Annotated in this window: 54 protein-coding genes and 1 tRNA gene (1 of these 55 running past the window's edge); 26 read left to right on the top strand and 29 right to left on the bottom strand. The window is 61.4% G+C overall.

Translation table 11 applies throughout. The features are described from left to right. The 3 genes in view from napA to AAEZ08_RS05680 are tightly spaced (at most 11 nt apart) and all read left to right on the top strand, a layout consistent with a single transcriptional unit that may run on beyond the window. Nucleotides 1-1,725 carry the 3' portion of a nitrate reductase catalytic subunit NapA gene (napA, locus tag AAEZ08_RS05690; RefSeq protein ID WP_058063978.1) on the top strand. Its footprint begins 780 nt before the window's first position, so 1,725 of the gene's 2,505 nt are visible here — the last part of the coding sequence; the start codon falls outside the window, past its left edge; the stop codon is at nt 1,723-1,725. A gap of 11 nt (nt 1,726-1,736) precedes the next feature. Further along, the gene (locus tag AAEZ08_RS05685; RefSeq protein ID WP_003282215.1) at nt 1,737-2,225 is read left to right on the top strand and encodes a nitrate reductase cytochrome c-type subunit; all 489 of its coding nucleotides are present in this window, start codon (nt 1,737-1,739) and stop codon (nt 2,223-2,225) included. 10 nt (nt 2,226-2,235) lie between these two features. Beyond that, entirely contained in the window at nt 2,236-2,832 is a 597-nt protein-coding gene (locus tag AAEZ08_RS05680; RefSeq protein ID WP_003282214.1) for a cytochrome c3 family protein, read from the top strand. A 124-nt stretch (nt 2,833-2,956) separates the two neighbouring features. Here AAEZ08_RS05680 and dcd read toward each other — a convergent pair whose 3' ends face one another. Continuing rightward, on the bottom strand, nt 2,957-3,523 hold the full coding sequence (gene dcd, locus AAEZ08_RS05675; protein WP_003282213.1) for a dCTP deaminase: 567 nt from the start codon (nt 3,521-3,523) through the stop codon (nt 2,957-2,959). Nucleotides 3,524-3,851: 328 nt separating this feature from the next. Between dcd and AAEZ08_RS05670 the strand changes: the two genes are divergently transcribed. After that, nucleotides 3,852-4,061, top strand: a complete 210-nt coding sequence (locus AAEZ08_RS05670; RefSeq protein ID WP_003282211.1) for a cold-shock protein — start codon at nt 3,852-3,854, stop codon at nt 4,059-4,061. Nucleotides 4,062-4,165: 104 nt separating this feature from the next. Here the strand turns inward: AAEZ08_RS05670 and apbC are convergent, their stop codons facing one another. Continuing rightward, a complete protein-coding gene (gene apbC / locus AAEZ08_RS05665; RefSeq protein WP_058063977.1) occupies nt 4,166-5,260 on the bottom strand; it encodes an iron-sulfur cluster carrier protein ApbC in 1,095 nt (364 codons plus the stop codon). Nucleotides 5,261-5,440: 180 nt separating this feature from the next. Between apbC and metG the strand changes: the two genes are divergently transcribed. From metG to AAEZ08_RS05645, 4 genes are all read left to right on the top strand, one after another. Beyond that, nucleotides 5,441-7,483 carry a methionine--tRNA ligase gene (gene metG / locus AAEZ08_RS05660; protein ID WP_500123888.1) on the top strand — a complete coding sequence of 681 codons (2,043 nt, stop codon included), beginning with the start codon at nt 5,441-5,443 and terminating at the stop codon, nt 7,481-7,483. A 60-nt stretch (nt 7,484-7,543) separates the two neighbouring features. Further along, a complete protein-coding gene (locus AAEZ08_RS05655) occupies nt 7,544-7,756 on the top strand; it encodes a cysteine-rich CWC family protein (protein ID WP_500123887.1) in 213 nt (70 codons plus the stop codon). Then, the gene (locus tag AAEZ08_RS05650; protein WP_500123886.1) at nt 7,746-8,438 is read left to right on the top strand and encodes a pseudouridine synthase; all 693 of its coding nucleotides are present in this window, start codon (nt 7,746-7,748) and stop codon (nt 8,436-8,438) included. Before AAEZ08_RS05655 ends, AAEZ08_RS05650 begins: the two co-directional genes overlap by 11 nt. An 80-nt stretch (nt 8,439-8,518) precedes the next feature. Beyond that, a tRNA-Gly gene (locus AAEZ08_RS05645) sits at nt 8,519-8,592 on the top strand. 266 nt (nt 8,593-8,858) lie between these two features. Here AAEZ08_RS05645 and pcaD read toward each other — a convergent pair. The 5 genes from pcaD to AAEZ08_RS05620 all read right to left on the bottom strand — a co-directional run bounded on the left by pcaD (nt 8,859) and on the right by AAEZ08_RS05620 (nt 13,756). Then, entirely contained in the window at nt 8,859-9,653 is a 795-nt protein-coding gene (gene pcaD / locus AAEZ08_RS05640; RefSeq protein ID WP_181066154.1) for a 3-oxoadipate enol-lactonase, read from the bottom strand. Between the two features lie 230 nt (nt 9,654-9,883). Further along, on the bottom strand, nt 9,884-11,089 hold the full coding sequence (gene pcaF, locus AAEZ08_RS05635; protein ID WP_102821232.1) for a 3-oxoadipyl-CoA thiolase: 1,206 nt from the start codon (nt 11,087-11,089) through the stop codon (nt 9,884-9,886). Next, nucleotides 11,086-11,868 (bottom strand): CoA-transferase subunit beta, encoded by a 783-nt coding sequence (locus AAEZ08_RS05630; RefSeq protein WP_500123885.1) that lies wholly within the window; start codon nt 11,866-11,868, stop codon nt 11,086-11,088. The genes pcaF and AAEZ08_RS05630 overlap by 4 nt, the downstream gene beginning before the upstream one ends. Next, the gene (locus tag AAEZ08_RS05625; RefSeq protein ID WP_500123884.1) at nt 11,868-12,722 is read right to left on the bottom strand and encodes a CoA transferase subunit A; all 855 of its coding nucleotides are present in this window, start codon (nt 12,720-12,722) and stop codon (nt 11,868-11,870) included. The genes AAEZ08_RS05630 and AAEZ08_RS05625 overlap by 1 nt, the downstream gene beginning before the upstream one ends. Nucleotides 12,723-12,913: 191 nt before the next feature. Then, complete coding sequence (locus AAEZ08_RS05620; protein ID WP_058064072.1) at nt 12,914-13,756, bottom strand: IclR family transcriptional regulator domain-containing protein; 843 nt, start codon at nt 13,754-13,756, stop codon at nt 12,914-12,916. 217 nt (nt 13,757-13,973) lie between these two features. On the opposite strand from AAEZ08_RS05620, the gene AAEZ08_RS05615 reads away from it, so the two are divergent. Continuing rightward, the gene (locus AAEZ08_RS05615; protein WP_102821230.1) at nt 13,974-14,789 is read left to right on the top strand and encodes a DUF1206 domain-containing protein; all 816 of its coding nucleotides are present in this window, start codon (nt 13,974-13,976) and stop codon (nt 14,787-14,789) included. A gap of 230 nt (nt 14,790-15,019) precedes the next feature. On the opposite strand, the gene putP (AAEZ08_RS05610) is transcribed toward AAEZ08_RS05615, so the two are convergent. Both putP (AAEZ08_RS05610) and AAEZ08_RS05605 read right to left on the bottom strand, forming a co-directional pair. Beyond that, complete coding sequence (putP, locus tag AAEZ08_RS05610; RefSeq protein ID WP_003282158.1) at nt 15,020-16,504, bottom strand: sodium/proline symporter PutP; 1,485 nt, start codon at nt 16,502-16,504, stop codon at nt 15,020-15,022. A 213-nt stretch (nt 16,505-16,717) separates the two neighbouring features. After that, on the bottom strand, nt 16,718-18,739 hold the full coding sequence (locus AAEZ08_RS05605) for a TonB-dependent receptor (protein WP_003282156.1): 2,022 nt from the start codon (nt 18,737-18,739) through the stop codon (nt 16,718-16,720). Between the two features lie 226 nt (nt 18,740-18,965). On the opposite strand from AAEZ08_RS05605, the gene AAEZ08_RS05600 reads away from it, so the two are divergent. After that, entirely contained in the window at nt 18,966-19,190 is a 225-nt protein-coding gene (locus AAEZ08_RS05600) for a DUF3203 family protein (protein WP_003282154.1), read from the top strand. 268 nt (nt 19,191-19,458) lie between these two features. Here the strand turns inward: AAEZ08_RS05600 and putP (AAEZ08_RS05595) are convergent, their stop codons facing one another. From putP (AAEZ08_RS05595) to AAEZ08_RS05585, 3 genes are all read right to left on the bottom strand, one after another. Further along, nucleotides 19,459-20,943 carry a sodium/proline symporter PutP gene (gene putP, locus AAEZ08_RS05595; protein WP_003282152.1) on the bottom strand — a complete coding sequence of 495 codons (1,485 nt, stop codon included), beginning with the start codon at nt 20,941-20,943 and terminating at the stop codon, nt 19,459-19,461. Between the two features lie 245 nt (nt 20,944-21,188). Continuing rightward, nucleotides 21,189-24,350, bottom strand: a complete 3,162-nt coding sequence (putA, locus tag AAEZ08_RS05590) for a bifunctional proline dehydrogenase/L-glutamate gamma-semialdehyde dehydrogenase PutA (RefSeq protein WP_500123883.1) — start codon at nt 24,348-24,350, stop codon at nt 21,189-21,191. A gap of 263 nt (nt 24,351-24,613) precedes the next feature. Beyond that, on the bottom strand, nt 24,614-25,369 hold the full coding sequence (locus AAEZ08_RS05585; protein ID WP_058063970.1) for an AraC family transcriptional regulator: 756 nt from the start codon (nt 25,367-25,369) through the stop codon (nt 24,614-24,616). A gap of 125 nt (nt 25,370-25,494) precedes the next feature. On the opposite strand from AAEZ08_RS05585, the gene lon reads away from it, so the two are divergent. The 4 genes from lon (at nt 25,495) to cmoB (ending at nt 30,269) form a co-directional block, all read left to right on the top strand. Beyond that, complete coding sequence (gene lon / locus AAEZ08_RS05580) at nt 25,495-27,882, top strand: endopeptidase La (protein WP_500123882.1); 2,388 nt, start codon at nt 25,495-25,497, stop codon at nt 27,880-27,882. Nucleotides 27,883-28,091: 209 nt separating this feature from the next. Further along, on the top strand, nt 28,092-28,493 hold the full coding sequence (locus tag AAEZ08_RS05575) for a protease inhibitor I42 family protein (protein ID WP_500123881.1): 402 nt from the start codon (nt 28,092-28,094) through the stop codon (nt 28,491-28,493). Between the two features lie 73 nt (nt 28,494-28,566). After that, nucleotides 28,567-29,310: a carboxy-S-adenosyl-L-methionine synthase CmoA gene (gene cmoA / locus AAEZ08_RS05570; protein ID WP_500123880.1), complete on the top strand. Its 744-nt coding sequence runs from the start codon at nt 28,567-28,569 to the stop codon at nt 29,308-29,310. Beyond that, nucleotides 29,307-30,269: a tRNA 5-methoxyuridine(34)/uridine 5-oxyacetic acid(34) synthase CmoB gene (gene cmoB, locus AAEZ08_RS05565; RefSeq protein WP_003282140.1), complete on the top strand. Its 963-nt coding sequence runs from the start codon at nt 29,307-29,309 to the stop codon at nt 30,267-30,269. Before cmoA ends, cmoB begins: the two co-directional genes overlap by 4 nt. A gap of 15 nt (nt 30,270-30,284) precedes the next feature. On the opposite strand, the gene AAEZ08_RS05560 is transcribed toward cmoB, so the two are convergent. Continuing rightward, nucleotides 30,285-30,572: a hypothetical protein gene (locus tag AAEZ08_RS05560; protein WP_003282139.1), complete on the bottom strand. Its 288-nt coding sequence runs from the start codon at nt 30,570-30,572 to the stop codon at nt 30,285-30,287. Between the two features lie 132 nt (nt 30,573-30,704). Between AAEZ08_RS05560 and AAEZ08_RS05555 the strand changes: the two genes are divergently transcribed. Then, nucleotides 30,705-31,658: a LysR substrate-binding domain-containing protein gene (locus AAEZ08_RS05555; protein ID WP_500123879.1), complete on the top strand. Its 954-nt coding sequence runs from the start codon at nt 30,705-30,707 to the stop codon at nt 31,656-31,658. Further along, nucleotides 31,643-31,849: a DUF2905 domain-containing protein gene (locus tag AAEZ08_RS05550; protein WP_003282135.1), complete on the top strand. Its 207-nt coding sequence runs from the start codon at nt 31,643-31,645 to the stop codon at nt 31,847-31,849. The genes AAEZ08_RS05555 and AAEZ08_RS05550 overlap by 16 nt, the downstream gene beginning before the upstream one ends. Before the next feature lie 53 nt (nt 31,850-31,902). Here AAEZ08_RS05550 and pdxJ read toward each other — a convergent pair whose 3' ends face one another. The 12 genes from pdxJ to rpoE form a co-directional block, all read right to left on the bottom strand. Continuing rightward, nucleotides 31,903-32,649, bottom strand: a complete 747-nt coding sequence (gene pdxJ / locus AAEZ08_RS05545) for a pyridoxine 5'-phosphate synthase (RefSeq protein WP_003302303.1) — start codon at nt 32,647-32,649, stop codon at nt 31,903-31,905. Beyond that, nucleotides 32,642-33,331, bottom strand: coding sequence for a DNA repair protein RecO (gene recO / locus AAEZ08_RS05540; RefSeq protein ID WP_058063967.1), 690 nt, complete (start codon nt 33,329-33,331; stop codon nt 32,642-32,644). Before recO ends, pdxJ begins: the two co-directional genes overlap by 8 nt. Before the next feature lie 48 nt (nt 33,332-33,379). After that, the gene (gene era, locus AAEZ08_RS05535; protein ID WP_500123878.1) at nt 33,380-34,291 is read right to left on the bottom strand and encodes a GTPase Era; all 912 of its coding nucleotides are present in this window, start codon (nt 34,289-34,291) and stop codon (nt 33,380-33,382) included. Continuing rightward, entirely contained in the window at nt 34,284-34,973 is a 690-nt protein-coding gene (rnc, locus tag AAEZ08_RS05530; protein WP_003282130.1) for a ribonuclease III, read from the bottom strand. The genes era and rnc overlap by 8 nt, the downstream gene beginning before the upstream one ends. Further along, a complete protein-coding gene (locus AAEZ08_RS05525) occupies nt 34,970-35,347 on the bottom strand; it encodes a DUF4845 domain-containing protein (protein ID WP_003282127.1) in 378 nt (125 codons plus the stop codon). The genes rnc and AAEZ08_RS05525 overlap by 4 nt, the downstream gene beginning before the upstream one ends. Nucleotides 35,348-35,439: 92 nt before the next feature. Continuing rightward, entirely contained in the window at nt 35,440-36,294 is an 855-nt protein-coding gene (lepB, locus tag AAEZ08_RS05520) for a signal peptidase I (RefSeq protein ID WP_003282125.1), read from the bottom strand. A 1-nt stretch (nt 36,295) separates the two neighbouring features. Continuing rightward, on the bottom strand, nt 36,296-38,095 hold the full coding sequence (gene lepA, locus AAEZ08_RS05515) for a translation elongation factor 4 (RefSeq protein WP_003282123.1): 1,800 nt from the start codon (nt 38,093-38,095) through the stop codon (nt 36,296-36,298). A 189-nt stretch (nt 38,096-38,284) separates the two neighbouring features. Next, nucleotides 38,285-39,700 (bottom strand): DegQ family serine endoprotease, encoded by a 1,416-nt coding sequence (locus AAEZ08_RS05510; protein WP_003282121.1) that lies wholly within the window; start codon nt 39,698-39,700, stop codon nt 38,285-38,287. A gap of 36 nt (nt 39,701-39,736) precedes the next feature. Further along, on the bottom strand, nt 39,737-40,189 hold the full coding sequence (locus AAEZ08_RS05505) for a SoxR reducing system RseC family protein (RefSeq protein WP_003282120.1): 453 nt from the start codon (nt 40,187-40,189) through the stop codon (nt 39,737-39,739). Continuing rightward, nucleotides 40,186-41,130: a MucB/RseB C-terminal domain-containing protein gene (locus AAEZ08_RS05500; RefSeq protein ID WP_036991275.1), complete on the bottom strand. Its 945-nt coding sequence runs from the start codon at nt 41,128-41,130 to the stop codon at nt 40,186-40,188. The genes AAEZ08_RS05505 and AAEZ08_RS05500 overlap by 4 nt, the downstream gene beginning before the upstream one ends. Before the next feature lie 8 nt (nt 41,131-41,138). Further along, a complete protein-coding gene (locus AAEZ08_RS05495) occupies nt 41,139-41,726 on the bottom strand; it encodes an RseA family anti-sigma factor (protein ID WP_003282116.1) in 588 nt (195 codons plus the stop codon). A 31-nt stretch (nt 41,727-41,757) separates the two neighbouring features. After that, nucleotides 41,758-42,339, bottom strand: coding sequence for an RNA polymerase sigma factor RpoE/AlgU (gene rpoE, locus AAEZ08_RS05490; RefSeq protein ID WP_003282114.1), 582 nt, complete (start codon nt 42,337-42,339; stop codon nt 41,758-41,760). 350 nt (nt 42,340-42,689) lie between these two features. On the opposite strand from rpoE, the gene nadB reads away from it, so the two are divergent. Beyond that, nucleotides 42,690-44,306, top strand: a complete 1,617-nt coding sequence (nadB, locus tag AAEZ08_RS05485) for an L-aspartate oxidase (RefSeq protein ID WP_003282112.1) — start codon at nt 42,690-42,692, stop codon at nt 44,304-44,306. Here nadB and AAEZ08_RS05480 read toward each other — a convergent pair. Together AAEZ08_RS05480 and AAEZ08_RS05475 are read right to left on the bottom strand one after the other, a co-directional pair. Beyond that, nucleotides 44,275-44,730: a protein YgfX gene (locus AAEZ08_RS05480; RefSeq protein WP_082332100.1), complete on the bottom strand. Its 456-nt coding sequence runs from the start codon at nt 44,728-44,730 to the stop codon at nt 44,275-44,277. The two genes, nadB and AAEZ08_RS05480, sit on opposite strands and share 32 nt — an antisense overlap. Beyond that, nucleotides 44,714-44,968, bottom strand: a complete 255-nt coding sequence (locus tag AAEZ08_RS05475) for an FAD assembly factor SdhE (RefSeq protein WP_003282111.1) — start codon at nt 44,966-44,968, stop codon at nt 44,714-44,716. Before AAEZ08_RS05475 ends, AAEZ08_RS05480 begins: the two co-directional genes overlap by 17 nt. A 147-nt stretch (nt 44,969-45,115) precedes the next feature. On the opposite strand from AAEZ08_RS05475, the gene ygfZ reads away from it, so the two are divergent. From ygfZ to AAEZ08_RS05460, 3 genes are all read left to right on the top strand, one after another. Next, on the top strand, nt 45,116-46,063 hold the full coding sequence (gene ygfZ, locus AAEZ08_RS05470) for a CAF17-like 4Fe-4S cluster assembly/insertion protein YgfZ (RefSeq protein ID WP_003282110.1): 948 nt from the start codon (nt 45,116-45,118) through the stop codon (nt 46,061-46,063). Nucleotides 46,064-46,176: 113 nt separating this feature from the next. Further along, nucleotides 46,177-47,013: an HDOD domain-containing protein gene (locus AAEZ08_RS05465; RefSeq protein WP_500123877.1), complete on the top strand. Its 837-nt coding sequence runs from the start codon at nt 46,177-46,179 to the stop codon at nt 47,011-47,013. A gap of 148 nt (nt 47,014-47,161) precedes the next feature. Next, the gene (locus AAEZ08_RS05460; RefSeq protein WP_003282108.1) at nt 47,162-47,677 is read left to right on the top strand and encodes a DUF4142 domain-containing protein; all 516 of its coding nucleotides are present in this window, start codon (nt 47,162-47,164) and stop codon (nt 47,675-47,677) included. 34 nt (nt 47,678-47,711) lie between these two features. Here the strand turns inward: AAEZ08_RS05460 and ung are convergent, their stop codons facing one another. Continuing rightward, nucleotides 47,712-48,407 carry a uracil-DNA glycosylase gene (ung, locus tag AAEZ08_RS05455; protein ID WP_003282107.1) on the bottom strand — a complete coding sequence of 232 codons (696 nt, stop codon included), beginning with the start codon at nt 48,405-48,407 and terminating at the stop codon, nt 47,712-47,714. Between the two features lie 248 nt (nt 48,408-48,655). On the opposite strand from ung, the gene AAEZ08_RS05450 reads away from it, so the two are divergent. The 3 genes from AAEZ08_RS05450 (at nt 48,656) to dspII (ending at nt 52,052) form a co-directional block, all read left to right on the top strand. Beyond that, on the top strand, nt 48,656-49,900 hold the full coding sequence (locus tag AAEZ08_RS05450) for an ABC transporter substrate-binding protein (protein ID WP_500123876.1): 1,245 nt from the start codon (nt 48,656-48,658) through the stop codon (nt 49,898-49,900). Nucleotides 49,901-50,058: 158 nt separating this feature from the next. Then, on the top strand, nt 50,059-50,877 hold the full coding sequence (locus AAEZ08_RS05445) for an enoyl-CoA hydratase (RefSeq protein WP_003282104.1): 819 nt from the start codon (nt 50,059-50,061) through the stop codon (nt 50,875-50,877). A 65-nt stretch (nt 50,878-50,942) separates the two neighbouring features. After that, a complete protein-coding gene (gene dspII / locus AAEZ08_RS05440) occupies nt 50,943-52,052 on the top strand; it encodes an enoyl-CoA hydratase/isomerase DspII (protein ID WP_500123971.1) in 1,110 nt (369 codons plus the stop codon). Between the two features lie 7 nt (nt 52,053-52,059). On the opposite strand, the gene AAEZ08_RS05435 is transcribed toward dspII, so the two are convergent. Further along, entirely contained in the window at nt 52,060-52,467 is a 408-nt protein-coding gene (locus AAEZ08_RS05435) for a hypothetical protein (RefSeq protein ID WP_482695658.1), read from the bottom strand. Nucleotides 52,468-52,697: 230 nt separating this feature from the next. Here AAEZ08_RS05435 and rsxA point away from each other — a divergent pair, with 230 nt between their 5' ends. The 3 genes from rsxA to rsxC form a co-directional block, all read left to right on the top strand. After that, the gene (gene rsxA / locus AAEZ08_RS05430) at nt 52,698-53,282 is read left to right on the top strand and encodes an electron transport complex subunit RsxA (protein WP_003282096.1); all 585 of its coding nucleotides are present in this window, start codon (nt 52,698-52,700) and stop codon (nt 53,280-53,282) included. Then, nucleotides 53,279-53,854, top strand: coding sequence for an electron transport complex subunit RsxB (gene rsxB, locus AAEZ08_RS05425; RefSeq protein ID WP_500123875.1), 576 nt, complete (start codon nt 53,279-53,281; stop codon nt 53,852-53,854). Before rsxA ends, rsxB begins: the two co-directional genes overlap by 4 nt. Then, on the top strand, nt 53,851-55,811 hold a 1,961-nt coding region (gene rsxC, locus AAEZ08_RS05420; RefSeq protein ID WP_500123874.1), incomplete at its 3' end, for an electron transport complex subunit RsxC. The genes rsxB and rsxC, both read left to right, overlap by 4 nt.

The following is a 55,811-nucleotide window of genomic DNA, read 5'->3' as shown; positions in this document are numbered from 1 at the left end:
TTCAACCCGCAGACCGACCTGGTGATCCTCAACTACATCGCCAACCACATCATCCAGAGCGGCGCGGTAAACAAGGACTTCATCGAGAAGCACACCAAGTTCGCCAAAGGCGCTACGAACATCGGCTATGGCTTGCGTCCGACCGACCCGCTTGAACTCAAAGCCGAGAATGCTGCGGTGGCCAACACCTGGACCGACATCAGCTTTGAGGATTACGCCGAGTTCCTGAAAACCTACACCCTGGAATACGCTGCAAAGGAATCCGGCGTGCCGGCCGAGCGGCTACAGGCGCTAGCCGAGCTCTATGCCGACCCGAAGGTCAAGGTCATGTCGTTCTGGACCATGGGCTTCAACCAGCACACCCGCGGTGTCTGGGCGAACAACATGATCTACAACATCCACCTGCTTACCGGAAAAATCAGCGAGCCGGGCAACAGCCCCTTCTCGCTCACCGGCCAGCCTTCGGCGTGCGGCACCGCGCGCGAGGTCGGTACTTTCTCCCATCGCCTGCCTGCGGACATGGCGGTCGCCAACCCGAAGCACCGCGCCATCGCAGAGAAGATCTGGAAACTGCCAGAAGGCACCATCCAGGAGAAGCCCGGCTTCCACGCAGTGGAGCAAAGCCGCAAGCTCAAGGACGGCGTACTGAAGGTCTACTGGACCCAGGTGACCAACAACATGCAGGCCGGTCCCAACGTCATGCAGGAAATCCTGCCTGGCTGGCGTAATCCGGAGACCTTCATCATCGTCTCGGATGTCTACCCTACCGTCTCGGCACAGGCAGCGGACCTCATCCTGCCTAGCGCGATGTGGGTGGAGAAGGAAGGCGCCTACGGCAATGCTGAGCGCCGCACACAGTTCTGGCACCAGCTGGTCACCGCACCAGGCGAAGCGCGCTCCGATCTTTGGCAGCTGGTCGAATTCTCCAAGCGCTTCAACGTCGACGAAGTGTGGCCGGCCGAGTTGCTGAGCAAGTCACCGGAGCTCAAGGGCAAAACCCTGTACGACGTACTGTTCAAGAATGGCCAGGTCGACAAGTTCCCCAGCGACGAAATCACTGAGGGTTACGCGAACCATGAGGCCGAAGCCTTTGGTTTCTACCTGCAGAAAGGTCTGTTCGAGGAATACGCCGAGTTCGGGCGCGGTCATGCCCACGATCTGGCGTCATTCGAGACCTACCACGAGACCCGCGGTTTGCGCTGGCCAGTGGTCGACGGCAAGGAAACCCAGTGGCGCTACCGTGAAGGCTACGACCCCTACGTCGAGGCCGGCAGCGAGGTGCAGTTCTACGGCTATGGCGATAAGAAGGCGATCATCTTCGCCCTGCCCTATGACGTGCCGGCCGAAGTACCGGATAAGGACTACCCCTTCTGGCTCAGCACCGGACGGGTGCTCGAGCATTGGCACACCGGCAGCATGACCCAGCGGGTCGACGAACTGCATCAGGCGGTTCCCGATGCACTCGTTTACATGCACCCCGAGGATGCCCGCAAGCTCAACGCGCGCCGTGGCAGCGTGGTGAAGGTCATCAGTCGACGTGGTGAGATGCAAGCGCGGGTGGAAACACGGGGACGCAACAAGCCCCCGATGGGTTTGATCTTCGTGCCGTTCTTCGACGCCAACAAGCTGATCAACAAAGTCACCCTCGACGCCACCGACCCGATCTCCAAGCAGACCGATTACAAGAAATGCGCCGTGAAGATCGAAGTGGTCAGCATCGCCTGAGGAGAACCGCCATGAAATTTCGCCTACTGCCGCTGACCCTGCTCGCGGTGTTCGGACTGGCCATCGCCGCCGAAACCAACTATCCGCTGGATGCACCGGCTCCGGACGGTCGCCGTCCGGGCGGGACCATCACCAAGGAATTCACCCCGCCGAAGCTGCATGACGAGGAAAACAAGGACATCAGACGCGAGCGCAACTATCCGGAGCAACCGCCGACCATCCCGCACAGCATCCGTGGCTATCACGTCGACAAGAACGCCAACAAATGCCTGAGCTGCCACAGCAGGGCGAACAGCGCACGCGCGCAGGCGCCCATGATCAGCATCACCCACTACACCGACCGCGATCACCAGACCCTGGCCGCTGTCGCACCGCGCCGCTACTTCTGTACGCAGTGCCACGTGCCACAGCACGATGTGAAGCCACTGGTGGAAAACCGCTTCAAGAACATCGATGAGCTGCTGTATCGGGAAACCTCACCATCCACTTCCGGAAACTGAGGGGGCCTGAATGAAGTCGATCAAGTCGTTTTTCAAACGCTACTGGGCCGTGCTACGGCGGCCTAGTGTTCACTACAGTCTGGGTGCGCTGACCCTTGGCGGGTTTATCGCGGGCATCATTTTCTGGGGTGGCTTCAACACTGCTCTGGAAGTGACCAATACCGAAGCCTTCTGCATCTCCTGTCACGAGATGGAAGACAACGTGTACATGGAGATCAAGGACACCATTCACTACAGCAACCGCTCGGGTGTACGGGCAACATGCCCGGATTGCCACGTGCCGCATAAGTGGACGGATAAGATCGCGCGCAAGATGCAGGCCTCCAAGGAGGTCTGGGGTACGATTTTCGGCACCATCAACACCCGCGAGAAGTTTCTCGATAAGCGTCGCGAGCTGGCAGAACACGAGTGGGCGCGTCTTAAGGCCAACGATTCCCTCGAATGTCGCAACTGCCATGACTTCGGCTACATGGACTTCACCCGACAAGGCAAGCGAGCATCGGAGTTCCACTCCACCGCCCTGGCCAATGGCGAGGCGACCTGCATCGATTGCCACAAAGGCATCGCGCACAAGCTGCCCGATATGAGAGGTGTGCCGGGCTGGTAAAGACGGGAGGCGCTCTCCCGGTTCGCCGGGCAAGCGCCGTAGCCTGCTCCAACGAGCAGGCAGCAGCTCATAAAAAAGCCCCGGCCATTGGCCAGGGCTTTTTCGTATCAGGCGCTGATGATCCTCAAGCCTTGGGCAGCGTCACACCGCGCTGGCCCTGGTACTTGCCGCCGCGGTCGCGGTAGGAAACCTCGCACTCCTCGTCGGACTCAAGGAACAGCATCTGCGCCACCCCCTCGTTCGCGTAGATCTTTGCCGGTAGCGTCGTAGTGTTCGAGAACTCCAGCGTCACATGCCCTTCCCATTCAGGCTCCAGCGGCGTGACGTTGACGATGATGCCGCAACGCGCATAGGTGCTCTTGCCCAAACAGATGGTCAGCACATTGCGTGGAATGCGGAAGTACTCCACGGTACGCGCCAGCGCAAAGGAGTTCGGCGGAATGATGCAAACGTCGCTCTTGATATCTACGAAGCTCTTCTCATCGAAGTTCTTCGGATCGACCGTCGCCGAATTGATATTGGTGAATACCTTGAATTCGTCAGCACAGCGCACATCGTAGCCGTAGCTCGAGACGCCGTAGGAAATCAGTCGATCGCTGCCCTCGTTGCGCACCTGGCGCTCGACGAAAGGCTCGATCATGCCGTGCTCCTGGGCCATGCGGCGAATCCACTTGTCCGATTTGATGCTCATGGCTGGCGTCCTGATTGAATGAAATGGGCGTGCGAGACGCGCATCTTACCGAGCCTCGCGCACGTGTTAAAGCATGGCTGGTAGGTGCAGCGCAGAGCCTGTCACAGGCTGAAGCTGCCGCTTGGCAAAGAAATCCAAAATAAAGCTCGCTTTGCTCCAGAAAAAAGGTATTGTTACTGGGCTGCTGCTGCATGTGTCACCGTGAATCGCTACATGTTTAGATTTCGATCCAAATATCGATACGACTCCTATCTCCTTGCACACAGTGATGTTCGGACCCTTTCAGTCCGCACTTTATTTTCAAAAACTTGGTTCAAGGAGACATCAAATGTCCAATCGCCAAACCGGTACCGTTAAGTGGTTCAACGATGAGAAAGGCTTCGGCTTCATCACTCCGCAATCCGGTGACGACCTCTTCGTACACTTCCGCGCCATCCAAGGCGACGGTTTCAAGAGCCTGAAAGAAGGCCAGCAAGTTTCCTTCGTCGCTACCCGCGGCCAGAAGGGCATGCAAGCTGAGGAAGTTCAGGTTATCTAACCTGAGTCTTCTCTGAAAAAGCCCCGCTTCGGCGGGGCTTTTTTGTGCCTGCGATTTGCCGCCTGATTCAGGTGGCGGCGTTTGGCGCCGCCGCCACACATCGCTCAGTCGTCGGAAATCACGATCTTCGGCATCGACTGCGCAATGATCTGCCCGCTCTGGGCAATTCGTGCGCCGACCGTACGCGCCACCTCTTGGTAGATCATTGCGATCTGGCTTTCCGGATCGGCAATCGCAGTCGGCTTGCCCGCGTCCGCCTGGCTGCGGATCGCCATTGACAAAGGTAGCGACGCCAGCAGATCGACGTTGTATTGCGCCGCCAGCTTCTCACCACCACCCTCGCCGAACAGATGCTCGGCATGGCCGCAATTCGAGCAGATATGGACGGCCATGTTCTCCACCACACCGAGCACCGGAATGTTCACCTTGCGGAACATCTCCACGCCCTTCTTCGCATCGAGCAACGCCAGATCCTGCGGCGTGGTAACGATCACCGCGCCCGTTACCGGGACCTTCTGCGCCAGGGTCAGCTGGATATCGCCGGTTCCCGGCGGCATATCTACAACCAGATAATCGAGATCGTTCCACGCGGTCTGGGTAATCAGCTGCAGCAGCGCGCCGGATACCATCGGCCCACGCCAAACCATCGGGGTCTTGTCATCGGAGAGGAACGCCATGGACATGACCTGCACACCATGGGCCTCAAGCGGGATGAACGCCTTGCCGTCGCGAATTTCCGGGCGAGTCCCCTCGGCTATGCCGAACATGATGCCCTGGCTCGGGCCGTATATATCGGCGTCCAGCACGCCCACCCGCGCACCTTCGCGCGCCAGTGCCAAGGCAAGGTTCGCAGCCGTCGTGGATTTGCCGACGCCACCCTTGCCGGATGCCACGGCGATGATGTTCTTCACATTGGCCAGAGCCGGCACCTGATCCTGCGCCTTGTGTGGACGCACGACGCAATCGACCTGAACATCGGCACGGCTGACGCCCTCCAGATTCTCGATTGCCATTGCCAGCATTTGCGCCCAGCCACTGCGAAACAGCGCGGCGGCATAGCCGAGTTCCAGCTGCACACTGACCCGATCACCCTGCACCTCGATCGAACGCACACAGCCGGCGCTCACCGGATCCTGGTTCAGATGGGGATCGGTGTACTGACGCAGTACGGTTTCCACAGCTTCGCGGGTGACGGACATGGTTACTCCTGGAAAGACCGAGCAAAACAGACAGGCATCTTACCCTGCCCGCTAGTTCCGAGCCCATCTGCGACCGAGCGATGCGTAACGGAGCCACGGGATGGGCAGCGCGGATGAAAAATACGCGCCGGACCTTTATAGTTGCAGACTTTCCTCCGCAATTCCGACTGCAGATTTCCCATGTCCGAAGCTCGTCAGATTCTCGTTACCAGCGCCCTGCCCTATGCCAACGGTTCGATCCACCTTGGCCACATGCTCGAGTACATCCAGACCGACATGTGGGTGCGCTTCCAGAAGCTGCGTGGCAACCAGTGCATTTACGTCTGCGCCGACGACGCTCACGGCTCGGCGATCATGCTGCGCGCGGAAAAGGAAGGCATCACGCCTGAACAGCTGATCGCCAACGTGCAGGCCGAACACAGCGGTGATTTCGCTGATTTCCTGGTGGAGTTCGACAACTTCTACTCCACCCACTCGGAAGAAAATCGCGCGCTGGCCGAGCTGATCTACACCCGCCTGCGCGACGCCGGCCACATCGCCACCCGCTCGGTCACCCAATATTTTGACCCTGAGAAAGGCATGTTCCTCGCCGACCGCTTCATCAAGGGCACCTGCCCGAAGTGCGCCGCCGAAGACCAGTACGGCGATAACTGCGAAAAATGCGGTGCCACCTACGAGCCGACCGAGCTGAAAGACCCGCGCTCGGCAATCTCCGGCGCGACGCCGGTACTCAAGGACTCCAAGCACTTCTTCTTCAAGTTGCCGGACTTCGAGGCCATGCTCAAGCAATGGACCCGCGGCGGCGCACTGCAGGAGTCGGTAGCCAACAAGATCGCCGAATGGCTCGACGGTGGACTGCAGGAGTGGGACATCTCCCGTGACGCGCCTTATTTCGGCTTCGAGATCCCGGGCGAGCCAGGCAAGTACTTCTACGTCTGGCTGGATGCGCCGATCGGCTACATGGCCAGCTTCGAGAACCTGTGCAAGCGCCGCCCGGAACTCGACTTCGACACCTTCTGGAGCAAGGATTCCACTACCGAGCTGTACCACTTCATCGGCAAGGACATCATCAACTTCCACACCCTGTTCTGGCCGGCCATGCTCGAAGGTGCCGGCTTCCGCAAGCCGACTGCCGTCAACGTGCACGGCTACCTGACGGTAAACGGACAGAAGATGTCCAAGTCACGCGGCACCTTTATCAAGGCGCGCACCTACCTGGATCACCTGAATCCAGAATACCTGCGCTACTACTACGCGTCCAAGCTGGGCCGCGGTGTGGACGACCTTGATCTGAACCTCGAAGATTTCGTGCAGAAGGTCAATTCCGATCTGGTCGGCAAGGTGGTCAACATCGCCAGCCGCTGCGCTGGCTTCATCCACAAAGGCAATGGCGGCTTGATGGTCGACGCCAACCCCGAACCGGAGCAGTGGGCCGCCTTTCAAGCCGCTGCGCCGAGCATCGCCGAGGCTTATGAAGCCCGCGACTTCGCGCGCGCCATGCGCGAGATCATGCACCTGGCCGACCTTGCCAACGCCTGGATCGCCGACAAGGCGCCCTGGGCACTGAACAAGGTTGAAGGCAAGCAGGCCGAGGTGCAGGAGATCTGCGCGTTCGGCGTCAACCTGTTCCGCCAGCTGGTTATCTTCCTCAAGCCGGTACTGCCGAACCTCGCCGCAGCTGCCGAACAGTTCCTCAATGTTGAACCGCTGCGCTGGGACGATCACGCAACGTTGCTGGTCAGCCACCAGCTCAACGCCTTCACCCCGCTGATGACCCGCATCGAGCCAGCAAAGATCGAAGCCATGATCGAAGCATCCAAAGAAGACCTCGCCTCCAGCGAAGCCGCAGCTGCCCCGGCAGGCAATGGCGAACTGGCCAAACAGCCAATCGCCGCGGAAATCAACTTCGACGCCTTCGCCGCGGTCGATCTGCGCATTGCGCTGATCGAGAAGGCCGAGTTCGTCGAAGGCGCCGACAAGCTGCTACGTCTGACCCTGGACATCGGCGATGCCAAGCGCAACGTGTTCTCCGGCATCAAGAGCGCCTACCCGGACCCGAGCAAGCTGGAAGGTCGCCTGACGCTCTACGTCGCTAACCTGGCGCCACGCAAGATGAAGTTCGGCATGTCGGAAGGCATGGTCCTGGCGGCGGGCCCTGGCGGCAGCGAGATCTACCTGCTGAGCCCCGATAGCGGCGCCAAACCCGGCCAGCGCGTCATGTAAACCGGCTTTCGCGTGCCGGGCTCTCGACCGGCACGCACCCCGACGCTTAACGGAAACGCCATGAGCGAGCCTGTAGAACCTTCCCGATGCCCGCTTTGCGGTCAGCCCAACCAGTGCGGCGAGTGCGCCCCTGCCGCCGTCCAGCCCTGCTGGTGCTTCACCACCCCCATTCCTGAGCACGTGCTCGAGCGCATTCCTGCCACGCTCCGAAATCAGGCCTGTATTTGCCCGCGCTGCGCTCACAGCCAAACCGCTCCTCCAGATGCGCCTTGACCGCTACCTCGCCAATCGCGCACGCCTAAGCCGTCAGGACGTTCGCCGCCTGCTGGTCGACGGCCGAGTGCAAGTGAATGGCGAAGTCAGCCAAATCATGGATCAGGAAATCCGCGTATTTGACCGAATCGAGCTGGATGAAGAATTGCTGCAAGCGGGGAAGGTGGCGCGCTACCTGATGCTGCACAAACCGACAGGCTGTGTCAGCGCTACCCAGGACGCGACACACCAGACCGTGCTCGACCTGATCGACGAGCCGGATAAGCAAGACCTGCACATCGCCGGCCGCCTCGACTTCAACACCACCGGCCTGATGCTGCTGACCAACGACGGTCAGTGGTCACGCCGCCTGACCCAGCCGGCCAGCCTGCAAGGCAAGGTCTACCTGGTTGAAACCGAAGACGAAATTGACCCCGCCTGCGTCGAAGCGTTTGCTCGAGGCATGTACTTTCGCTTCGAGAACCTCACTACCCTTCCCGCCGAACTCGTAATACTCGGTTCAACCAAGGCCCGCCTCACCCTGCACGAGGGTCGCTACCACCAGGTCAAGCGCATGTTCGGTCGCTTCAACAACAAGGTCACCGCCCTGCACCGCGAAAGCATGGGTCCCCTGATGCTGGACCCAGCACTTGAGCCGGGTCGCTACAGATCGCTGACTGACCACGAGATCGCGCAGATCTAGGCCGTTTTAGGTCGCCAGCCAGAAAAACCCGGAGTCGCCCTTCATTTCAGCCAAGCCTTCTGGTACAAAGGCACCCCAAAGCGGGCGTCGTATAATGGTATTACCTGAGCTTCCCAAGCTCATGACGAGGGTTCGATTCCCTTCGCCCGCTCCAGACACCTAACGTTAAGGCCCTGTTTTTACAGGGCTTTTTCGTTTCTGGGGATATGACAGCCCGTTTCCAAAAATCCGCGTATGCATGTGGTTGCCACCACGGATTATTGCCTTTCGATTGCTAGTAGGAAGTGGCGGCGGGGCAATGTGTGCGCACCAAAAGAGCGTGGTGGGCTGAAGCCCACCCTGCCGAAGAGAGCACTAGAGTGGACCACGCTCGATTCGCGGTTGGGTTAGAGGCTTCGGCCAATGTGGCTTTTGCACCGGTCACGCTTGGCTACGAAGGAACGCTAGAACGCCGCGGGTGAAGTTTTCGCCTGCCTCGACATTCGACAAATGCGCGGCTTCGAACACCACCAATTGCGCGTCAGCGATGCGTTGCTGTACGAACTCGCCGTGTTCTATGGTCGTGACCGGGTCCTGACCGCCGCACACCACCAGGGTCGGGGCTTTGATTGTGCCAAGTTTTTCGCGGAAGTCAGCATCGCGCACGGCAGCGCAGTTGGCGGCGTAGCCTTCTGGTGAGGTGGCGGCGATCATGTCGGCGATACGGGTGGCGGCTTGAGGCTCACGCTGGCTGAAGGCTGGGGTGAACCAGCGACTGATGGCCGCGTCGCGCATCTCGGCCATGGCCTGTTGCTGGCCCTTTAGGACAGTTTCGATACGCTCGTTCCAGACTTGATCGCTGCCAATCTTCGCCCCAGTGTTACACAGCACCAGCCCCTGCAGCCGGTCGCTGGCATTGATTCCGAGCCACTGGCCAATCAGCCCGCCCATGGACAGGCCGCAGAAGGAGAAGCGCTCGATGCCCAGTGCATCGAGCAGGGCCAGCACATCCCTTCCCAGCCGCTCGATACTGTAGGGCGCCTCGGTGACGCTCGACTCGCCGTGGCCGCGCGTATCGTAGCGTAGCACTCGAAAATGCTCTGAAAATGCGGGAATCTGCTCGTCCCACATGCCCAGGCTGGTACCCAGAGAGTTGGACAGCACCAGCACAGGCGCGTTATCCGCGCCGTCAAATCGGTAGTTCAGGCAGGTATCAGCCAGTTTCACGGTTGGCATGGTCATCCTCGTTCGTTGAGGGAATGGCGTCGGCCATGGCGCGTTCGTTTCTGCGGCGCGCATGGCTCAAGTTAAAGGCCGGCACAGCTCAGCGCGACTTTTCGGCTTACAACAGCGCCCTTTGCAGTTCGAAACGTAGCCGGACCTTGGCAGTTCGCCAGCCGTTTACGCCCGGGTGGTAAGCCAGTGGTGGGTTGAAGCCCACCCTACGGTTCAGTGATGGGACCGAATCAGATCCTTTCCACCACTATTGCCAGGCCCTGCCCTACGCCGACGCACATGGTCGCTAGACCGAGACGGCCGCCGGTTTTCTCCAGCTGGTGAACAGTCGTCAACACCAGTCGAGCGCCGCTCATGCCAAGCGGATGTCCCAAGGCGATGGCGCCGCCGTTGGGATTCACCATAGGACTGTCATCCGGCAGGCCGAGATCGCGAGTCACGGCCAGGCCCTGCGCGGCGAAGGCTTCGTTGAGCTCTACTACGTCGAAATCGCTTACCGCAACATTCAGGCGTTCGCACAGTTTGCGCACCGCCGGCACGGGGCCATACCCCATAATGCGCGGTGCGACGCCGGCGCTGGCCATGCCAAGCACCTTGGCGCGGGGCTTTAGGCCGTACTTCTGCACCGCTTCGGCGCTGGCGAGGATCATCGCTGCCGCGCCGTCATTGACGCCCGAGGCGTTGCCGGCGGTGACGGTCTTGTCAGGGCCGTTGACCGGCTTGAGCTTGGCCAGCGCCTCGGCCGTTGTATCGGCGCGCGGGTGCTCGTCGGTATCGACTACCGTTTCGCCTTTCTTTCCCTTAATCACCACCGGAACGATTTCTTCGGCAAAGAACCCGCTCTGTTGCGCTACCGCCGCTCGCTGCTGGCTACGCAGAGCGAAAGCATCCTGATCGGAGCGGCTGATCTGCCACTCATCGGCGACGTTGTCGGCGGTCTGCGGCATGGCATCCACGCCATACATTTCCTTCATCTTCGGATTGATAAAGCGCCAGCCGATGGTGGTGTCCTCGATCTTCTGAGTACGACCGAACGCCGTATCGGCCTTGCCCATCACATAGGGCGCGCGGGACATGGACTCGACACCGCCGGCAATCGCCAGCTCCATTTCACCGCAGGCGATAGCACGAAACGCGGTGCCCACGGCATCCATTCCCGAAGCGCACAGGCGGTTGAGGGTCACGCCCGGTACCGTGTCCGGCAGGCCGGCGAGCAGCGCGGCCATGCGCGCAACATTGCGGTTGTCCTCCCCAGCCTGGTTGGCGCTGCCCATGAACACTTCATCAATAGCCGCAGGATCGAGCTGCGGATTACGCTCCAGCAGCGCCCGCAACGGGATCGCAGCCAGGTCGTCAGCGCGTACGATCGCCAACGCACCGCCGAAGCGGCCGATCGGTGTGCGTACGGCGTCGCAGATGTATACGTCGCGAGTCATTCCTCTCCCCCTTGCTGGCCATGAGCGGCAGCGGTTCTGGCCTCCAGCGCGCGCAGCGCTTGCAGCTCATCTGCGCGAGGCGCTTCGGTAGTGCCAAGCGTTTCGGCGAAGCGGATTGCCCAGCCTGTGTTCGCCACCACCTGCTCGCGGGTCACGCCCGGATGCAGCGCGGTGACGATGAATTCGTTGGTGCCTTCTTCCGGTTCCATGATGCACAGATCGGTAATGATCGCCATCGGGCCCTTGCCAGGGAGGCCCAACTGCTTGCGGTGATCGCCGCCCTCACCGAAGCCGACCGAGGTGATGAAAGCCAACTTGTCGACGAAGGTGCGAAGCGACTGCTTGAGGATGATCAGGACTTGCTTGGCGCTACCGGCGATCTCCGGTGCGCCGCCGGCGCCTGGCAGGCGCACCTTGGGCTGGTGGTAGTCACCGATCACGGTGGTGTTGATGTTTCCGTACTTGTCCACCTGCGCGGCGCCGAGAAAGCCGACGTCGATACGCCCGCCCTGCAGCCAGTAGCGGAAAATTTCGCCAGTCGGCACCACCGTGTCGGCAGTTTCGGCCAGCTCGCCGTCACCGATGGAAAGCGGCAGCACCGAAGGCTTGGCGCCAATTGGGCCGGATTCGTAGATCAGCACCACTTCCGGTGCGTGGGTCAGGCGGGCCAGGTTGGCGGCTTTGGATGGCAGGCCGATGCCGACGAAGCAGACACTGCCATTGCCCAACCGGCGGGCCGCTGCGACAGTCATCATTTCGTTTGTGCTGTAAGCGCTCATCAGTTGGCCTCCTGCTGGACGATCTTCGCGCGATAGGCGGCAAAGTCGGCGGTGCCGCGAATGTAGGTGTCGATCCAGGCGCTGAACGCTTCGCGGTCACGAGCGATCGGGTCCCAGGCCTGGTAGAAGCGGTTGTCGCGCTCGTAGTAGCCATGCGCGTAGGACGGGTGCGCACCACCCGGCACCAGGCACACTGCGCTCAGGGCCCAGGACGGCAGCACGCAGGCGTTCATCGGCGCCTGAAGGTCATCGACGATCTCTTCGACGGTGACAATGCAGCGCTTGGCCGCCAGGGCTGCCTCCTTCTGCACGCCGAGGATGCCCTGAATCAGCACGTTGCCCCTGCGATCGGCCCTCTGTGCGTGGATCACGGTGACGTCAGGACGCACGCTGGGCACGGCCGCCAGCACTTCCCCGGTGAACGGGCAGGTGACCGACTTGATCAGCGGATTGACCTTGGGCAGGTCGGAGCCGGCGTAAGCACGCAACACCGCAAACGGCAGACCTGAGGCGCCGGCGACATAGGCGTTGGCGAGGTCGGCATGGCTGTGTTCCTCGATCTCCAGCGGCTGCGGCCAGCCCTTCTCCACCGCATCGCGCAGACGATGCAGCGAGCCGACGCCGGGATTGCCGCCCCAGGAGAAGATCAGCTTCTTCGCGCAACCGGCACCGATCAGCAGGTCGTAGACAAGGTCCGGTGTCATGCGCACCAGGGTCAGGTCCTTGCGCCCTTGGCGCACGATTTCATGGGCAGCTGCGGTGGGAATCAGATGGGTAAAGCCTTCCAGGGCGACGGTGTCGCCATCCTGGACAAAGCGCTCGACGGCTTCGCGGAGCGAGAGGAGTTCAGCCATGAGTCGGATCTCGTGTTGTTTTCAGACGCCGATTGCGTTGTGAAAACGTTAACGGTCCATCCCCAGCCAAACAATCCGATAATCGACTTATTGTTCGATAATCGAACAACATTAGGACACTGGTGCGCGACGAAACGACGCCGACCTCAGCGCGCGAGGCGACCCAGAGCACCGTAGCTGCCGGCGGCCGATCAATGGAACAGTCGCGTGCTCAGTTCGCGGCTTGCTTCCAGCAGCACGGGCAGGAATCGGGTTTCCAGCTCCTGACGCGAGACGCGGCCGGCGTGGGTGCCGACATTCAGCGCAGCCAGCACCTGCCCAGCGGAATCCTTCAGTGGAACGGCCAACGAACGCAGGCCCATTTCCAGTTCCTGATCGATGATGACCCAACCCTGCAGGCGAATCTCGGCGATGTTCTCGCGCAGCGCCTCCGGGCTGTGCAAGGTGCGGCTGGTTTTTACCTGCAGGTCGGCTCGCCCCAGGTAGTCGTCGAGCGCCGCGTCATCCAGCGCCGCCAGCAGGATGCGGCCCATCGACGTGCAATACGCCGGCAGCCGACTGCCCACCGACAGGTCCACCGAAATCAATCGCTGTGGCGTGGCCGAGCGCGCCACGTAGAGCACCTCGTCACCCTCCAGTGTCGCCATCGAACAGGCCTCGTGAAGCTGCTCGCTGAGGCGGTCGAGAATCGGTTGCGCGGTGACTGCCAACGGCGTGGACGACAGATAGGCGTGGCCAAGGGTCAGTACCTTGGGCAGCAGCGAATAGGTGCGTCCGTCGGTGGTGACGTAGCCGAGTTTCATCAGGGTATGCAGGCAACGGCGCACCGCGGCGCGAGGTATTTCGGTGCGGTGGCTGATCTGCGCAATGGTCAGGTGGCGCTTGCGCTCCTGGAAAGCGTGAATCACGGCCAACCCGCGCGCCAGCGAAGTCATGAAGTTGGGGTCGCCGGTCAGCGCCTCGATGCGCTTGGCGGGCGACGCAACGATGGGGGGCGCCATCGTCGGCTGAAGAACGCGCGGGCCATCGGTCATGGCTGGAAACCCAAGAATGTTGGTGACTGGGCGATTATCGACACCTCGACCGGTAATCGCCACCACTATCCCTCTGATGAGTCCCCATGAGCGAATTTCCGAGAGTCTTATCTCGGCCGTCTTAGCCTTCCTAGGCCGAACCGAGTCGGACAGAGCGCGTCTACTGAAACAGACCGCACAAGCGGTAACGCACTCATGACCCAATGGAGAATGGTGGATGAATGTAACCCGCGGAGTGGTCTCGCTGGCACGTAGTGGCTATGCGGCACGGGGCGTGGTGTACGTGATCGTCGGCTTTTTCGCCATCATGGCCGGGCTTGGCTCCGGTGAAACGGTGGATACCCGGGGTGCAGTGCAGCAACTGCTCGGCCAACCGTTCGGAGCGATACTCCTGTGGCTTGTGGTGATCGGCCTGCTTGCGCATGTGGCCTGGCGACTGACCCAGGGTATTGGCGATACCGATCAGCATGGCCACGATGCCAAAGGCCTGCTGATTCGCACCGGGCTGGTAAGTAGCGGCGTGGTCAACCTGTTGCTCGCCCTATTCACGCTGAGCCTGCTGGTAAGCGGCTTGGACCGCTTCTCCGAGGGTGGTGGCGGATCGGGTGGTGAAAGCACCGACAGCCTGATGCGTATCCTCGGCCTCAAGCACTCTCACTGGTTGATATGGGCAATTGCACTGGTTCCGCTTGGGGTCGGCGTTGCACACCTGATCAAAGCCTGGCGCGCGCATTTCGAGCGCTACTTCCAATGCGATGACGGCACCATGCGTCTGGTCCGTCCCATCTCCCGCGTCGGTCTGGCTGCACGCGGTTGTTCGTTTTTGATCATCGCCGGGCTGCTATTCATGGGTGGCAGCCGCTATGAGCCCACCGATCCACCCGGCCTCAAGGAGGCGCTCGAAGCGCTACAGGGAATGCCCGCAGGCGGTGTACTACTCCTGGCAATCGGCATTGGGATGCTCGCGTTCGCGGCGTACAGCTTCGCCGAGGCGCGCTGGCGACGGATTGATTTGTCGGAAGTGATGAATTGAGGGGGTGGACTAGAGCCCGGAGTGAGAGCGCCGCACGTGCTGAATCATCAGGCAGGAAGGTGGGCTGAAGCCCACCCTACGGTGAATACGCAACGCGCGGCGCATCTGTAGAGCTGGCTTTAGCCCACCACCGGCTCGGTATTGCGCCCACCATGGCACGGGCTTTGGGCATCATTGATTGCAAACAAGGCGCAGGCTAAGCCGTGCGCTCAACCTGCGCGCTACCCTCATCAACCAGCGTGGTAATCGGCGTCCGCTTCTTCGAAGCGCTTGACGATTGTCGGCGCCGGTTCGGCGCCCATCTTGCTCACAACATAGATGGCAATGCTGGCGAAGATGAAACCGGGGATGATTTCGTACAGGCCCAGGCCGATGAATTCCTTCCACACCACCACCGTGACCGCACCGACCAGCATGCCGACCAGTGCGCCGTTACGGGTCATGCGTTTCCACAGCAGCGAGATCAGCACCACCGGCCCAAACGCGGCACCAAAGCCGGCCCAAGCGTAGGACACCAGACCCAGGACCTTGCTCTCCGGGTTGGAGGCGATGCCGATGGCGATCAGGGCGATCAACAGCACCATGCCGCGGCCGACCCAGACCAGTTCGGTCTGCGAAGCATTCTTGCGCAGCATGGCCTTGTAGAAGTCCTGCGTCAGCGCGCTGGAGCTGACCAAGAGCTGCGCACTGAGGGTACTCATCACCGCTGCCAGCACGCCAGAAAGGATGATGCCGGCCACCCACGGGTTGAACAGGATCTTCACCAGCTCCATGAACACCCGCTCGCCGTTCTGGCTAACCGCACCTGCCTGCTCCGGATGGTCAGCGAAGTAGGCGATGCCGAGAAAGCCCACCGCGACCGCGCCGGCCAGCGTCAGGATCATCCAGGTCATGCCGATGCGGCGGGCGTTGGGGATGGTCTTGATCGAGTCGGCGGCCATGAAACGCACCAGAATGTGCGGCTGGCCGAAATAGCCCAGGCCCCACGCCAGCAGCGAAATGATGGCGACGAAGGACAGCCCGCGGAACATGTCGAAGTTGGCCGGGTTCTGCGCTTCGATAGTGGCCATCGCGGTGCCCATGTCGCCGAGGGCGAGAATGACGAACACCGGGGTGATCAGCAGCGCAAAGATCATCAGCGTGGCCTGTACGGTGTCAGTCCAGCTCACCGCCAGGAAGCCGCCGATGAACACATAGAGGATGGTCGCCGCCGCGCCGACCCACAGTGCGTACTCGTAGGGCATGCCAAAGGTGGACTCGAACAGTCGCGCACCGGCCACCACGCCTGACGCGCAGTAGATGGTGAAGAACACAAGAATCACCAGCGCAGAGAAGATCCGCAGCATGCGGCTCTCGTCTTCGAAACGATGGGAGAAGTAATCCGGCAGGGTCAGGGCGTTGTGGTTGTGCTCGGTGTGCACGCGCAGACGCCCGGCGACAAACAGCCAGTTCAGCCAGGCGCCGACGATCAGGCCAATGGCGATCCAGCTTTCCGACAGGCCGGCGACGAAGATCGCGCCGGGAAGGCCCATCAGCAGCCAGCCGCTCATGTCCGAGGCGCCGGCCGATAGCGCGGTGACGAAGCTGCCGAGACTGCGGCCGCCGAGGATGTAGTCGGAGAAGTTCTTGGTGGCGCGGTAGGCGATGAAGCCGATCAGGATCATCGCCGCGATGTAGACCACGAAAGTGATCAGAGTGGGTGTGCTGACGTTCATGGGACTTGTTTTCCTTGTTGGTCCTGACGTTCCATCGCCAGCGCGGACAACGACCGGCACCCGCAACGGAACAATCGAGGGGCGCAAGGATAGCGCGTCATCCGCGTACTTGCGCGTGACCGTGAGGTTCTGCGTGCCAGACCGCCTTCCTTAACGAACGAGGGCCGACAGTAGCTGCCGGTCCTCAAGGTTGCTGCAGGAGACTTGCTCGCCTTAGAACGCCAGGCGCACGCCCACGGTCAGGTTGCGCCCAGGCAGCAGCACCTCATCCTTGATGAACGAGGTGTGCTGACGGGCCTTCTCGTCCAGCAGGTTGTTAGCCTTGAGGTAGAGCAGGTAATCGGTCTGGTTCAGCGAGCCGCTGTAACCGAGGCTGGCACCGAGCATGTTGTAGCCGCCGGTCTCGCTTTCGTAATCGGCCAGCTCGTCCTGGCGCTGCACGCGATAGAACTCCAGCTGGCCGTTGAGCGCCGGAGTGAAGCTCTGGTCCACCCGCACACCCAATCGATCGGCGGGAATACGCGGCAGGTCGCCGCCGCCGTCGCGCAACTTGCCGCGCACGTGATCACCGAACAGGGTGAAGGCGGTAGCGTCAGTCGCCTGGAAGCGCACCTCCCCTTCCGCCCCGGTGAGCACGGCGTCCTGCTGGCGGTACTCGATCTCGCGGTAGCCGCCGCCGATATCGTTGCCGGTATCAGCGGCATAAATGAAGTCATCCACCTCGTTGCGGAAGACGCTCAGGCTGAAGGTCGTGCGGCCGGCGAACTTGCGCAGGGTGATCTCGGCGTTATGCGAGGTTTCCTCCTCCAGGTCGACATTACCCAGCTCGACGGTGCGGGTCGCGGCATGCGGGCCGTTGGCGTAAAGCTCTTCGGCGCTGGGCAGGCGTTGCGAGCGCGTCAGCGAGAAGCCCAACGAGTACTGCGGAGCGAAGGTCCAGACCGCACCGGCGGACATCGAGGTGCCGCTGTGATCGGTATCCGGGCGGCCATCGGCATCGATGTCCTGCCATTCGTGACGCAGGCCGAGTTCATAGCGCCAGGCGCCGGCGGTATATTCCTCGAGCAGGAACAGGCCGTGATTGCGCGTCAGCGTCTGCGGCACGTAGGCCTCCTCGCCGAGGGCTTCGAAGTCACGCCGCAGGGTCTGTGCGCCGAGCACGCCGCGCCAGCCGAACAGCGGCTGATGGGTCAGTTCCAGGCGGGCGTCGGTGGCGTCATTGTTGAAGCGGGTGCCCACTTCACCGCCTTCGATTTCCTTGTGCTGATAGTCGCTGTGGCCGATGCGCAGCCGCGCCAGCTCGAAGCCCGGCAGCGGATCGCTCAGCTCGCCACGCAGATCCCAGCGCTTCTGGCGCATGTCGACATAAGGCACGCTGCCATGCTCGTCATGATCATGGTCGTCGTCATCGTCGTGATCATCATGGCCACCGCAGTGCCAGTCGCTGCCGTGGGTGTGGCAATCGGCGTGCTCATGGGCCAGCAGCCCGTAGCGGTTGTTCTGCTCACCGTAGGCGGCGCCGATGTAACCGCGCTCGCCGATAAAGCTGGCGCCGAGATTGAAGCTGTCGGTGTCGTTGTAGGAGCCTTCCTGCTTATTCGGCGAACCGGGGATTTCATACGGGTCGGCCTGGCGCTTGGTGCCTTCGGCACGTACGGCGAAGTTGCCGCTCCCGGCGGTGATGCCGAACACCCCTGCCCCTTCGTTGGCAACGCTGTTGGCGCGCAGTTCCAGCTCGCCTTCGTAGCCTTTCTCTGGCACGCGGGTGGGAATCTTCTTGTCGATGACGTTGACCACACCGCCGATGGCGCCGCCACCGTAGAGCAGGGTTGCCGGGCCCTTGAGGACCTCGATGCGCTCGGCCAGTAGCGGTTCGCTGGTCACCGCGTGGTCGGGGCTGATGGTCGAAGCATCGAGCAACTCCACGCCATCACTCAGCACCTTGACCCGCGCACCGTCAAGTCCACGAATCACCGGACGCGCCGCACCGGCACCGAAGCTGCTGGAGCGTACGCCGGGCAGGCTTTCCAGCGTTTCGCCCAGCGTCGCCTCACGACGCAGCACCAGTTCGTCTCCCTCCATCACGGCAGCCGGCGTGGTCATCTCATGGCTCTGCTTGCCCAGACCGCTGGCGCTGACCACGACGGATTGCAGTTCGACCGGTTCGGCGGCCCAGGCAGCCGGAACCAGGGCCAGGCTGATCGCCCAGGCCAGGGGGTGACGCTTCAGTTTCATGTGATTCTCCAGACAGTGGCGGTTGCCTTGCGAGGCAACCGAAGACGGCTGTGCGCCGGCAACCGGTAGCGGTGCCAGCTTCGCGGGGCGAGAACTTAACATGTTATATCGTAACGTTTAACACTGTTTTTCTGGCTATGAGTACAACGGAAGGGCCTTCGACGTGGTCGAAATGGAAACGCCGTGCGACCCGCGCTCGGCTTTGCATCGCTTCGGGAGATAGATCATGACCGTAGACATCGATACCACTACCGGCACCTGCGCTGTGGTTATCAAGGGCAACACGCACCGCAGCGCCTTGATGGACGTCCGCATCACCACCGATCCCCAGGCACGCATGTCGGTGATGAATATCGACGGCACCAGCATCCACGTGCCGGAAGACGAAGCCGAACACCTGATCGCGGCAGGTGCGGTGGACGACCGGTCCAACCTAGTGGCAGACGACTGATCCCACGACTAGAAAAACAAAACCCCGGCTAGCCGGGGTTTAGTGATTCGATTTGCATCTGGGATGGGCGGTTACGCCAGGCAAGGACCCAGGCGCAGCTGTCTAGAGACATCAGCAACGCCCTACCCCCTCGTCAACTACGTGAGTCGCTCTTCGATCAGCGTCGGTTATGTGGTGGGCTGAAGCCCACCCTACATCGGACTTCGGCATTGAAGCAGCAGCTTTTGTAGGGTGGGCTTGGGCCCACCCTCCGCCGTGCGCGCCACCCTCAACCAGCGTGATAATCCGCGTCAGCTTCCTCGAAGCGCTTGATGATGGTCGGGGCCGGCTCGGCGCCCATCTTGCTCACGACATAGATGGCGATGCTGGCGAGGATGAACCCGGGAATGATTTCGTACAGGCCCAGGCCGATGAACTCCTTCCACACCACCACGGTGACGGCACCAACCAGCATGCCTACCAGCGCGCCGTTGCGGGTCATGCGCTTCCACAGCAGCGAGATCAGCACTACCGGCCCAAACGCGGCACCAAAGCCGGCCCAGGCGTAGGACACCAGGCCCAGCACCTTGCTCTCCGGGTTCGAAGCGATGCCGATGGCGATCAGCGCAATCAGCAGCACCATTGCCCGGCCGACCCAGACCAGCTCGGTCTGCGACGCATTCTTGCGCAGCATGGCCTTGTAGAAGTCCTGTGTCAGCGCGCTGGAGCTGACCAAGAGCTGCGCACTGAGGGTGCTCATCACCGCCGCCAGCACGCCGGATAGGATGATGCCGGCAACCCAAGGGTTGAACAGGATCTTCACCAGTTCGAGGAACACACGCTCACCATTCTGGGTGACTGGCCCGGCCAGTTCCGGGTGCCCGGCGAAGTAGGCGATACCGAAGAAGCCCACCGCCACGGCGCCCGCAAGGGTCATGATCATCCAGGCCATGCCGATGCGGCGGGCGTTGGGAATGGTCTTGATCGAGTCCGCCGCCATGAAGCGCACCAGGATATGCGGCTGGCCGAAGTAGCCCAGGCCCCAGGCCAGCAACGAGATGATCGCGACGAAAGATAGTCCGCTGAACATGTCGAAAGCCGCCGGATTCTGCGTGGCAATGGTGTCCATCGCAGCACCCATGTCGCCCAGCGCCAGGATGACGAACACCGGGGTGATCAGCAGCGCGAAGATCATCAGCGTCGCCTGCACGGTGTCGGTCCAACTGACAGCGAGAAAGCCACCGATGAACACATAGAGGATGGTCGCCGCGGCGCCGATCCACAGTGCGTACTCATACGGCACGCCGAAGCTGCTCTCGAACAGACGTGCACCAGCGACCACGCCCGAGGCGCAGTAGATGGTGAAGAACACCAGAATCACCAGCGCAGAGAAGATCCGCAGCATGCGGCTCTCGTCCTCGAAGCGGTGCGAGAAGTAGTCCGGCAGCGTCAGCGCGTTGTGGTTGTGCTCGGTGTGCACGCGCAGGCGACCGGCGACGAATAGCCAGTTCAGCCAGGCGCCGACGATCAGGCCGATGGCGATCCAGCTTTCCGACAGACCGGCGACGAAGATCGCACCGGGCAGGCCCATCAGCAGCCAGCCGCTCATGTCCGAGGCACCGGCCGACAGCGCAGTGACGAAGCTGCCGAGGCTGCGACCGCCGAGGATGTAGTCGTCGAAGTTCTTGGTGGCGCGGTAAGCGACGAAACCGATCAGGATCATCGCCGCGATGTAGATCAGAAAAGTGATCAGCGTGGGTGTACTGATGCTCATGTGTGTCCCTCGTTAGTTGTTGTTCGGCGCAACGCGAGCGGACCCACGCTGCACCTTGGCAGAGGGCGATAGCGAAAAGGCCATCACCTGTGACAGACCCAACCCGGGCCCGTCAGTGGCGGAAGAGCGTCCGCCAACTGTCCAATTGTTGTTGTATTCCGGCCGCCTGAGCGGCCGGGAGGTTTAGCGTGATGCGCCAGGTGAATGACCAAGGCCATTCACTCGGTGGTACAGCGTGAATGCGTTCAGTCGTCTCCGAGCGATAGCAGCGAGGCGTTGCCGCCCACCGCTGTGGTGTTGGTGGAGGTGGTGCGCTCGTTGGCGAAGCGCAGCACATAGCTGGGGCCGCCCGCCTTCGGACCGGTGCCCGACAGGCCACAGCCGCCGAACGGCTGCACGCCGACCACGGCACCAATCTGGTTGCGATTGACGTAGAGGTTGCCGACCCGCGCCAGTTGCTCGATGCGTTCGGCGGTTTCCTCGTTACGGCTGTGTACGCCGAGGGTCAGGCCGTAGCCGGTGCCGTTGATCGCCGCGACGACCTTTTCCAGGTCCGCCGCGTCGTAGCGCACCACGTGCAGCACCGGGCCGAACTGCTCTTTCTTGAGCTGGTGAATGCCGTCGATCTCGAAGGCGACCGGCGCCACGAAATGACCATTGAGGCCAGCCGGCAATGTCGCCTCGGCGATCAGGCGCCCTTCGCTCTTGAGCTGCTGGATATGCGCCAGCAGGCCTTCGCGGGCTTCCTGGTCGATCACCGGACCGATGTCGTTCTCGCGCAGATGGGTCGGGCCAATCTTCAGCTCGGCCATGGCGCCCTTGAGCAGCTCGATCACGCGGTCGGCGATATCACGCTGCACGTAGAGCACGCGCAAGGCCGAACAACGCTGGCCGGCACTGGTGAAGGCGGAGCCGACGGCATCCTTGATCACCTGTTCGGGCAACGCGGTGGAATCAACGATCATCGCGTTCTGTCCGCCAGTCTCGGCGATCAGTGTGGCGATCGGGCCTTCCTTCTCGGCCAGCTGGCGGTTGATGATGCGCGCCGTGTCGGTCGAACCGGTGAAGCACACGCCGACCACCCGCGGATCTCGACAGAACACGCCACCCAGGGTGGCACCGTCGCCCGGAAGGAAGGCGATCGCCTCTTTCGGCAGGCCGGCTTCGAACATCAATTCAAGCGCACGCGCAGCGATGAGGCTGGTCTGCTCGGCCGGCTTGGCCAGCACGGTGTTGCCGGCAACCAGCGCGGCGGTGATCTGGCCGAGGTAGATCGCCAGCGGGAAGTTCCACGGGCTGACGCAGACGAACACGCCGCGGCCTTCATGGAACAGCTCGTTGCGCTCGCCGGTCGGGCCCTTCAGCTCTTCGCGGCCGAGCTTCTGCCGCGCCTGCTGCGCGTAGTAACGGCAGAAATCCACCGCCTCGCGCACTTCGTCGATACCGTCCTGCAGCGACTTTCCGGCTTCCACGGTGCACAGCGCCATCAGCTCGGCGCGGTGCTGCTCCAGCAGAGCGCCGAGGCGCTCCAGCACGGCGGCACGGGTCTCCACCGGCGTGGCATTCCAGGTCGGCCAGTAAGCTGCCAGGCGATCAACGGACTGGCGCGCCTGCTCGGCGCTGGCGAACTGGGCCTGGCCGACAACCTTGTTCAGGTCATAGGGGCAACGCACCTCGGACGGCGTACCGGCGAGCCTCTGCCCGCTGATGACCGGCGCAGCCTGCCACTGGCGCTCGAGGAAAGGTTGGTAGGCGCTGGCCAGGTCGTTCCATTGGTTCTGGATATTCATGTTGATCCCTTGGGAGTTCTTGCGATTGCCGAACAGCGCCGGCGGCAGCGGAATGCGCGGGTTGCCCAGTGCGGCGAATCTGCGTAGCTGGGTTACCGGGTGATCGATCAGCGATTCGACCGGCACGCGCGGGTCGACCAGCTGGTGGACGAACGATGAGTTGGCACCGTTCTCCAGCAGGCGACGCACCAGATAGGGCAGCAGGTCCTTGTGCGCGCCAACCGGGGCGTAGATCCGGACGTTGCGGGCGTACTTCTCGATCACCGTGTCGTACAGGGCATCGCCCATGCCGTGCAGGCGCTGGAACTCGAACTCGCGCGGCTGTGAGGTTTCCTCGGCCATGGCCAGGATGCAGCTGACAGTGTGTGCGTTGTGGCTGGCGAACTGCGGGTAGATCACCCCACGGGTGTGCTCGGACAACAAGTAGCGCGCGCAGGCCAGGTAGGAGGTGTCGGTACCTTCCTTGCGGGTATAGACGGGGTAGCCATCCAGGCCCTGGACCTGGCACTGCTTGATCTCGCTGTCCCAGTAGGCGCCCTTTACCAGCCGCAGCGGAATGCGCTCGCCAAGCTCGCGACCGAGCAAGGTCAACCAGACCAGCACCGGCAGGCAGCGTTTGGAATAAGCCTGGATGACCAGGCCGAACTCACCCCAGCCGGCGATGGCCGGATCACGCAGGAGCTTTTCGTACAATTCCAGCGACAGCTCGAGGCGATCAGCCTCCTCCGCATCGATGGTGATCCCGACATTGCGCTGACGGGCCAGCACGGCCAACTCACGAACACTGCCGAACAGCTCGCTGAGCACGCGCTCGCGCTGGGCGACTTCATAGCGCGGATGCAGCGCCGACAACTTGATCGATACCGACGGACGCGGGCCCTTGCCGACCTGCGGCTCGGCGCCGACGGTTTCCACGGCCTGACGGTAGTCGGCCATGTATTTGGCGGCGTCTTCGGCAGTCAGTGCCGCCTCACCGAGCATGTCGAACGAATAGGTGTAGCCCTTCTCGCGCTGAGGACGGCCGTTCTTCAGCGCTTCGGAAATGGTCCGGCCAAGCACGAACTGCTTGCCCATCAGCTTCATCGCCTGGTTCATTGCGCTGCGGATCACCGGCTCGCCGGAGCGCTTGAGCAGGCGGCCGATGACGTTCTTCGGGCTGCCATCGGCGTTTTCCGGATCGACCACCTTGCCGGTCATCACCAGCCCCCAGGCGGCGAAGTTGACCAGCACGTTGTCGCTCTGGCCGAGGTGACGTTCCCATTCGGCGGCGTTGAGCTTGTCGCGAATCAGCGCGTCAGCCGTGGCGGCATCCGGCACGCGCAGCAGCGCTTCGGCCAGGCACATCAGCATCAGCCCTTCCTGGGTGTCCAGGCTGTACTGGCGCAGCAACGCATCGAGGGTATCGACGGCATTGTCACGCCCGCGCACCGCCTCGATCAGGCTGCGCGCTCGCTCGCGAATACCGGCAATACCCACCTCACCGGGATCGGCAAGCTGCAGCAGTTCGGTGAGATATTGCGCCTCGTCAACGGCGTAGTTGGCGCTGATGGCGGGAAAGAATTCCGCGGCTTTCTGGTTGGCGAAGGCGCCTTCCAGCACGTGACCGGCCTTGAACATGCGCCGCTCCTCTTATGATTGTGTCTGCTTATAGGTCTAGTCCACGGCCAGGCTGTTGGTGCAGCACAAGACAATGAGCCAAGTCGGGAGACGGAATGTAGGGGCAGCACGACGCGTCGTTCTTGCGCAAAACTACGGAAGTTTTACGAAAAACTACGAAAGCCGGGCGCGGAAATGCGGTGGCAATGAAAGCGCACCAGGATGGCGCAGAAATATGCCCCAAGTAGCTGAAGAGCCCGAAAACAGGGCGATCAGAAGAAAGCTCAGGAGTCGGACTTGCGCAATCCGCGAGGAGTCAGACCGAGGTAGCGGCGAGTTGCCGTGGTCAATGCGCTCTGGCTGGAGAAACCGCACTCCTCGGCAATCCGCACCAGTGGCAGCGGCGTTTCGCGCAGCAGGCGGGCGGCACGATCGAGACGGGTCTTGAGCAGGTACTGGTGCGGCGTGAGGCCGACGCAATCCTTGAACTGGGCGTGGAAGTGGCTGGGGCTGAGGCAGGCCACCTGGGCCAACTCGGCGACCGTGATGCGTCGCGCCAGGTTGTCCTGAATATGGCTGTCGAGGCGCTGCAGATCGAGCGGTCCGGCCGGACGCTGCACTGACTCGCCGAACAGTCGCAGGTGCAGTGCCCGCAACAGCACGCCGCCCAGCGCCCGGGCCAGCAGCGGGTCGCTGCCGTAGCGCGCCAGCTCGGCACCGGCGTAGGCCAGCAGGTTCTGGAAATCGGCATCCAGCGCCGGGTAGCGTGGCGCTTCGAACAGCCGGGCCAGCAGCTCGGGGTCCTCGGTGCCGACATCCTGCTCGTCGAGATCGATGATCAGCATGCGGTTGTCGCCCATGCCGGCGAAGCCATGATCGGCATCGCCCGGCACCAGACAGGCGCGCATCCGGCAGACTTCGCCGCCGGAGCCATTGACCTCGAATTCCGCGCGCCCAGAAAGCGACATCACCAACTGGTGATAGTCGTGGGCGTGCTGGTGAGTCTGGTCATCCAGGCGAAGCAGACGGGCGTTGAGCATGATGGGCACCTGTGCGTGCAAGCACTGTACCGAAGCCGGCATGAAGTGCCCACCCCCACGCGACGGGATTGAAATCATCTGCGCCACCACCCATCTAAGGTGCACGTATTCGCAACGGGTGCCGCATGAACGACGACGTCAATCAGGATCATATCGAGCAGGAAATCATCTCCTCCAACGGTCTCGTACTGCCCGATCAACAGCAGCCGGACAAGCTCTACATCATCCCGGTGCACAACCGGCCGTTCTTCCCGGCGCAGGTGTTGCCGGTGATCGTCAACGAAGACCCCTGGGCCGAAACCCTGGATCGCGTAGCGAAGACGCCGCATCAGCGAGTGGCCCTGTTCTTCGTCGATTCGCCAGTGCTGGACATGGCCACGTTCGACCCGGACAGCCTGCCCGAACACGGCACCATGGTCCGTGTGCACCACGCCTCACAGGAGGGTGGCAAGCTGCAGTTCGTCGCCCAGGGCCTGGCGCGGGTGCGCATCCGCGGCTGGCTGCGGCGCAAGCCGCCGTATCTGGTAGAAGTCGATTACCCGAAGAGCGATGACGACCCGCGTGACGAGGTGAAGGCCTACGGCATGGCGCTGATCAACGCGATCAAGGAGCTGCTTCCGCTCAACCCGCTGTACAGCGAGGAACTGAAGAACTACCTGAACCGCTTCAGCCCCAACGACCCGTCGCCGCTTTCGGACTTCGCTGCCGCGCTGACCACCGCGCCTGGCGTGGAGTTGCAGGAAGTGCTGGATACCGTGCCAGTGCTCAAGCGCATGGAGAAGGTGCTGCCGCTACTGCGCAAGGAAGTGGAAGTCGCCAGGCTACAGAAGGAGCTGACCGGTGAGGTGAATCGCAAGATCGGCGAGCGTCAGCGCGAGTTCTTCCTAAAGGAACAGTTGAAGATCATCCAGCGCGAGCTGGGCATCACCAAAGACGACAAGAGCGCCGATGCCGACGAGTTCCGCGCTCGCCTCGAAGGCAAGGTGGTGCCGCCCGCCGTGCAAAAGCGCATCGACGAGGAGCTGAACAAGCTGTCGATTCTCGAGACCGGTTCGCCGGAATACGCCGTCACCCGCAACTACCTGGACTGGGCCACCGCCCTGCCCTGGGGGGTGTACGGCAAAGACAAGCTCGACCTCAAGCGCGCGCGCAAGGTACTGGACAAGCACCACGCCGGTCTCGATGACATCAAGAACCGCATTCTCGAGTTTCTCGCCGTCGGCGCTTTCAAGGGCGAGATCGCCGGCTCCATCGTGCTGCTGGTAGGCCCGCCGGGCGTGGGCAAGACCAGTATCGGCAAGTCCGTTGCCGAATCACTCGGCCGGCCGTTCTATCGTTTCAGCGTCGGCGGTATGCGCGACGAGGCGGAGATCAAGGGTCACCGTCGTACCTACATCGGAGCCCTGCCCGGCAAGCTGGTGCAGGCGCTCAAGGATGTCGAGGTGATGAACCCGGTGATAATGCTCGACGAGATCGACAAGCTCAGCAGCAGCTACCAGGGCGATCCGGCCTCGGCGCTGCTGGAGACGCTGGACCCGGAACAGAACGTCGAATTCCTCGACCATTACCTGGACCTGCGCCTGGACCTGTCCAAGGTGCTGTTCGTCTGCACGGCCAACACGCTGGATTCGATTCCCGGCCCGCTGCTCGATCGCATGGAGGTGATCCGCCTGTCCGGCTACATCGCCGAGGAGAAGCTGGCCATCGCCAAGCGTCACCTGTGGCCCAAGCTGCTGAACAAGACCGGCGTGCCCAAGCAACGCCTGGCCATCAGCGACAGCGCCATGAAAGCGGTGATCGAAGGCTATGCCCGTGAAGCAGGTGTGCGTCAGCTGGAGAAGCAGCTGGGCAAGCTGGTGCGCAAGGCAGTGGTGCAGCTGCTGGAAGCCCCCCAAGCGGAGCTGAAGATCACGCCGAAGGACCTGGAAAGCTACCTCGGCAAACCGGTGTTCCGCAGCGAACAGGTGCTCTCCGGGGTAGGTGTGATCACGGGGTTGGCCTGGACCAGCATGGGCGGCGCCACACTGCCGATCGAGGCCACGCGCATCCATACGCTCAACCGCGGATTCAAGCTCACCGGTAAGCTCGGTGACGTGATGAAAGAGTCGGCAGAGATTGCCTACAGCTACGTCAGCTCGAACCTGAAAGCCTTCAAGGGCGACCCGCAGTTCTTCGACCAGGCCTTCGTCCATCTGCACGTGCCGGAAGGCGCCACACCGAAGGACGGCCCCAGCGCCGGCATCACCATGGCCAGCGCGCTGCTCTCCCTGGCGCGTAATCAGCCTCCGAAGAAAGGCGTGGCCATGACCGGCGAGCTGACGCTGACCGGCCACGTGCTGCCGATCGGCGGAGTGCGCGAGAAGGTCATCGCCGCGCGGCGGCAGAAGATCTTCGAGCTAATCCTGCCGGAAGCCAATCGCGGCGACTTCGAAGAACTGCCAGACTATCTCAAGGAGGGTCTGACTGTGCATTTCGCCAAGCGCTTCGCCGACGTGGCCAAGGTGCTGTTCTGAGAGGTGCAGCAGGCCTATAGCGAGCATTCCCCGCGAGGGCGCGCCTCCCGCTGGTGCGGTGGGCGGCCTGGCCTCGCGGCGTTGTCTTACGATCGGGAGTACTGGATCGCCCGCGGTACATCCACCATTCCACGGTCCGCAACGCCTGCTTGCCGGTGCTCGGCCTCTTTTGGGCTATGCTTCCCACTCCATTCCGACCGGTGCCGATCATGCCTTTCGACATCCCTCGCCTATTGCTGCCCGCCAGTTTCGCCCTGCTCGCGGCTTGCTCGAGCAGCGACAAGACGGCCTCCAGTGTGGTACTCGGCGACGACAACCGCTGCCCGCAAACGCTGCAGAGCGGCCAGCAACTCATCGTCAGCCTGCCGAGCAACCCGACCACCGGCTTTCGCTGGGTTCTGCATGAAGCCGCAGCGGAACAACTGCGCAGCCTCGGCCCCGAAGTGTTCAGCAATCCGAAAGGTGACATAATCGGCGGTGACGGCCTGTCGACCTGGCGCTTCGAGGCGCAGAAGTCCGGCAGCGGCCGGCTGTACCTCACCTATCAGCGCCCGTGGGAGGCCGACGCCGAGCCAGCGGGCATGTTCGATTGCCGGATCGAGGTACGCTGAGTCGGGCAGAGCCCGCGGCGAGCGTGGTTTCGGCTACAATGCCGCCCCGTTTTCACACACGCCGCCCGACACCGTGAGTCACGATCCCGACCGTCTGTTCGCCCAGCCCCTGCCCCGCATTCAGGACTTCGTTTTCAACGAGGACGTGGTGCGGGTGTTTCCCGACATGATCAAGCGCTCTGTGCCCGGTTACCCGACCATCGTCGAGAACATCGGCGTGATCGCCGCTCAGTTCGCACAGCCGCATACTCATCTGTATGACCTGGGCTGCTCGCTGGGCGCTGTGACCCAGGCATTGCGGCGCCACGTGACGGCCGAAAACTGCCAGGTCGTCGCCGTGGACAACTCCGCGGCAATGGTCGAGCGCTGCCGCGAATACCTCCACGGGCAGGACTCTATGTTCCAGGAGCTGTTGCCGGTCGACGTCATCGAGGGCGACATCCTGGCTCTGCAGTTCCAGCCCAGCTCGCTGGTGGCGCTAAACTTCACCCTGCAGTTCATCGCACCGGAACAGCGCCCGGTGCTGCTCAGCCGCATTCGCCAGGCACTGGTACCCGGTGGCGCGCTGATCTTGTCGGAAAAGCTGCGCTTCGAGGATGAAGACGAGCAACAATTGCTGACCGATCTGCACATCGCCTTCAAGCGCGCCAATGGCTATAGCGAACTGGAAATCGCCCAGAAACGCAGCGCCATCGAGAACGTGATGAAGCCCGACAGCCTGGAAACCCATCGCCAACGTCTACTGGATGCCGGCTTCTCTAAAGTCGTGCCCTGGTTCCAGTGCCTGAATTTCGCCTCGCTGATCGCCCTGCCATGAACCTCGATCTGACTCCCCTCGCCTGGCGCCTGGCCGGCACCCCGCTGGCCGCCTGGGCCAACGGCGTTCAGCAGCAGCTGGATGCCAAACTCGCGGTCGGTCACGGCGATCTGCCGCGCTGGCGGCGTGCCGTCGATGCGCTGCCTGCGCTGGCGCCTGTGCAGGTCGAACTGCGTGACAGCTTCCGCCTCGACGCGACCTGTGACGACGCCACGCGCCAGGTCACCCACGATGCGCTGATGGGGCTCTCGCCATGGCGCAAGGGTCCGTTCGACGTATTCGGCGTACATGTCGATACGGAATGGCGCTCGGACTGGAAATGGGACCGGGTCGCACCGCACCTGAATCTGGCCGGCAAACGCATCCTCGACGTCGGTTGCGGTAACGGCTACTACATGTGGCGCATGCTCGGTGCCGGCGCCGACAGCGTGGTCGGGGTCGACCCGAACTGGCTGTTCTTCTGCCAGTTCCATGCGATGAAGCGCTACCTGCAGGAGCTGCCGGTCTGGCATCTGCCGTTCGCACTGGAAGAACTGCCGGCCAGGCTCGAAGGCTTCGAGACGGTGTTCTCCATGGGCGTGCTCTACCATCGCCGCTCGCCGGTCGACCATCTGCTCGATCTCAAGGACTGCCTGGTACGCGGAGGCGAACTGGTACTGGAAACCCTGGTGGTGGAAGGCGACGAAAACACCGCACTGGTGCCGGAAGACCGCTATGCGCAGATGCGCAACGTCTGGTTCCTGCCCTCGGTGAAGGCGCTGGAATGCTGGTTGCGCCGCGCCGGCTTCGTGGACGTGCGCTGCGTCGACGTCAGCGTGACCAGCGTCGCGGAACAGCGCAGCACCGAGTGGATGCGCTACCAGTCGTTACCCGACTTCCTCGACCCGCAAGACCACGGCAAAACGGTCGAAGGCCTGCCGGCCCCGATGCGCGCAGTACTCCTCGCCCGCAAGCCCTGACAGCAGGTTGGCCGCTCAGCGAGCGTGGCGCGCAGGGCATCGACGCTTGCGCCGCTGCGCTACCAACTGGCGCAACGGCGCCTGAGCCATTTCACTGAGCCGGCGCCGATCCAGATCGCGCGAAGCCAACTGGAGATCATCCAGCTTCAGCAGTCGCCGATACAGGCGCCGCTGCCGCCAGGCGCGAAACCAGTCCTGCAGGTTGCGCTGCAGATCCAGCGGCCACATGGCCGGCATATAGAAGTCCGGCATCTGCGCCTCGGATTTTTGCCGTACATGGGTATCGCGTCGTTCACCAGGCATGCTCACCTCCGCTTCGCTCGCGGGGGCCACGGGCTGTGGCGCCTCCGGTTGCCTAAAGGATGAGCGGGCATCAGTCGTTCAAACAAACGACTAATATGAAATCCTGTGTTCAGAAAAACTGAAGCCTACCCTATGCCCGAGCCGCTTGAGCAATCCACTACCCCCTCAACGCCGCTGCTGGAAAGCGATGTCCTGCGCACCTTCGTTGCTATTGCCGAAAGCGGCAGCTTCACTCGCGCCGCGGGACAGATCTATCGCAGTACCTCGGCGGTCAGCATGCAGATCAAGCGCCTGGAAGAGACCCTTGGGCGCTCGCTGTTCGTCCGCGAGGCGCGACAAGTGCGCCTTACACCGGCCGGCGAGACGCTGCTCGGCTATGCCCGACGCCTGCTCAAGCTCAACGAAGAAGCCATTGCGCACTTCCTCCAGCCAGCGCTGCAGGGTCGCGTGCGCTTCGGTACGCCGGCGGATGTCGGGACGCGCATCCTGCCCGGTCTGCTGGCGTTGTTCGCCCGCAGCCATCCCGGAGTCGAAGTGGATGTGTCGGTCGCACGCAGCATCGACATGATCGAGCGCATCGACGCAGGCGAACTGGACCTCGCCCTGGTCACCGTCGGCAATCTTGGCCAGGACGATTCGCGGGGCGAGCCGATTCATAGCGAACCGCTGGTCTGGGCCGGCCGCAGCGGTGGTGTCGCCGCGCTGCGCACGCCGCTGCCGCTGGCGCTGGCCAGCCCAGATTGCGCCTGGCGGCGACAGGCACTGGATGCCCTCGACCGCATCGGCCGCAGCTACCGAGTGGCCTACTCCAGCGAACAGACTTCGGGACAGGAGGCCGCGATGATTGCCGATCTCGCCATCGCGCCCTACCCATCAAGCCTGATTCGCCCGCCCCTGCAGCGTCTCGATGGGCAGCATGGGTTGCCACAACTGGGCGAGTATCAGATCAAGCTGCTACGTGGCAGCAATCGCAGCGAAGCCGTTGAGGTGCTGGCCGCACAGGTGATCGCCGCCTTCGTCGAATACCGCACACGACCGGCCAAGCGATTGGAGCGAAACGAGGAGATCAAATGGCACGCTGGTTGATCGTGGCGGGCGCTGCGCTGCTACTGCTCGGCATCGCCTGGCACTACTTCCCATGGCTGCTGAACTGGTTCGGTCGCCTACCGGGAGACATCCGCATCGAGTCCGAACGCAGCCGGGTGTTCATCCCGATCACCTCGATGGTGATTCTCAGCGTGGTGCTGACCGTACTGATCAACCTGTTCCGCCGCTGAGCAGCGCCGTTCGGCGGAGGATCGCGAACGCGCCCTCCAGCGGACGGCTTGTCTCACCCCCGCGCTGCGGCGCTGAGGATCAGGTGCTTCATTTCCTTGACCGCCTGCTTGAAGCCTACGAACAGCGCATGGGCGACGATGGCGTGGCCGATATTCAGCTCATTGACGCCCCGGATCGCGGCGATGGCCTCGGCGTTGTGGTAATGCAGACCATGGCCGGCATTGACGATCAGGCCGTGACTCAGGCCGGCCTCGACACCATCGCGAATGCGCGCGAGCTCGCAGGCCCGCTCGGCAACGCTGTGGGCATCGGCATAGCGACCCGTGTGCAGTTCGATGGCCGGCGCACCGACCCGGGCCGCCGCCTCGATCTGCCGCGGATCGGCATCGATGAACAGCGAGACTTCCGCGCCGCAGCCACGCAAACGCTCAACCGCCTCGCGAATGCGCGCCTCCTGACCGGCGACATCCAGCCCACCCTCTGTCGTCAGCTCCTGGCGGGTTTCCGGAACCAGGCAGACATGCTCCGGTCGCAACTGCTCGGCGAACGCGAGCATCGCCTCGGTGACGCCCATTTCGAAGTTCATCCGCGTCTGCAGGGCGTCCTTCATCATCAGCACATCGCGTTCCTGGATATGCCGACGATCTTCACGCAGGTGCACGGTGATGCCATCGGCACCGGCCTCTTCAGCATCCAGCGCAGCCTTGACCGGGTCAGGATAGCGGGTACCGCGGGCCTGACGCAGCGTGGCGACATGGTCGACGTTGACGCCGAGCAGAATTCGATTGGCTTCAGTCACGCGGGGCCTCCTTCAGATTCATGAACAATTCGCGGCTGACCAGCGGTCGACCGCCCAGATGGGGTGCCAGAGCCTGGCGCATCAGCCGCTTGGCCGCGGCGAGCGCGCCCGGAACCTGCCAATCGGCCTCGGCCATGGCCAATAGTTCCGCGCCATTGAACAGCCCCGGCTGAAATCCCGCGACCGGCTCCAGGCCGGCATCGGGCAACAGATGATAAACACGCTGCGGGTCGATCGGCTGGCCGGCGATGTCTACATCGAGGGCAAAACCATAGCCCAACTCGCTGAGCAGCCGCCATTCGAAGGCACGCAGCAGCGGCTCCAGCGGCCGATGTGCGGCCAGGGCCGGCAGTGTGGCGACGTAATGATCGAAAAGTGCGGGGTGCGCGTCTTCGGCAGGTAGCAGGCGAATCAGCAGTTCGTTGAGGTACATGCCACTGAACAGTGCCTGGCCATCTAGCCAGTGCGCCGGGCCGGCGCTTTCGATACGGGCAACGGTCTTCAGCTCGGACTTGCCACGCAGCTCGACTTCCAGCGATACGAAGGGACGGATCAGACTGCCGGCCCTACCACGCGCGGCACGCATGACGGCACGCAGCCGGCCCTGCGGGGTGAACAGGTCGACCAGCGCGCTGCTTTCCTTGTACGGACGACTGTGCAGAACGAACGCAGGTTGGTGCATGGCAGCCCAGAAGGTGCGCGATGCGCACCGTTGATTGCGGGTCGGCGCTTACTGGTAACCCAGCGAATGCAGCGCGCGCTCATCGTCGGACCAGCCACCCTTCACCTTGACCCACAGGTGGAGCATTACCTTGGAGTCGAATAGCACCTCCATGTCCTTGCGCGCTTCCTGGCCGATACGTTTGATGCGCTCGCCCTTGTCGCCGATGATGATCTTCTTCTGCCCGTCACGCTCGACCAGAATCAGTGCATGGATGTGCAACACGCGGCCTTCCTGCTTGAAGTCCTCGATCTCCACGGTGATCTGGTACGGCAGTTCGGCACCGAGCTGGCGCATGATCTTCTCGCGGACCAGTTCAGCGGCAAGGAAACGGCTGCTACGGTCAGTGATCTGATCTTCCGGAAAGAAATGCTCACTCTCAGGCAAGCGATCGGCGACCAGTTTTTCCAGCGTTTCCAGATTCTGCCCGTGCTGCGCCGAGATCGGCACGATCTCGGCGTTCGGCAGTTGTTCGGCCAGCCAGCGCAGATGCGGCAGCAGCTCGGCCTTATCTTCGACACGATCGGTCTTGTTCACCGCGATGATGAGCGGTCCAGTGACGTACTGCACGCGCTCAAGCACGGCCTGGTCCTCGTCGGTCCAACGGGTGCGATCGACAACGAATATCACAACATCAACGTCCTTCAACGCTGACGCCGCGGTCCGATTCATGTAACGGTTGAGCGCCGTTTCACCGTTCTTGTGCAGCCCGGGCGTATCGACATACACGGCCTGCACGCTGCCTTCGGTCTTGATGCCGAGCATGTTGTGGCGGGTGGTTTGCGGTCTGCGCGAGGTGATTGCCAGTTTTTGCCCAAGGATATGGTTGAGCAGGGTGGACTTGCCGACGTTCGGCCGGCCAACGATCGCGACGTACCCGCAACGGCTAACGACCTCGGGCTGTAGCTGTTCGTCAGTCATGTCCATTCTCCACGCCCAAGGCGATCAATGCGGCTGCCGCAGCAACCTGTTCGGCAATACGGCGGCTGGCGCCCTGCCCATGGGTTTTATCATTGAGCAAAGCCACCTGACATTCGACGAAGAACGTGCGGCAATGCGGTTCGCCCTGGATATCTACCACCTCATACCGCGGCAAATCACAGGCGCGCGACTGCAAGAACTCCTGCAGGCGCGTCTTGGGATCCTTGTTGGTGTCGACCAGGGTCAGCCCCTGCAGCTCGTTGGCCAACCAGGCGACTACCCGCTCGCGCGCAACGTCCATACCGGCGTCCAGGTAAATGGCACCGATCAGTGCTTCGAGGGTATCCGCGAGAATCGACTCACGGCGAAAACCGCCGCTCTTGAGCTCACCTGAGCCCAAGCGCAAGTATTCGCCGAGCTCGAATCCACGAGCCAACACCGCCAGCGTCTCGCCTTTGACCAGTCGAGCCCGCAGACGCGATAGCTGCCCCTCACGGGCTTGCGGAAAGTGATTGAACAGCGCTTCACCGGCAACAAAATTGAGGATGGCGTCGCCAAGAAACTCCAGACGCTCATTGTTGCGCCCGGCAAAGCTGCGATGGGTCAGAGCCAGGAGCATGAGCTCCTGGTCCTTGAATTGATAACCGAGCCTGCGCTCGAGACGGGCTAACGAAGTGCTCACGGCATCCTTAGGCGATATTCTTTGTCGAAGTTCGCCACCAGATCGAGGTTGCGGATCAGCGGCTCGCGTTTTTCGTATTTCAGGTGCGCTCTGAATTCGTTGTTCTGGATCTCGACCTTCAGCGCTTCCTTCAGATCGATGTCCTGGATGCCGTTGACCTGCATCCCCTTGCTGACATGACTATAGAACTCCCCGACGCTGCGAATATCTAGCGCTTCGTCGGTTTCCACGGATTGAATGATCTTGTCCATGGACATGTAATCGAAATAATGCGGGAACATCTTGAATCCGGTACTGGCCACAAATGCCACAACCGCCAGGACCATGATCCAGCTCAGCATGGACAGCCCTTTTTGCGAACGCGCAAAACTCATGTCGACCTCTATGTCGTTACGATACCCGCCGATCGGGGCAGGACAAATATAGCGACCCTGCGTCGCTCAACAGGGGCCGCAATTCACAGCTTTCAGTGAATCAGGCCCACGCGGGAGAAATTCGGCAGGTTGCCGAGCTTCGGATCAGGCCAGCTCATCCAAACGGCGAAAGCCTTGCCTACGATATTGCGATCCGGGACCATCCCGGCAAGCTCGGAGGGAATCGACTCATCTTGCCAGTAACGACTGTCGTTCGAGTTGTCGCGGTTGTCGCCCATCATGAAGTAGTGTTCCGCCGGCACAATCCACTGCCGGCTCGGCTCGATGCGATAGCGCCCCATTTCCTTGCGGATCAGGTGTTCCATCTCTCCCAGCTTCTCCCGATACAACACCGCACTGCCCAAGCTGCCCGGCTCCTCGCCGACCAAGGTTTCGGCAACCAGCTGATCGTTGACGTACAGCCGCCGATCTCTGCTATAGCGCACGATATCCCCCGGCAAGCCAACGACGCGCTTGATGTAGTTGATGCTCGGTTGATTGGGGTAGCGGAAGACCATGACATCGCCACGCTTCGGATCGCTGACTTCAATCACCTTCGTATCCACCACAGGCAGGCGAATGCCGTAGGCAAACTTGTTCACCAGAATGAAGTCACCCACTTCAAGTGTGGGAATCATCGAACCGGATGGAATCTGGAACGGCTCGACCAGGAACGAGCGCAACACCAGCACGATGGCCAGCACCGGAAAGAACGACTTTCCGTATTCGATCAGCACTGGTTCCTTGTTCAAGGCTTCGAGCGTTGATGGGTCAATTTCCCCGGTGCGCCCTTCGTAGTTGGCGATCGCGGCCCGCCTGCGAGGTGCGAAGAACAGCAAATCGCTGAGTGCCAACAAGCCACAAACAGCTACTGCGATAACCAGCAACAAAGGGAAATTAATCGACATATCAGCTATCTACCTTCAACACCGCGAGGAAGGCCTCCTGCGGGATTTCGACGTTGCCGACCTGCTTCATGCGCTTCTTACCGGCTTTCTGCTTCTCCAGCAGCTTGCGCTTACGGCTGACGTCGCCACCGTAGCACTTGGCAAGAACGTTTTTGCGCAACGCCTTGACAGTACTGCGAGCGACAATCTGACCGCCGATAGCGGCTTGAATAGCGACGTCGAACATCTGGCGCGGGATCAGCTCCTTCATCTTCTCGACGAGGATGCGGCCCTTATAGTGGGCATTGTCACGGTGGACGATCAAAGCTAGCGCGTCGACCTTGTCGCCATTGATCAGGATGTCCAGACGCGTCAGGTTCGCCGACTGGAAACACTCGAAGCTGTAATCCAGCGAGGCGTAGCCGCGACTGCACGACTTCAAGCGGTCGAAAAAGTCCAGTACCACCTCGCTCATCGGCAGGTCGTAACGCACCTGCACCTGAGTTCCGAGGAACTGCAGATCACGCTGCACCCCTCGTTTCTCGATGCAAAGGGTGATGACGTTACCCAAGTGCTCTTGCGGCACGAGGATATTGGCGCGCACGATCGGCTCGCGCATGTCCTCGATGGAGGACACATCCGGGAGCTTGGACGGGCTATCGACATAAATGGTGTCGCCGTTCTTCAGCACGATCTCATAGACCACTGTCGGCGCAGTAGTGATCAGATCCAGATCGTATTCGCGCTCAAGCCGCTCCTGGATGATCTCCATGTGCAGCATGCCGAGGAAGCCGATACGGAAGCCGAAGCCCAGCGCGTCGGAGCTTTCCGGCTCGTATTGCAGCGCTGCGTCATTGAGGGTGAGCTTCTGCAATGCCTCGCGGAAATCCTCGAAATCATCCGAGCTGACTGGGAACAGACCCGCATAGACCTGCGGCTTGACGCGCTTGAAGCCGGGCAGCATTTCCACATCCGGCGTGCTCGACAGTGTCAGCGTGTCGCCCACTGGAGCGCCGAGAATGTCCTTGATGCCAGCGATGATGAAGCCCACTTCACCGGCCTTCAGGTCTGCCGTGGCGGTGTGCTTGGGATTGAAAACGCCGACGCTGTCCACCTGGTGGACCTTACCGGTGGATTTAACCAACACCTTGTCGCCCTTCTTGATACGACCGTGACGCACCCGTACCAGAGAAACGACGCCGAGATAGTTATCGAACCAGGAGTCGATGATGAGCGCCTGCAGCGGCGCCTCGATATCACCGGTCGGCGGCGGTATGACGGCGACCAGACGCTCGAGCACCTCGTCTACGCCCATGCCACTCTTGGCACTACAGGCGACGGCGTCGGTGGCATCGATACCGATGATGTGCTCGATCTCTTCCTTGACCTTATCCGGGTCGGCCTGCGGCAGATCCATCTTGTTCAGCACCGGCATTACCTCAAGGCCCTGCTCGATCGCCGTGTAGCAGTTGGCAACCGATTGCGCCTCGACGCCCTGGCCGGCATCGACCACCAGCAGCGCACCCTCGCAGGCGGCCAGCGAACGGCTGACTTCATAGGTGAAGTCGACATGGCCAGGCGTATCGATGAAGTTCAGCTGGTAGGTCTTGCCGTCGCGCGCGGGGTAATAAAGCGTGACGCTGTGGGCCTTGATGGTAATGCCGCGCTCGCGCTCGAGGTCCATCGAGTCCAGGACCTGTGCTTCCATTTCACGCTCGGTCAGACCGCCGCACATCTGGATGAACCGGTCGGCCAGCGTCGACTTGCCGTGATCGATATGGGCGATGATGGAAAAGTTGCGGATATGACTCAGGTCGCTCACAGCTCAACACTCGGAAAAGTCGCGGGCCGATTGCCCGCCGAAAATAGCCGCGAAGTGTAACTGATCAGTCCTGGCAGTGCCACGCACAAGCCATTCGCATGCCGACCAGTAGCGCTGATGCCTGTTTCAAATACGCTAAAAACAAAAAGGGCGGCCCGACGACCACCCTTCTGTTTTACTTCACCGGCGTTATTCGGCCAGCTTGAACGTGATGAAACTGGCACGTCCCTGTCGCAGTACGCGCATCGAAACCGAGCGGTTCTTTGGCAGCTGCTCAGCCACCCGACCGAAGGTTGCTGCGGAGTTGATGGCCTGGTTGTTCAGGTGGGTGATCACATCACCGGGGCGCAGGCCGATCATCGCCGCAGGCCCATTGAGTATCTCGGTGATCACCACGCCGCCGGGCAGATCGAGGCTCTTCTTCTGCTCCTCGGTCAACTCGGTCACCTTCACGCCCAAGCGGTTATCGCTGCGCTCCTGGCCACCGCTGGAGGCCGCTACCGCTTCGCCCTCTTCCGGCATGGCGCCAATGCTCACCTCGAGCATCTTGCGATCACCGTCGCGCACTACTTCCATCCGCGCCTTGCTGCCAGGCTTCAAAGCGCCTACCAGATGGGGCAGGTCGGCCGACATGACGATAGGCTTGCCGTTGAGGCTGAGAATGACATCACCCACACGCAGCCCGCTTCGCGCTGCCGGACCACCGTCCATTACCTGAGCTACCAGCGCTCCGGCAGGCCGCTCGAGACCAAAGGATTCGGCCAGGTCTTTGTTCACCTCCTGAATAACCACACCGAGCCAACCGCGGCTGACCTTGCCATCGGTGCGCAGTTGATCCGCCACGTCCATCGCCACATCAATCGGGATCGCGAAGGAAAGCCCCATGAAGCCACCGGAACGCGTGAATATCTGCGAATTGATGCCGATCACCTCACCCTTCAGATTGAACAGCGGCCCGCCCGAATTACCCGGGTTGATCGCTACGTCGGTTTGAATGAATGGGACGTAGCTCTCGTTAGGCAGGCTACGACCGGTCGCACTGACGATACCTGCGGTCACCGTGTGATCGAAGCCGAAAGGCGATCCAATTGCCAGCACCCACTCACCAGCCTTCAGCTCATCGGAACGGCCAATCTTCACGGTCGGCAGCCCCTTACCCTCAACCTTGAGGACAGCTACATCCGAACGCGGATCAGCACCAACCAGCTTCGCTTCAAGCTCGCTCCGATCAGGTAAGCGGACGATGATTTCATCGGCACCGGCGACCACATGATTGTTGGTCAGCACATAGCCATCGTCGGAAATGATAAAACCCGAACCCAAGGATTGCGCTTCACGCTGCTGCCCGCGACCGGGCGCCCCTGGCATCTGCGGGATGCTGTGCTCGAAGAACTCACGAAAGATGGGCGGCAGCCCTTCAAGCTCGGGCATCTGCGACGTGGTGCCACGAGTCGGCACCTTTTGCTTGGTACTGATGTTCACCACTGCTGGCGAGGCACTTTCAACCAGCGGCGTAAAATCAGGCAAAGCCGCCTGCGCGACCATGGCCTGCCCGAACAACGCAAGGCCCGCCACGAAGGCAAAGCAGCTATTTCGATTGAACATGACTACAAGTCTCCCCACTGAACAAAACAAGAAAGCTCAGGGACTCGCAGGCCCCGCGAGCATGGCGCGCAAGACCACCGGCTGCAGATTCGGGTCACCCGCTGTGCTCCGGCTTCGCATACGCACAAGCAGCCAGGAAACGAAGAATCCCCCGAGGCCGGCCAAAATGATGATTGGCTCGCGCACCGTGAACTGGGCCGCAACAGTTGCCGCCGCCATCAGCATGATCAGGGGAAGAAGATAGACAAGGACGGCACCGCGCAGCAATACGTCCTCACGGATACCAACAATGACCGAATCACCAACTTGTAGCTGCAGGTCACAAAGCGCCCGAATCAGCCCGCGACGCTCACGCACGCCTAACGTATCCATCAGACCTTGACCACAACCACTCTTGGCGGAGCAGCCGGAACAGGTGCTCTTGCGCCGAGTTTCGACCCATACCGCGCCGTCATCGAGTGCAATAACCCGCCCCGGCTCCTCGATCATCTTTGCGCCTGTTCTGCGCCCACCCGCATGGAAAGCGCCACTCGCTCTGCAGTCCCTAGTGGAATTTCTCCGACCACGGTGACCATCACGTCGCCATCAGCCGTACTGATGCGCTTGGATACCGCAACGGTCGGTCCCATCTGGCTTCGGGCATCTTCGACCAATGCGCCACGCAGGGGCTCGAGAAACACCGAGAACTTGGCGAGGCCGTCGCCATAGGACAGCCAGGAAACCATTTCAGACGATGCCGGACTAGGACGCTCATTGGCATCAAGCAGCTTAAAACCTGAAGGCAACCAATCGGATCGCCAAACCGAAGAGGGGCTGGCTTCACGCTTGCTTACCGATAACGATTTACAAGCAGCACCAGCAGTCAGCTGCTGCTGGTCGATCGCATCAGTTGAGAAATGGGTGAATTGAAAGCGCTCAAGCAATTGACCCTTTTCGTTCAGCATCAACGACTTGAGCGGCAGGGCAGTGTCTCGATCAAGGTGCAATTCAAAACCGTAGCGATGCTGATCCCGCGGAACTACCGCCAGCGCAATCGCCGCGCGGCCGGCGACACGGGAGTCACCAATCTCACGAAACTCGTACCACTCGGAAAGCGCCTTCGGGTCGAAACGCTGGCCGTGCCAGACTTGAGCCTCGCGAACCTGCGCGGCCAGGTCGTCAGTGGCACATTTCACATGCCCATCGACCAGCAAGACCTCTGCGGGCGCACCATCAAGCTGAAGCAAACGTTCCTGCACACGACCGTCACCAACCTGCTGCCACACAGCATGGCTGGAGAAGCTACCGTTTCGTTCGTATACGAAGGTACCTGCGTAACTCTGCTTATGCTCCGCTGTCGCAAGGCGTTCCATCCAAGCTCCAGCATCAGCAGCAAGGGCCGGCATTGATAGCCAGCCCCCGATCACCACATACAGCGGTAAGACGCGCATGTTTCTCCCTAACGTTCTTCCATGCTGGCCGCGCGAGCGTAAGGCAGCGCGCTCTCCGATCCATTACCAAAAGCAGCTTGCTGCGCATGCTGACGAATATACGAAGGCAGACGCTCTTCGTGCCAGCGTTCGACCGGCGCGCCATCAGCCGTGGCCTGCACAGGCACCTCCGCTTGCTCGCTGTAACCAGCCAGCACTGTCGGCCCCTGGTTGGTTTGCGGTACGGAAATGCTGGGCTGCGGAGCCTGCTGAGCTAGTTGCGGACCAGCCACTTCATTCTGGTTGTACAAGCGTACACCTGCCAGGACTGCGACTGTAACCGATGCGGCTACTGCCAGACGACCCAGACTCTTCCAACCGTTGCGCTGAGCCTTGGCTGGGGCGGCCTCGTCGGCCAAAGCTGCCGATACTGCCGAAGCAATATCGAGGCGTGGCTCAATCAACTCCTTGTGCATGGCGGCACGGGCAAGCTGATAGCGCGACCAGGTAGCACGCAGCTCCGGATTGTCGCCTGCGAGCATGCGACGTAATTCCAACTCGTCCGCTTCGTTATCCATCACCGCGGACAGCGATTCATGCAGGGCTTCACGACTCATGGCTGTTCCTCTCTTGGCTGTCGCCGCTGTCTCAGGATTCGTGCAACAAGGGTTGCAACGCTTTATCTATGGCTTCGCGTGCCCGGAAAATCCGAGAACGCACTGTGCCCACCGGACACTGCATGACGCTTGCAATGTCTTCATAACTAAGACCATCAAATTCACGCAGTGTTAGAGCAGTACGCAAATCTTCGGGCAAAAGCTGAATAGTTCGATGAACGGTATCTTCGATCTCATCCCTGAGCAGCGAGCGCTCCGGCGACTCGATGTCCTTCAGGGCATGATCGCCTTCGTAGAACTCGGCATCCTCGGAACTCACGTCACTATCTGGCGGACGCCTACCGCGCGCTACCAGATGATTCTTCGCCGTATTAATGGCAATGCGGTACAGCCATGTATAAAACGCGCTGTCGCCGCGAAAATTTGCAAGTGCGCGATAGGCCTTGATAAACGCCTCTTGAGCGACATCCTGAGCCTCATGGGAGTCATGCACGAATCGCACGATTAGCCCAAGGATCTTGTGCTGATATTTCATTACCAGCAGATCAAACGCTCGCTTGTCTCCACGCTGCACTCGTTCAACCAGTTGCTGGTCCTGCTCCTGGGTTAACATGAACGCTTCCCTCCATTAGCGGAGGAGCGTCGCTCACACCAGTGAACCGACCTGCCAGAATAGACCCGGGCTTTACGCAAAAGTTCTCCCCCTCCTAGCAAGCTATCCTGCAATACCTGACGGCGATTGCACCGCAGCGTTGCGCTAGATCGACTAGCGACGCCGTCCTGGTGTCCATAGCAAACACGCACCGCCCATTCACGATGGCCAGCTGGTTTGCACTCACAACTGCCTATTGAGCTGTCCAAACGAGAAAAAGTTCCCCCTCGTTAGAAGACAACTGCGTAGTCATCTATTTTGACGCTACATCCCGTCTATATACTAGGGTTCGTTTCCCCGCGGAATTGGACATGACTCAGGTTCAACGATACGACGTCTTGGTCATCGGTAGCGGCGCGGCCGGCTTGACTCTCGCGCTCAACCTGCCGGCAGATCTTCGCATTGCCGTACTGAGCAAGGGCGACCTCGCCAATGGGTCTACCTATTGGGCGCAAGGAGGCGTCGCCGCAGTCCTAGACACCACCGACACCGTGGAATCCCACGTTGCGGACACGCTGATAGCAGGTGGTGGCCTCTGCCATGAAGACGCCGTCCGATTCACCGTCGAGCACAGCAACGAGGCCATTCAGTGGCTTATCGAACAGGGCGTGCCCTTCACCCGCGACGACGCCCCTGATCGCGAAGACGGCAGCTTCGAATTTCACCTTACCCGCGAAGGCGGTCATAGCCACCGGCGCATCATTCATGCCGCGGATGCTACGGGGGCAGCAATCTTCAACACGCTGCTCGCACAGGTCAGAACCAAGAACAACATCGAGCTGCTCCAGCAGCGCGTCGCGGTAGATCTGATCACCGAACACAAGCTTGGGCTTCCCGGCAGGCGCTGCCTTGGCGCATACGTACTCAACCGAAGTACCGGTGAGGTGGAGACATTCCAAGCGCGATCAGTGGTTCTGGCGACCGGCGGCGCCGCCAAGGTGTACCTATATACCAGCAATCCGGATAGCGCTTGCGGCGACGGCATCGCCATGGCATGGCGCGCCGGTTGCAGGGTCGGCAACCTCGAGTTCAATCAGTTTCACCCCACCTGCCTGTATCACCCGCAGGCCAAGAGCTTCTTGGTTACCGAGGCACTGCGCGGCGAAGGCGCCCTGCTCAAGCTGCCAAATGGCGAGCGCTTCATGCCACGCTTCGACGCCCGCGAGGAACTCGCACCACGAGACATCGTCGCGCGTGCCATCGATCATGAAATGAAGCGCCTTGGCATTGATTGCGTCTATTTGGACATTAGTCACAAACCCGCGGAATTCATCAAGGCCCACTTCCCGACGGTTTATGAGCGCTGCCTGACCTACGGAATCGACATTACCCTCCACCCCATACCGGTCGTACCCGCTGCGCACTACACCTGCGGGGGCATAGTCGTCGACCAGGCAGGCCGGACCGACGTCCCCGGCCTCTACGCCATTGGTGAAACCAGCTTCACGGGTCTGCACGGAGCCAATCGAATGGCCAGCAACTCGTTGCTCGAATGCTTCGTCTACGGACGCGCAGCAGCCCAGGACATCCTGCGCGAGCTACCCAAAATCACCGCTCCCACGAATCTCCCCACCTGGGACGCCAGCCAGGTCACCGACTCCGACGAGGACGTGATCATTGCGCATAACTGGGATGAGCTGAGGCGTTTCATGTGGGACTACGTTGGCATCGTCCGCACCAGCAAGCGCCTGATGCGCGCGCAACATAGGGTACGCCTGCTGCTCAGCGAAATTGATGAGTTCTACAGCAACTACAAAGTCAGCCGCGATCTGCTCGAACTGAGAAATCTCGCACTGGTTGCGGACCTGATGATTCGCTCAGCCATGGAGCGCAAGGAAAGTCGAGGCTTGCACTACACCCTCGACTACCCCGACCTGCTACCGCAAGCGCTCGACACTATTCTGGTGCCACCCACCTACGCCGACTGAACTTGAGCCGCACCCGCAGCCGTCGATGCTGCTCGTGCGGCAGCGAGTCACGGGGAACGCAGACGCTACTAGCAAAGCGCTGCCCGGAAAGACGAAAGCGAAGAATAACCACTAGAGGCAATGCCAGACTGTCAGGCAGCAACTGAACCGACTGCCAGCCCTGCTGCTCACTCCACAGGTACCAGCCGGACTCTTCGTGGCGCAAACCGCACCACGCCTGCGGACTGGATAGCAGGATACCGCGGGGCAATACGTACCACGCATGTGCAAGCCCCAACAGCACGCAGCTGAATTGCAGCCACGGCGGAGCCGCCGACAACAGAATTGCCGCCAAGGCCAGCGCTTGAACGGCAAGGTAGAGTGCCAACAAAAGACCTGACGGCCGCCAGCGGCACTCGAAAGGCTGATTACTTGGGCTGGACACGGTCGAGGATCATGCGAACCATCCGACGCAGATCTTCGTCATCGGGCTCACCACGCTGCATGAACCAGCCGAACATGTCCTGATCTTCGCAGCTCAAGAGCTTGCGGTAGCGACGCTGATCTTCTTCATCGAGATCCGGGTAAACTTCCTTGACGAACGGCACCAGTAGCACGTCCAGCTCCAGCATGCCGCGACGGCTCTGCCAGAACAGGCGATTGAGTTCGGATTGCTCTGCCATACATCAGCTCCTGTTGAGAAGGCGCGCATTATAGCGACTGCATTACGCTCTTCAGTCGCTTTTTTCGCCGCACTGCAAACCAGCCACCACGCAACCATTTTCATCGGCCTGTTATGATGTCCACCCGGATTCCGACGACGACTGATCATGACCGACACTGCTTATTTTTGCGTTCTGTCGCATGAGGGCGTCCTTGCCGTACGCGGCCCGGATGCCAGCAAGTTTCTCCAGGGTCAGCTGACCTGCAACCTCAACTATCTCAATGCCGATACATCCAGTCTCGGCGCACGCTGCACCCCAAAGGGGCGCATGCAGTCGAGCTTCCGCATTGCGCTGGACGGAGACGGCTACCTGCTGGCAATGGCCAGCGATTTGCTGCAATCGCAACAGGCTGACTTGAGCAAATACGCCGTGTTTTCCAAGTCACGCCTCAGCGATGAGAGCGCCGACTGGTGCCGATTCGGCCTTTCAGGAGGCGACGGCTCGCTGGTCAGTCTTGGCCTGGACCTGCCGCAAACCGCCGATGCGACGGCGCGCAGCAACGGGATGATCGCGATCCGCCTCCAAGACAGCCGCGCCGAGCTTTGGGTGCCCAGCGCCGAAGCGTCCCAGGTTCGCTCTCGCCTGAGCGCACAGCTCAGCGAGGCGCCTGTTAACCGCTGGTTGCTTGATCAAGTTCGCGCTGGCGTGGGGCAGGTCTTCGGCAGTACCCGAGAGCTGTTCATCCCGCAAATGATCAACCTGCAGGCGCTAGGAGGCGTCAGCTTCAAGAAAGGCTGCTACACGGGCCAGGAGATCGTGGCGCGCATGCAGTATCTGGGCAAACTCAAGCGCCGCCTGCATCGCCTCATGATCGAAGGCACGCAAGAAGAGTTACCAGCTCCCGGCGTAGAGCTTTTCTCGCCGGTCCACGGTTCTAGCGTGGGCGAAGTGGTGTTTGCCGCGACTAGCGCTGACGGGATCGAACTGCTTGCGGTGGTGCAGGAAGATGCGGCCGCCGACGGGCGTCTATGCCTGGGCTCTCCGGACGGCATGCCGATGACTTTGCTCGATCTGCCGTATCACCTAAATCCGGACCAGGAAATTCAGCGCTAGTGCGAACCGGAACCAGAAACCAGATACCCCAGAGGTGCACCATAGGCAGCAGGCCAAGGCCGGCGTGACCATAAGCGCCCGAGCAACACTGAACGACACCTTAAAGGAATGACATGAGCACCCTTGCCGAGAAAGTCCAGCGTGAATTGACGCTCGCGATCGAGAACGACGAACTGGTCCTGCCCACCTTGCCAGAGGTGGCGCTGCGCGTTCGAGAGGCCGCCGAAGACCCGGATATCAGCATTCCTGCGCTGAGCAAAGTGATTGGCAACGACGCGGCGGTGACCGCCCGCATTATCAAGGTCGTCAACAGCCCGCTGCTGCGTACCAGCCGCGAGATCGACGACCTGCAAATGGCAATCAGCCGGCTGGGCATCAACTACACCTGCAACCTGGCAACGGGTCTCGCCATGGAGCAGATGTTCCAGGCGACCACCGACGTAGTCGATCGCAAGATGCGCGAAGTCTGGACCAAAAGCACCGAGGTTGCTGCGATCAGCCATGTGCTCTGCCGCCATTACACGCGACTGATGCCGGATCAGGCGACACTCGCGGGCCTGGTTCACCAGATCGGGATACTGCCAATCCTGACCTATGCCGAAGAGCACAGCGCGCTGCTTGCCGATTCGTTCAGCCTCAACCACGTCATCGACAAGATTCACCCCATGGTGGGCGAAAAGATCCTGCGGGCGTGGGACTTCCCCGATGCCATCGCGTCGGTTGCCGGTCAATACACCAATTTTCAGCGCAACTCAGTTAAGGTCGATTACGTAGATATCGTCCAGGTTGCAACGCTGCAAAGCTATATGGGCACCCAACACCCCTATGCGCAGCTGGACTGGAGCGACATTCCAGCATTTGCCAAGCTGGGCCTGGATCCAAGTGAGCTTATGCAGGAAGACGAAGATCTTTCCGCCGCAATGGACGCTGCAATGACCATGCTTGGATAAGCAACACCGCCTCCCATTACCGTTCGCCCGAAAGCGAGGAACCGTCCCTAACGACGCCTAGTCACAAAAAGGGACGGCAATCTCGCCGCATCGAGGTTTCGTGTCTTGCTCATGCTCGACACAACCCTGGTGAAGAAAGGAGAACGCAATGACCAAAACAACCAAGACAATCTTCTCAGGCGCCTTCGCGTTACTCGTCGGAATGGCCGCCAACATGGCATTCGCCGCTGAAGGCGAGAACTTCGTCGATGAGGCCTCGGCGAAAGGCATTGCCGAAATCGAAACGGCAAAGATGGCGCTGGACAAGGGCACATCCCAAGACGTAAAGCAGTTTGCGCAGAAGATGATCGACGACCACACCAAGGCCAATCAGGAACTCGCACAACTGGCGCAGCAGAAAGATCTGGAGATGTCAGACGAAGCAACACTGATGGACAAGGCCAAAGCCATGATCCTGAAATTGCGTGACGGCGAGAATTTCGACGAGGCCTACGCTAACAACCAAGTCGTTGCTCATGAACAGACCATCGAGCTGTATCAGGAGTACGTAGAAGGTGGCGAAAATGCCGACCTCAAGCAGTTCGCTCAGAAGACACTGCCGAAGCTCGAAGAGCACCTGAAGCATGCCAAGGACCTGCAGTCCAAGCACGCCACGAAGAACTAACATTCAAGCCCGATGCCGCCCGGCAGGCATCGGGTTAGACCTCTGACGGCAGTCTCCAGTCGATCGGCCGCATCCCCTGCTGCTGAAGAAATTGATTGGCACGACTAAAGTGCCCGTTGCCGATGAACCCACGGTGCGCCGAAAGTGGCGACGGATGCACTGACTTCAAAATCAGATGCCGAGTTGCATCTATCAGCTTCGCCTTCGATTGCGCATGCGCACCCCAAAGGATGAACACCAGATGCGGGCAGCGCTCGCCAACCACTTCGATTACCTGATCGGTAAACTGGTGCCACCCAGCCTTTGCATGCGATCCAGCAATGCCCTGCTCTACCGTGAGCGACGTATTGAGCATTAGCACGCCCTGCTCCGCCCAATGCTGCAGGTAACCGTGCTTGGGGATATCCAGGTTCAGATCGCGCTTCAATTCCTTGAAGATGTTCTGCAGCGATGGTGGCGCGGCTATGCCTGGCTGTACCGAGAAGCATAAACCGTGGGCTTGCCCCGGACCGTGGTAAGGGTCCTGACCGAGAATGACCACCTTCACTTGATCAAGCGGCGTTGAGTTGAGCGCATTGAAGATCATCGGTCCTGGAGGATAGATAGTCTTTCCAGCCGCCTTCTCACGCCGCAAGAACGCCCCGAGTTCGAGCATGTAAGGCTTGTCGAACTCCTCGCGTAGCGCCTCCTTCCAGCCGGCCTCGAGCCTGATGCGATCATCTTGAGTCATGAGCAATTTCCGGGTGGCCAAGCCGCCGAACCCTAAAAAACCTCACGATCATTGTCAACGGCCAGACCGCCCGTGCATTGCGATACCGCAATATCAACCCCCCTCCTTTAGTCATAATTGCACCTGGCTCACGTACTGATGCGGGCATGCCTTCCAGACCTCACATAAAGAGTGACGCAAGCACTAGCCGCAAGGTAAAAAAGCCCACTGCCAAAACCAATAACAAAAGCGATAACAAGGAACATGCTATGAAGCGGATTACCCTCTTGGCGTTAGGGCTGGGGTTCTGTCTTACGGCTCAGGCTGCCGACCCCATCACGCTTGGCCTGAACTACCCCCGCACCGGCAGCTACAAGGAAGAAGGTCTGGCGCAGATGCGCGGAGCCTTGCTGGCCATCGACGAGATCAACGAGGCCGGCGGCGCGCTGGGTCGTCCTCTGCAGCTGATCAGTCGCAACAGCGCCTCGCGCCCGGACAAGTCCATCGCCAACGTCGACAAGATGGCTGACGAAGGCGTCGCCATGCTGTTTGGCGGCGTATCCAGTGCGGTAGCGATCGCCGCCAGCAAGCGCGCCAAGGAGCGCGGACTGCTCTATTTCGGCACCCTGACATACTCCAACGACACCACCGGCAAGGATGGCCACCGCTACATGTTCCGCGAGTGCAACAACGCCTGGATGAGTGCGCGGGTGCTGGGCCAATACTTGAATGAGAACATGCCGGGCAAGACGTACTTTTACATCACCTCCGACTACACCTGGGGCCACACCAGCGAAAGCTCGCTTCGCCAGGCCACCGGCACCGTCGACCCGAACAAGCACCAGGGGGTAAAGACAGCCTTTCCCGGTGCTCGCCTGTCCGATTACCGAGCCGCTCTGGAAAAGGCCGCCGACAGCGGGGCCGAGGTGCTGGTGCTGGTACTGTTCGGAGAGGACATGGTGCGCGCCATGCGCATCGCCGATGAACTTGGCCTGAACAAGAAAATGCAGATCGCCATCCCCAACCTCACCCTCTCGATGGTCGAGCTGGCTGGCCCTGACATCATGCGTGGCGTGCTTGGCACCGAGCCCTGGACCTGGCGCGTGCCCGAACTGGAGGGCTCCGAGCGCGGCAAAGCCTTCGTGCGCAACTTCGGCGATCGCTATCAGACCCACCCATCCAGCTCCGCCGCGTCGGCCTACAGCATCGTGTATCAGTGGGCCGACGCCGCCACCCGCGCCAGGAGTATTGGTAGCGAGCAGGTCATCGCGGCGCTGGAAAACCACAGCTATAGCCTGCTCAAGGATCAGCAGCAGTGGCGCGGGTTCGATCACCAGAATGTGCAGACTGTTTATGCCGTTCGCGTGAAGCCTCGTGATGAGGTCCTCAAGGACCGCTTCAAACAGGACTATTTCGAAATCGTCCATCGCCTGTCGGGCGAGCAGGCCGCGCCTACGCTCGCCGAATGGCAGGAAGAGCGTCGTGTCGGTGGTCAGCCGACTAGACTACAGTGACAAAGGCGCGGTGTGCCTGAGCAGCAGCTCTGGCGCACCGCGCAGGCCTGCTGAACCATCGGAACGCCGCAACCTCGCAGCGCAGAAGGACTCTGAAGAGGAGCGACATGCCATGTCGCCGGTCAGCAGACGTCTGAGTTGCCACGAGGATTTCGACCATGAGTACTGCGGTAGAGCCCTACCAAGCCGGCGTCTTCGACCTTACCCACAAGCTGACCGTGGAAAAACATGGTCACACTGCTCTCATCACCATCAATCATCCGCCAGCCAATACCTGGGACCGAGAGTCGCTGATCGGTCTCAAACAGGTAATTGAGCATCTCAACCACGACGATGACATCTACGCGCTGGTGATCTGTGGCCAGGGCGAGAAGTTCTTCAGTGCCGGTGCGGACCTGAAACTCTTCGCCGACGGCGATCGCAATAGAGCCCGAGAGATGGCACGACGCTTCGGCGAAGCCTTCGAGGCGCTACGCGACTTCCGTGGTGTTTCCATCGCCGCGATCAACGGCTTTGCCCTCGGCGGCGGTCTGGAATGCGCGCTAGCCTGCGATCTGCGGATCGCCGAGCAGCAGGCGCAGATGGGCTTGCCCGAGGCTTCAGTCGGGCTGCTGCCTTGTGCAGGCGGTACCCAGGCATTGGCCTGGCTGGTCGGTGAAGGCTGGGCCAAACGCATGATTCTCTGTGGCGAGCGCATCACGGCAGAAACCGCGTTGCGCATCGGCCTGGTGGAGCAGGTGGTCGAGCCGGGCCAGTCACGCGGCCACGCGCTGCTGCTTGCATCCCGCGTTGCAAGGCAAAGCCCGGTGGCGGTGCGCGCTATCAAACCGCTGATAGATAGCTCCCGCCAGCGTGTGCCTAACACACTAGCCGCTGCCGAGCGGGAGGCCTTTGTAGAGCTTTTCGAGGCAGAGGACACTCTAGAGGGCGTCAATGCCTTTCTCGAAAAACGAGACCCTCGCTGGCGCAACCGATGAGCACCCCACCACGCGCAGGGCCGTAAGCACTGCCCACAAAAATGAAACAGGTGTCGAGAATGCCCATGCACGTCACCTTCGAGGAACGCCCTGCGCTGCACGGCTCGCGGATCGCCATTGCCACGCTGGACGCTGAGCAGCAGCTCAACGCGCTGAGCCTGCCAATGATCGAAGCGCTGCTCGACCAATTTCGCCGCTGGGCCACGGCACCAGCCGTGGTCTGTGTGCTCTTGCGAGGAAACGGCGCCAAGGCATTCTGTGCCGGTGGCGACGTCCGCCGACTTGCAGAGGCTTGTCGGGCCGAACCCGGGACCGTGCCGTCATTGGCCGAGCGTTTCTTCGCGGACGAGTACCGCCTTGTCCATCTGATGCACCACTACCCCAAGCCGTTGATCTGCTGGGGACACGGCCATGTCATAGGTGGCGGCATGGGCCTCCTACGAGCCGCAACGATCCGTATCGTTACGCCGAACAGTCGCCTGGCGATGCCGGAAGTCGCCATAGGCCTGCATCCCGATGTTGGTGCAAGCTGGTTCCTGCCGCGCGCCCCGGGAAAGCTGGGCCTGTTTCTAGGCCTCACGGGCACACAGCTCAATTCGCGCGACGCATTGGATATCGGTCTGGCCGATCGCTGCCTGATGGACGAGCAACAACCCGAACTGATCGAAGGGTTGGTACAGATCAACTGGCAGGAGCAGGCGGACCACCAGCTTCACAGCTTATTGCGAGCCTTTTCCAAGCAGGCAACACGACAAATGCCTGAGGCCCGCTTGCTACCGAGACGCGAGCGAATAGATGAATTGCTCGATGTGGCCGACCTGCCTCATGCCTGGCAAGCCTTGACCAGCTATCAGGACGACACGGATGAGCTATTCACCCAGACATCTCGCAACCTCGTAAGCGGCTGCCCGCTGAGCGCCCACCTGGTCTGGGCCCAGTTTCAGTACGGCACGAAGCGCTCGCTAACACAGGCCCTGCAGACGGAATACGCGCTAAGCCTTAACTGCTGCCGCCACCCCGAATTTGCCGAAGGCGTCCGAGCGCGGCTGATCGACAAGGACAACCATCCAACCTGGCATTGGAGCGACGTCCACAGCATCCCGCCAGCCGTCGTTCGCGCGCACTTCGAGCCCACTTGGGCAGGGGCGCACCCGCTTGCTGACCTGTCTGAATGACTATTCATCAGCGACGATAGTAGTGGTGGCGCCCCCCTCGATCGTATTGCGGGCGCAACCTATGATCGCGTCCATCCCTGATCAGCGGCGGCCGCTGGTGGCGATTTTCCTGGCGCCATTGCTGTCGCCGCTCGACGCCGCGGTGGCGATCGTAGTACTGCGGCGGTAACTGGCTCTGATAGCGTGGCGGCAGGTTGTGCTGGTACTGCGGATAATGGGAATAGGGGCTGCGTGGGTCGTACTGACGCGGACGACTGTCCTGACGGTAGCCCCGGTTATACTGCTGCGGGCTCTGATTGAAATAGCGAGGGCTCTCGGCTTGAAAAACCCATACGCCGTCACGTCGCTCGGCATGGGCCTGAAGGCTCAGAGCCCAACCAACGCAGAGAAAAATCAATAAAGAACGAATGCTCATGGAGCCACCTCCGAGGGTGTCACAGGCTTCTACCATCAGACCACAACCATGAGCCAGCTGCAGAAACAGCGGACAACCGGCAGGCGCGCCACGATATTCCGCGCCTCCAAGCGTCGCTCCATCACCGCGACGGGCCGCCGCACCTTGTATGGCTGCCGCTGCTTCCCGATAATAGCGGCCCTTTAGCCCCACGGCTCTCGCAGAGCGGACGGAACGGGAATAGACCCTAGATGACCGAACTCGCCCTGATCATGGTTAGCGCCATCCTGGTCAACAATTTCGTGCTGGTGCAGTTCCTCGGTCTGTGCCCGTTCATGGGCGTCTCAAAGAAGATCGAGACCGCCATCGGCCTGTCGCTGGCCACCACCTTCGTGCTGACGCTGGCCGCCATGTGCAGCTACCTCGTCCAGCAGTACGTGCTCAAGCCGCTGGACCTCGAGTTTCTTCGCACCATCAGCTTCATTCTGGTGATCGCGGTGACCGTGCAGTTCACCGAGATGGTGGTGAACAAGACCAGTCCGCTGCTCTACCGCGTACTCGGCATCTTTCTGCCACTGATCACCACCAACTGCATCGTGCTCGGCGTGGCGCTGCTGAACGCTAACAAGGCCGAATTCACCTTTCTCACTGCCACGGTCAACGGTTTCGCCGCGGGCCTGGGCTTTTCCCTGGTGCTGGTGCTGTTCGCCGCCATGCGCGAGCGCATCGCCATCGCCGACGTGCCGAAGTCGTTCCAGGGGGCGGCGATCGGCATGGTCACGGCCGGGCTGATGTCCCTGGCATTCATGGGCTTCACCGGGCTGATCAAGCTATGAGCGCGGTTATTATCGCAGTGCTCGCACTGCTCGCCCTGTGCCTGCTTGGCGGTGCCATCCTCGGTTTCGCTGCCGTGCGCTTTCGCGTCGAGGGCGACCCCATCGCCGAGCAGATCAATGCATTGCTTCCGCAAACCCAATGCGGCCAGTGCGGCTATCCCGGCTGCAAGCCCTACGCCGAAGCCATTGCCGGCGGCGACAAGATCAACAAGTGCCCACCGGGCGGCGAAGCGACCATCCAAGCCCTGGCTGACCTGCTCGATGTCGAGGCGGAGCCGCTGGATGCCGAGGGTGGCGAAAAGCCGCAGATGGTCGCCTACATCCGCGAAGCCGAGTGCATCGGCTGCACCAAGTGCATCCAGGCCTGCCCGGTTGACGCCATCGTTGGTGCCGCGCGACAGATGCACACCGTGATCATTTCCGAATGCACCGGCTGCGACCTGTGTGTCGAACCCTGCCCGGTAGACTGCATCGACATGATCGAAGTCGGCAGCAACCTGCAGAGCTGGAAATGGAACCGGCCGCTGGCGCCCGGCCAGCTGATCGCGACTGATCGGGAGCAGGCCGCATGACCGTACTAAAGATCTGGGACATCCACGGTGGCATCCATCCACCGGAGCACAAGGACCTGTCCAACCGCACGCCGATCCAGCCGGCCCCGCTGCCCAAGCGTTTGGTCCTGCCTCTGGCGCAACATCTCGGTGCTCCGGCCGAGCCCTGCGTCACCCTTGGCGAATACGTACTCAAAGGCCAACAGATCGCTGTCGCCAGCGGGTTCGTCAGCGCGCCGCTGCATGCTCCGACCTCCGGTAAGGTCAGCTTCATCGGACCGCAGCCCTACCCGCATGTATCAGGCATGCTCGCTAACGCGATCGTCATCGACAGCGATGGCGAAGACAAATGGATCGACCTGCATCCGCAGCCGGATTACCGTGAACTCGAGCGCCCTGCCCTGCTCGAGCTGATTCGCCAGGCTGGCATCAGCGGCCTTGGCGGCGCTGGCTTCCCCACCGCCGTGAAGCTCTGCCCACCGCCGACCCAGACGATCCGCACGCTGATCATCAACGGCACTGAGTGCGAACCCTACATCACCGCCGATGACCTGCTGATGCGTGAAAAAGCCGCCCAGTTGGTAGCAGGTATCGAGATTCTCGCGCATCTGATTCAGCCGCAAGAGGTACTGATCGGTATCGAGGACAACAAGCCCGAAGCGATCGCCGCGGTGCGGGCGGCCATCGGCGAGCGCCCCTTCACGTTGAAGGTTTTCCCGACCAAGTACCCGTCCGGCGGCGAAAAACAGCTGATCCAGATTCTCACCGGAGAAGAGGTGCCCAGTGGCGGCCTGCCAGCGGATATCGGCATGCTCTGCCAGAACGTCGGCACCTGCGTCGCCATCCACGACGCGGTACTGCTCGGCAAGCCGCTGATTTCGCGCATCACCACCCTCACCGGCGAAGCGCTGGCGCGGCCGATGAACGTCGAGGTGTTGATCGGCACCCCCGTGGATGAGCTGCTGGCCTTCGCCGGTCTAGATCAGCACAGGCTCAACCGTTTGATCATGGGCGGCCCGATGATGGGGTTCACCCTACCGTCCCTTGAGGTACCGGTGGTCAAGACCACCAACTGCCTGCTGGCCAGCACGCTTGAAGAACTGCCGCCGCCGCCACCAGCGCTGCCGTGCATCCGTTGCGGAGAGTGCGCCGAGGCCTGCCCGGTCAGCCTGCTGCCGCAGCAGCTGCATTTCTTTGCCCTCGGCCAGGAGCATGAGCAGCTCAAGGCCCATAACCTGTTCGACTGCATCGAGTGTGGTGCCTGCGCATACGTTTGCCCATCCAGCCTCCCATTGGTGCAGTACTACCGGGCGGCCAAGGGGGAGATTCGCGAGCTGGAGCAGAAGCAGCAGAAGGCCGAACACTCCAAGCAGCGCTTCGAACTGCGCCAGGAGCGTCTGCGCCGTGCCGAGGAACAGAAGGAAGCCGAGCGCAAGGCCCGTGCCGATCGAGCAGCAAGGGCGAAGGCCGCACAAAGCGAAACCGCGCCAGTCGCCACCGCTCCGGGCTCGGCACAGAAGGTCGGTCTCTCTGAAACGCAGAAGAAACTCAAGATCGAGGCCAGCATGGCCCAGGTCGCCTTGAAGAAGGCTGAAAAGCAGCTAGCCACCCACGCCACTGCCGAACTGGAAGCCCAGGTTGCCGACCTGCGTGCCGCCGCCGAGGCCGCACAGCGCGCGCTGGATTCCGCGATACAAGCAGATGCCATCGCCCCGGATGTGGCGTCAGCACCAGACGACGAGGCTCTGAAGAAGGCCAAGATCGAGGCCGCCATGCTCAAGGCGCAGATCCGCAAGCTGGAGAAGCTCGAAGCACTGGATGACGATCAGCAGACTGAGCTCGCCCGCCTGCGTCAGCAACTGAGCGAAGCCGAGCAGGCGTTGAGCGCCGCGCAGAGTGCAGCGCCCGCACCCGCCGCCAAGCCAGCGGACGACGAGACTCTGAAGAAGGCCAAGATCGAAGCCGCCATGCTCAAGGC

The organism is Pseudomonas sp. E45-MNA-CIBAN-0222 (assembly GCF_040310405.1).
Taxonomy (GTDB): Bacteria; Pseudomonadota; Gammaproteobacteria; order Pseudomonadales; family Pseudomonadaceae; genus Stutzerimonas; species Stutzerimonas stutzeri_AC.
Note: the sequence above shows the minus strand (reverse complement) of the source record. Positions and strands in the feature narration are given on the sequence as shown.

What these genes read in the sequence shown, in the direction of transcription:
- recO (WP_058063967.1), bottom strand. Translation starts at nt 33,331, where the DNA reads ATGCACCAACCTGCGTTCGTTCTGCACAGTCGTCCGTACAAGGAAAGC.
- AAEZ08_RS05650 (WP_500123886.1), top strand. Translation starts at nt 7,746, where the DNA reads ATGCGCCTTGACCGCTACCTCGCCAATCGCGCACGCCTAAGCCGTCAG.
- AAEZ08_RS05465 (WP_500123877.1), top strand. Translation starts at nt 46,177, where the DNA reads ATGAGCACCCTTGCCGAGAAAGTCCAGCGTGAATTGACGCTCGCGATC.
- nadB (WP_003282112.1), top strand. Translation starts at nt 42,690, where the DNA reads ATGACTCAGGTTCAACGATACGACGTCTTGGTCATCGGTAGCGGCGCG.
- AAEZ08_RS05625 (WP_500123884.1), bottom strand. Translation starts at nt 12,722, where the DNA reads ATGGCTGAACTCCTCTCGCTCCGCGAAGCCGTCGAGCGCTTTGTCCAG.
- putP (WP_003282152.1), bottom strand. Translation starts at nt 20,943, where the DNA reads ATGAGCATCAGTACACCCACGCTGATCACTTTTCTGATCTACATCGCG.
- AAEZ08_RS05585 (WP_058063970.1), bottom strand. Translation starts at nt 25,369, where the DNA reads ATGCTCAACGCCCGTCTGCTTCGCCTGGATGACCAGACTCACCAGCAC.
- AAEZ08_RS05620 (WP_058064072.1), bottom strand. Translation starts at nt 13,756, where the DNA reads ATGACCGATGGCCCGCGCGTTCTTCAGCCGACGATGGCGCCCCCCATC.
- AAEZ08_RS05615 (WP_102821230.1), top strand. Translation starts at nt 13,974, where the DNA reads ATGAATGTAACCCGCGGAGTGGTCTCGCTGGCACGTAGTGGCTATGCG.
- AAEZ08_RS05445 (WP_003282104.1), top strand. Translation starts at nt 50,059, where the DNA reads ATGAGTACTGCGGTAGAGCCCTACCAAGCCGGCGTCTTCGACCTTACC.
- dcd (WP_003282213.1), bottom strand. Translation starts at nt 3,523, where the DNA reads ATGAGCATCAAATCGGACAAGTGGATTCGCCGCATGGCCCAGGAGCAC.
- AAEZ08_RS05450 (WP_500123876.1), top strand. Translation starts at nt 48,656, where the DNA reads ATGAAGCGGATTACCCTCTTGGCGTTAGGGCTGGGGTTCTGTCTTACG.
- AAEZ08_RS05505 (WP_003282120.1), bottom strand. Translation starts at nt 40,189, where the DNA reads ATGATCGAGGAGCCGGGGCGGGTTATTGCACTCGATGACGGCGCGGTA.
- rsxA (WP_003282096.1), top strand. Translation starts at nt 52,698, where the DNA reads ATGACCGAACTCGCCCTGATCATGGTTAGCGCCATCCTGGTCAACAAT.
- AAEZ08_RS05495 (WP_003282116.1), bottom strand. Translation starts at nt 41,726, where the DNA reads ATGAGTCGTGAAGCCCTGCATGAATCGCTGTCCGCGGTGATGGATAAC.
- AAEZ08_RS05525 (WP_003282127.1), bottom strand. Translation starts at nt 35,347, where the DNA reads ATGAGTTTTGCGCGTTCGCAAAAAGGGCTGTCCATGCTGAGCTGGATC.
- dspII (WP_500123971.1), top strand. Translation starts at nt 50,943, where the DNA reads ATGCACGTCACCTTCGAGGAACGCCCTGCGCTGCACGGCTCGCGGATC.
- AAEZ08_RS05600 (WP_003282154.1), top strand. Translation starts at nt 18,966, where the DNA reads ATGACCGTAGACATCGATACCACTACCGGCACCTGCGCTGTGGTTATC.
- AAEZ08_RS05555 (WP_500123879.1), top strand. Translation starts at nt 30,705, where the DNA reads ATGCCCGAGCCGCTTGAGCAATCCACTACCCCCTCAACGCCGCTGCTG.
- ygfZ (WP_003282110.1), top strand. Translation starts at nt 45,116, where the DNA reads ATGACCGACACTGCTTATTTTTGCGTTCTGTCGCATGAGGGCGTCCTT.
- AAEZ08_RS05560 (WP_003282139.1), bottom strand. Translation starts at nt 30,572, where the DNA reads ATGCCTGGTGAACGACGCGATACCCATGTACGGCAAAAATCCGAGGCG.
- AAEZ08_RS05575 (WP_500123881.1), top strand. Translation starts at nt 28,092, where the DNA reads ATGCCTTTCGACATCCCTCGCCTATTGCTGCCCGCCAGTTTCGCCCTG.
- AAEZ08_RS05435 (WP_482695658.1), bottom strand. Translation starts at nt 52,467, where the DNA reads ATGAGCATTCGTTCTTTATTGATTTTTCTCTGCGTTGGTTGGGCTCTG.
- pcaF (WP_102821232.1), bottom strand. Translation starts at nt 11,089, where the DNA reads ATGACTCGCGACGTATACATCTGCGACGCCGTACGCACACCGATCGGC.
- AAEZ08_RS05685 (WP_003282215.1), top strand. Translation starts at nt 1,737, where the DNA reads ATGAAATTTCGCCTACTGCCGCTGACCCTGCTCGCGGTGTTCGGACTG.
- ung (WP_003282107.1), bottom strand. Translation starts at nt 48,407, where the DNA reads ATGACTCAAGATGATCGCATCAGGCTCGAGGCCGGCTGGAAGGAGGCG.
- AAEZ08_RS05500 (WP_036991275.1), bottom strand. Translation starts at nt 41,130, where the DNA reads ATGCGCGTCTTACCGCTGTATGTGGTGATCGGGGGCTGGCTATCAATG.
- rpoE (WP_003282114.1), bottom strand. Translation starts at nt 42,339, where the DNA reads ATGTTAACCCAGGAGCAGGACCAGCAACTGGTTGAACGAGTGCAGCGT.
- AAEZ08_RS05510 (WP_003282121.1), bottom strand. Translation starts at nt 39,700, where the DNA reads ATGTTCAATCGAAATAGCTGCTTTGCCTTCGTGGCGGGCCTTGCGTTG.
- AAEZ08_RS05475 (WP_003282111.1), bottom strand. Translation starts at nt 44,968, where the DNA reads ATGGCAGAGCAATCCGAACTCAATCGCCTGTTCTGGCAGAGCCGTCGC.
- era (WP_500123878.1), bottom strand. Translation starts at nt 34,291, where the DNA reads ATGACTGACGAACAGCTACAGCCCGAGGTCGTTAGCCGTTGCGGGTAC.
- AAEZ08_RS05605 (WP_003282156.1), bottom strand. Translation starts at nt 18,739, where the DNA reads ATGAAACTGAAGCGTCACCCCCTGGCCTGGGCGATCAGCCTGGCCCTG.
- lepB (WP_003282125.1), bottom strand. Translation starts at nt 36,294, where the DNA reads ATGTCGATTAATTTCCCTTTGTTGCTGGTTATCGCAGTAGCTGTTTGT.
- rsxB (WP_500123875.1), top strand. Translation starts at nt 53,279, where the DNA reads ATGAGCGCGGTTATTATCGCAGTGCTCGCACTGCTCGCCCTGTGCCTG.
- putP (WP_003282158.1), bottom strand. Translation starts at nt 16,504, where the DNA reads ATGAACGTCAGCACACCCACTCTGATCACTTTCGTGGTCTACATCGCG.
- AAEZ08_RS05655 (WP_500123887.1), top strand. Translation starts at nt 7,544, where the DNA reads ATGAGCGAGCCTGTAGAACCTTCCCGATGCCCGCTTTGCGGTCAGCCC.
- AAEZ08_RS05630 (WP_500123885.1), bottom strand. Translation starts at nt 11,868, where the DNA reads ATGAGCGCTTACAGCACAAACGAAATGATGACTGTCGCAGCGGCCCGC.
- pcaD (WP_181066154.1), bottom strand. Translation starts at nt 9,653, where the DNA reads ATGCCAACCGTGAAACTGGCTGATACCTGCCTGAACTACCGATTTGAC.
- lon (WP_500123882.1), top strand. Translation starts at nt 25,495, where the DNA reads ATGAACGACGACGTCAATCAGGATCATATCGAGCAGGAAATCATCTCC.
- AAEZ08_RS05460 (WP_003282108.1), top strand. Translation starts at nt 47,162, where the DNA reads ATGACCAAAACAACCAAGACAATCTTCTCAGGCGCCTTCGCGTTACTC.
- metG (WP_500123888.1), top strand. Translation starts at nt 5,441, where the DNA reads ATGTCCGAAGCTCGTCAGATTCTCGTTACCAGCGCCCTGCCCTATGCC.
- putA (WP_500123883.1), bottom strand. Translation starts at nt 24,350, where the DNA reads ATGTTCAAGGCCGGTCACGTGCTGGAAGGCGCCTTCGCCAACCAGAAA.
- AAEZ08_RS05670 (WP_003282211.1), top strand. Translation starts at nt 3,852, where the DNA reads ATGTCCAATCGCCAAACCGGTACCGTTAAGTGGTTCAACGATGAGAAA.
- cmoB (WP_003282140.1), top strand. Translation starts at nt 29,307, where the DNA reads ATGAACCTCGATCTGACTCCCCTCGCCTGGCGCCTGGCCGGCACCCCG.
- AAEZ08_RS05680 (WP_003282214.1), top strand. Translation starts at nt 2,236, where the DNA reads ATGAAGTCGATCAAGTCGTTTTTCAAACGCTACTGGGCCGTGCTACGG.
- apbC (WP_058063977.1), bottom strand. Translation starts at nt 5,260, where the DNA reads ATGTCCGTCACCCGCGAAGCTGTGGAAACCGTACTGCGTCAGTACACC.
- AAEZ08_RS05550 (WP_003282135.1), top strand. Translation starts at nt 31,643, where the DNA reads ATGGCACGCTGGTTGATCGTGGCGGGCGCTGCGCTGCTACTGCTCGGC.